Source organism: Longimicrobium sp. (genome assembly GCF_036399255.1).
In the GTDB taxonomy this organism is placed as follows: Bacteria; Gemmatimonadota; Gemmatimonadetes; order Longimicrobiales; family Longimicrobiaceae; genus Longimicrobium.
Genome location: NZ_DASWNM010000114.1, coordinates 1 through 57,671, shown reverse-complemented (window position 1 = coordinate 57,671; position 57,671 = coordinate 1). Strand labels below are relative to the sequence as shown.

Below are 57,671 nucleotides of genomic sequence, written 5' to 3'. Positions count from 1 at the left end.
ACCCTGTTCCGGCTCAGCCTGCTCTTTCACGGCTCGCGCCTGGTCAGGGACGGCAGCCCCGTCGTCACCCCGGACGAGCTGCGGGGGCTGGACATCCACGCGCAGCTGAAGCTCGTGGCGGAGCGGCAGGGGATCGCCGTCGAGCAGCTGTACCCGGCCCACGTCCCTCCCGACCGCGTGGACGCCTACCTGGAGATCCGGGTGGCGCGCACCCGGGGGATCCTGGAGTACGGGTGGACCCCCGCGCCGGTCGCGGCCACGCTGTTCCGCGCGGGCGAGGTGGAGCTGGACACCGCGTTCCCGGAGCTGGCGCAGTCGTACCTGGACGCCGCGGCGACCCCCGCCTACGGGTGGGACGCGCTGGCCGAAGGACCCGTGGACGTGGTGAACGTCCCCGGCACGCACCACACCATGTTCGCCGAACCCCACGTGCGGGTGCTTGCCCGCGCCGTGGAGACGCACCTGGCCGCCCCCCTCGCCACGGCCCGGACGGCCGCGGCGGACTGAACACGGCCACCCGACCCCCATCCCTTTCTTCCTGACCGGACCGAGACGAACGATGAGCGACGAGACCGAGGACACGCGCGAGTACACCGTGGTGATCAACCACGAAGAGCAGTACAGCATCTGGCTGGCCGGCGGCGACCCGCCGGCCGGGTGGACCGAGGCCGGCAAGCGCGGCACCCGGGCCGAGTGCCTGGCCTTCATCGAAGAGGTGTGGACGGACATGCGCCCGCTGTCGCTGCGCCGCCGGATGGAAGAAGACGCCCTGGCGGGCGCCGCGGCCTGACCGCCCACCCGTAGCCGGCAAGCCCCGCGACGGCCTCCCCCGGCCGCCGCGGGGCCCGCCCCACTCGAACCGAAAGCGGTCCATGCTGCAAATGGTGAATGTCGCCAGGTACCTGCTGGGGATGTCGCGAGGCATCCGCATGTCCAGGCTCACCCTCTGGGGGGTGATCGGGACAGGGCTGGCCAGCGGTCTGGCGATGGCTGGGCTGGTCGGCGTGATCAACGCGCTGATCAGCCGGGGAGGGCCCCCCTCCGCCGCCCTGATGTGGGCCTTCGTGGCCCTGGTCATCCTGCGTCCCGCCCTGCGGTTCGTTTCGCAGGTGCTGCTGCTGCGGCTTACCGAGCACAGCTTCTACGTGCTGCGCGTCGACCTGTGCCGCCGCATTCTGGCCACCCCCATGCGCCACCTCGAAGAGCTGGGGCGCGCCAAGCTGATGGCGGGGCTTTCCACCGACGTGGGGCAGATCGCCGGCGCGGTGGTGCTCATGCCGCAGCTGATGATGCACCTTGCCGTGGTGGTGGGCTTCGTGGTGTACCTGTGGTGGCTCGCCTGGCCCCTGCTTCCCGTGCTGCTGGCCGTGACGGCGCTGGGGTGGGTGAGCTTCAACTGGGCGCTCAACCGCGCCGTGGAGAAGACGGCGCTGGGGCGCGAGCTGTACGACAAGGTGTTCCAGGGGCTGCGCGCGGTGATCGAGGGCACCAAGGAGCTCAAGATGCACGGCGCCCGCCGCGACCAGTTCATGGCCGAGTTCGACGCCACCTCGCGCCGCCACCGCCGCGAGATCCGGCACAGCGACGTGGCGCTGGCGTGGCTGGCCACCTGGAGCGAGATGCTGTTCTTCCTGGCCATCGGCCTGTTCCTGTTCGTCACCCCGCGCTTCATCCAGGTGGAGCCCGCGGTGCTCAGCAGCTACGTGCTCGCGGTGCTCATGCTGCGCACCCCGGTCGAAGCGCTGAACAACGGCCTCCCGGTGCTCAGCCAGTCGGCCGTGGCCATCAAGAAGGTGGAGCAGCTCACGGCCGACCTCACGGCCCGCGGCGGCGACACGGGCGAGCACACCCCCGTGGTGCCGGGCAACGCCTGGCGCTCGCTGGAGATGGTGGACGTCACCCACGCCTACTGGCGCGAGCAGGAGGACGAGGCCTTCCAGATGGGGCCCATCAACCTGTCGTTCGTCCCCGGCGAGCTGGTGTTCATCGTGGGCGGCAACGGCAGCGGCAAGACCACGCTCGCCAAGATCCTGCTGGGCATCTACGCCCCGGAGAGCGGCGAGATCCGGCTGGACGGCCGCGCCGTGACCGACGAGGAGCGCGACCGCTACCGCCAGCACTTCTCGGTGGTGTTCAGCGACTTCTACCTCTTCGACGAGCTGATGGGGATGGCGTCGCCGGAGCTGGACCAGCGCGCGCAGGCGTACCTGCGCCGGCTGCACCTGCAGCACAAGGTGCAGGTGCGCGAGGGCAGGCTCAGCACCACCGACCTGTCCACCGGCCAGCGCAAGCGGCTGGCGCTGCTGGGCGCGTACCTGGAAGACCGCCCCATCTACCTGTTCGACGAGTGGGCCGCGGACCAGGACCCCGTCTTCAAGGACGTGTTCTACACCCAGCTCCTTCCCGAGCTGCGCGCGGCCGGCAAGACGGTCATCGCCATCAGCCACGACGACCGGTACTACGCCGCGGCCGACCGCATCGTGCGGCTCGAGAACGGCGGCGTCGCGTACGACGGCGCCCCCGGCGACTACGTCCCCGCGGCCCTGGCGCTGGAGGCCGTGTGAGCGCCCATCCCATCACCCATCCGCCACATCCGCACTTGCAGGGGCAGGCCATGGAAGACAATCGACTGATCCGCCGGACGGACGGCCTTCGCGGCGTCCGCCCCGCCTCGCCGCCGGCCCGCGAGGGGCTGCAGACCTTCGACGCGCTCGAGTCGGCCGTCCGCAGCTACTGCCGCGCGTTCCCCGTCGTCTTTACCCGCGCCAGCGGCGCGCTGCTGACGGACGAGAACGGCCGCGAGTACGTGGACTTCTTCGCCGGCGCGGGGACGCTCAACTACGGCCACAACCCCTCCTTTCTCAAGCAGAAGGTGGTGGAGTACCTGGCCGGCGACGGCATCGTGCACGGGCTCGACCTGGCCACGGCCGCCAAGCGCGCCTTCCTGGAGCGCTTCGACGCCGTGGTCCTGAAGCCGCGCGGGCTGGAGTACCGCGTGCAGTTTCCCGGGCCCACGGGGACCAACGCCGTGGAGGCCGCGCTCAAGCTGGCCCGCAAGGCCACGGGGCGCCGCACGGTGGCGTTCTTCGCCAACGCGTACCACGGGATGACGCTGGGCGCGCTGGCCGTGACCGGCAACGCCGCCAAGCGCCGCGGCGCCGGCGTTCCCCTGCACGACACCGTGTCGCTGCCGTACGACGGCGACCTGGGGCCGGGGATGGACACGCTGGACGTGTTCGAGGCCATGCTGCGCAACTCCGGCGCCGGGGTGGAGCTTCCCGCCGCCGTGATCGTGGAGACGGTGCAGGCCGAGGGCGGGGTAAAGGTGGCCGGCTGGGCGTGGCTGCGCCGGCTGGAGCAGCTGTGCCGCGCGCACGGCGTGCTGCTCATCGTGGACGACATCCAGACCGGGTGCGGCCGCACGGGCCCCTTCTTCTCGTTCGAGCCGGCCGGCATCACGCCGGACCTGGTGTGCCTCTCCAAGTCCATCAGCGGGATCGGGCTGCCGATGGCGCTGGTGCTCATCCGCCCCGAGCTGGACGTGTGGAGCCCGGGCGAGCACAACGGCACCTTCCGCGGCAACAACCTGGCGTTCGTCACCGCGGCGGCCACGCTGGACTACTGGGAGCACGACGGGCTCACGCGCGCCGTGGCCGAGAAGAGCGGCCTCATCCGCGCCCGGCTGCAGTCGTGGGCCGACGCGCACCCCGCGCTGGGCGCCACGGTGGTGGGCCGCGGGATGATCCTGGGGATCCGCTTCGCCGACCACGACATGGCGTCGCGCATCAGCGCCGGCGCGTTCGCGCGCGGCGTGATCGTGGAGACGGCGGGGCCCAGCGACGAGGTGCTCAAGCTCATCCCGCCCCTCACCATCCCCGACGGCCTGCTGGAGCTGGGGCTGTCGCGCATCGAGGCGGCGCTGGAAGAGGCGGTTTCGCGGGACCTGGAGGCGGCGTCCGCGCCCGCGGCGGGCGAGGTCCAATGGGTGTGACCCGCGTGGTGGCGGCGCTGCACCTGTACCGCGGCCCGGCCCGGCCGCTGGTGGTGAAGTTCGGAGGCACCTCGGTGGGCACGCCGGCCCGCATGCGCCGCGCGGCGCGCCGGGTGGCGGCGTACACCCGCGCCGGGCACGCGGTGGTGGTGGTGGTGAGCGCCATGGGGCACCGCACCGACCACATCCTGCGCTGGGTGAACGCGGTGTGCGGCGGCCCCCGCCCCGAGGGCGGCGAGCGCGAGGTGGACCGCGCCGTGGCCACCGGCGAGGAGCTTTCGGCCGGGCTGATGGCCGCGGGGCTGTGCGCGCTGGGCGTCCGCGCCACCGCGCTGCGCGGCGGCGAGGCGGGCGTCTCGGTGGTGGGCCCGTTCGGCGGGGGGCGCATCCGCGAGGTGCGCGCGTCCCGGCTGCGGGCGCTGCTGGCCGACGGCGTCGTCCCCGTGATCGCCGGGTTCCAGGGCGAGCGCGAAGACGGCGAGCTGGTGACGCTGGAGCGCGGCGGCAGCGACATCACCGCCGTGGCGGTGGCGGCGGCGCTGGGCGGGGCCCCCTGCCACATCGTCACCGACGTGGACGCGGTGTACGCGGCCGATCCCCGGATGGACGCGGGGGCCGAGCGCTACACCGACCTGACGCACGAGGAGATGCTGGCGCTGGCCGAGGGCGGGGCGCACGTGCTGCACGCCGGCGCGGCGCGGCTGGCCCACGCCCGCGGCGTCCCCCTGCGCGTCTACTCGTTCCGCGCCCCCATCCGCCGCCCCGGCGGCACCCGTGTGGGCGGCTCCGCCATGGCCGCGGACGGCGTGGGCGAAGCGCCGTGACGGCGGGAAGGGCGCGGGCGGCGGCGTAGCCCGCGCCCGCGGGACGTGGCGGGAAGGACCAGGCGGCGGACGCGGATGGCGCGCCGGCCCGGGACGGGATTGTCCCACCCCGCTTACGAATGCCGACACAAGTTCGCGTTCGCGGCGGAACCGAGCGAAAGACCCCGGTCCCGGGTGGGGGCCGAACCACATACGCGGCCGCCGCAGGGCGCGCGCCGCGGCAGTCGAAACACAAGGATAGAACGATGTCGAAGAGGCACCTGATCTCGGTGGGCGACCTGCTCCCGGACGAGCTGAACTACCTGGTGGACCGCGGGATCCAGATGCGCGCCACCCCCGGCGGCATCCGCACGCTGAACGGCAAGTGCGTGGGCATCTGGTTCCGCAAGACCAGCACCCGCACCCGCACCTCGTTCACGGTGGGCGCACAGAAGCTGGGGGCGGACGTCATCTCGTACGGTCCGGCAGACCTGCAGACCAACACGGGCGAGACCCTCGAGGACACCAGCCGCGTGCTGAGCGGATTCCTGGACGCCCTGGTGGTGCGCACCGCCGAGGACCAGCGCGAGATGGAGGTCCTGGCCGGCCAGACGTCCATGTCGGTGGTAAACGCCATGGCCGACCTGGAGCACCCCAGCCAGGCGCTGGCCGACCTTACCACCATGAAGGAGCACTTTGGCCGCCTGGACGGGCTGCACGTGCTGTACATGGGCGAAGGAAACAACAGCGCCGCCGCGCTGGCCCTGGCGCTGGCGAAGGTGCCGGGCGCCCGGCTCACCCTGCTCACGCCCCCCGAGTACGGCGTTCCGCCGATCGTGATGGAGCGCGCGCGGGCCACGGCGGCGGGCTACGGCGCGGCCATCGAGGAGTTCCACGACGCGTCGATGGCGCCGGAGGGCGTGGACGTGGTCTACACCACCCGCTGGCAGACCACGGGGAGCAGCAAGCCGCACGAGGACTGGCGCGAGCGCTTTGCCCCCTTCGCCGTGACGCCCGGGCTCATGGCGCGCGTGTCCAGGCCGGAGGGCGGCACCGTCTTCATGCACGACCTTCCCGCCGTGCGCGGCGAAGAGGTGCACGCCGACGTGCTGGACGGCGCGCAGAGCATCGCGTTTCGCCAGGCGGAGAACAAGCTGTACAGCGCCATGGCGGTGCTGGAGTGGTGCGTGGCCGGCCCCCAGAACGGTGAACCCTCGCATGCGCCCTGACCAGGACGCCTCACGCCTGCCTCCGAGAGAGAACGCATGAAGCCGTATTTTGAACTTCCGCCGGACGTGGCGTTCCGCACCCGGTCCTTTGCCCCCGGGAGCGACCTGCCGCGCACGGACGAGGGCGTGCTGAGCGCCGTGGGGCACACCCCGCTCGTCAGCCTGCGCGGCGTGGGCGGCGGCCGGCTCAAGGTCTACGCCAAGCTGGAGGGGCTCAACCCCGGCGGCAGCGCCAAGGACCGGCCGGCCCTGAACATCATCCGCGCCGGGATCGCCGCGGGGCACATCCGCCCGGGCACCGTGGTGGTGGAGAGCAGCTCGGGGAACATGGGGATCGGGCTGGCCCAGGCGTGCAGCTACCTCGGGCTGCGCTTCGTGTGCGTGGTGGACCCGCGCACCACCGGGCCGCACATCGCCCTGCTGCGCGCCTACGGCGCCGAGGTCGAGGTGGTGGAGCACCCGGACCCCGAGACGGGCGAGTACCTCCCCGCCCGCATCCGCCGGGTGCGCGAGATCGTGGCGTCGGTCGAGAGCGGGTTCTGGCCCGACCAGTTCAGCAACGAGGCCAACAGCGCCTCGCACCGCGACGGCACCATGCGCGAGATCGCGGCCGAGCTGGAGGGCGAGGTGGACTACGTGTTCTGCGCCACCAGCACCTGCGGCACCCTGCGCGGCTGCGCCGACTACATTCGCGACGAGGGAATGAGCACCCGGGTGGTGGCCGTGGACGCGCTGGGAAGCGTGATCTTCGGCGGCCCCACGGCCAGGCGCATCATCCCCGGGCTGGGCTCGGGGCTGATGCCGGGGCTGCTGCGTCCCGGCCTGGCCGACGCGCAGGTGCACGTCACCAACCTGGACTGCGTGGTGGGGTGCCGTAAGGTGGCCCGGCGCGAGGCCATGCTGGTGGGAGGAAGCGCCGGCGGCGTCTACAACGCCTTCGAGCGCATGCAGCACGAGCTTCCCGATGGCGCCCTGTGCGTCCTGGTCTTCAGCGACCGCGGGGAGCGCTACATCGACACGGTCTTCTCCGACGAGTGGGTCTTCCACACCTTCGGCGACGTGTCTCACCTGTGGGAAACCGACGACGAGAGGGTGGCAGCGTGGACATGAACGGAATTCTGCTCCTGCGGGGCGAAGAGGTCAGGGAGCTGCTGGACGGGCGCGAGGACGAGGTGATGGGCGCGGTGGCCGCGGCGTACCGCGCCCACGGCGTGGGCGACAGCGACCTGCCCCACAGCACCTTCCTGCGCTTTCCGCACGACCCGTCGGGGCGGGTCATCTCGCTTCCCGCGTTCGTGGGCGGCGGCCTGCGGGTGGCGGGGAACAAATGGATCGCGTCGTTCCCCCGCAACCTGCAGGCGGGGATGGAGCGCGCTTCGGCGACGCTGGTCCTGAACTCGGCCGACACCGGCCGCCCGCACGCCTTCATGGAGGCGTCGCTCATCAGCGCCCGGCGCACCGCGGCCAGCGCGGCGCTGGCGGCCGTGCACCTGCACGAGGGGCTGGACCATTCGCGGGTGGGGATCGTGGGCTGCGGCCCCATCTCGCTGGAGATGGTGCGCTTTCTTCGCGCGGCGCTGCCGGGGGTGGAGTCGCTGGTGGTGTTCGACCTGAGCATGGAGCGGGCGGAGAACTTCCGCGCCGTGGTCGAGCGCGAGCTGGGAATGATGGACGTGCGCATCGCGGGGTCCACGGACGAGGTGCTGTCGGCGGCGTCGCTCGTGGCGTTCGGGACGACGGCGGGCACGCCGCACGTGGAGGCGCTTCCCGCGGGCCCGCGCCCGCAGACCCTCCTGAACATCTCGCTGCGCGACCTGGCCCCGGAGATCATCCTGGGCGCCGACAACGTGGTGGACGACGTGGACCACGTGGCGCGCGCGGCCACCTCCATCCACCTGGCCGAGCAGGCGTGCGGCAACCGCGACTTCGTGCGGTGCACCCTGGCCGACGTGCTGGACGGCCGCGCCCCGGCCCGCGCGGGCGGCGGCGGCGTGACCATCTTCAGCCCCTTCGGCCTGGGGGTGCTGGACCTGGCCGTGGCGCAGCTGGTGTACGAGCGCGCCGGCGCCGAGGGCATCGGCACGCGGCTGGACGGCTTTTTTCCCCAGCCGTGGGACGCCGAGCGCCCCGCGGCGGCGGCTGCGCGCTGAAGCGCCCCGATCGACCGGAGCACGTACGCATCCACCCGACATCCAACGTCTTTACAGGAGCACAGACATGAGCCAGGCATCCGAGATCCGGGGCGGCGTGATGGAGCTTGACGGCCCCGTCCGCGAAGAGCTGCTCAACGAGGGACAGACCCTGCCGCTGGTGATCAGGCCGGTGGAGGAGGGGATCGACGCGCTGGAGTGGGCGCGCGCCAACCAGGAGTACATCGAGGCCCGCCTGCACACGCACGGCGCCATCCTGTTCCGCGGCTTTCCCATCGACAGCACGGACGGCTTCCACGACTTTGCCGCGGCGGTCGCGGGCGACCTGCTGGAGTACAAGGAGCGCTCGTCCCCGCGCCACGAAGAGGGCGACAAGGTCTACACGTCGACCGACTTTCCTCCCGAGCACCGCATCTTCCTGCACAACGAGCACTCGTACTCCACCCGCTTTCCGCTGAGGCTGTTCTTCTGCTGCCTGCTCCCGTCCGAGACGGGCGGCCAGACACCCATCGCGGACGTGCGCAACGTCTACAACCGGATCGATCCCGCGGTCCGCGACCGCTTCGCGGCCGAGAAGTACATGTACGTCCGCAACTTCGGCATGGGCTTCGGGCTTCCCTGGCAGACCACCTTCCAGAGCGACGACCCGGCCGCCGTGGAGGCGTACTGCCGGAAGAACGACATCAGCTGGGAGTGGAAGGACGACGGCGGCCTGCGCACCCGCCAGGTGCGGCCCGCGATCTCGGTGCACCCGCGCACGGGTGAGACGGTGTGGATGAACCACGCGACCTTCTTCCACATCACCACGCTGGCCGAAGAGGTGCGTGAGATGATGACGTCGGTGTTCGCCGAAGAGGACCTGCCCAACAACACCTACTACGGCGACGGCTCGCCCATCGACGACGAGACGGTGGAGGACCTGCGCGCCGCGTACGACGCCGAGACCATCCTGTTCGACTGGGAAAAGGGCGACGTGCTGCTGTGCGACAACATGCTGGTGGCGCACGGCCGCGAGTCGTTCACGGGCCAGCGCAAGGTGCTGGTGGCCATGGCGCAGCCGCACACGCACCCGGGCTACGAGGGCTGATCCAGCCCCGAAAGCGCCTGCTTCCCCGCCGGGGGCCCCACGCACGGGTTTCCGGCGTCGTGGGGAGGAAGGATCCGGAGCGCGGAGCGGCTGGACGGCTGGCCTGAGTGACGGGCCCGGTACGTCGGGGATGCCGGGTCCTGCCCGGCGCGCAGCCAGGCGGAGCGCCCACCACGACCCGTGGTGGGCGCTCTCCGTGTGTGCCTGGGCACGTCCTGGCTCCGGGTGGACGTCCCCGAAGCACCGTGGCAGCCGGAACCGATCGCCGAAGGCAGGGGTGCCCGCCCCTGATCGGGATGCCAGATCCCGAGTCCGATCGAAAACGCCAGGAGCCGAGCCGAGGTCGGTGGTCCGCGGGTGCTTCGATGTATCCGGTCGAGATCGCGCGTCTGAGCGCATTCTCGTGAGCCGAACGTTCAAACGGCCAGGAGCCAAAGCAGCCACAGCGGCTTCTTGTACCGGCTCAGATCCTGAAAAAGAACAGTCGTACAGAGGAACAGAGTCAGACAGAGAAAGCGAGCCAGGGTGTCATCTTCGCTCCTCTGTCTGACTCTGTTCCTCTGTACGCATGAAGGTGTTGTTTTCCCGGATTCGGCGTCACACCGAGGACATGGGGAAGACAAGAGGACAGATTTCTCCTCCGTGCTCTCCGTGCCTTCCGTGAGACGGCGGTAGAAGTTCGGGTGCACAATGAACCGCGGGATCCGGTATCAGATCCTGGAAAAGAACAGTCGTACGGAGGAACAGGGTCAGACAGAGAAAGCGGGCTGAAAGATCATCCCGGAGTCGCGCACCGCCTCGCCCGGCACCACCGCGAAAGGTGGTGATGATGCCGTCGCTGGCGCCGTAGACCCGGTCGCGCAGGTAGTGGCGCGGCAGCTCGGTGCCAAAGGGCGGCTCGTGGCTCGCCCGCCCGCGCGCGCTCAAGCGCAGCCGTCGCGCTCAGGGCTTCCCCGCGGGCGCCCCGGGCGTGGCTTCGCGCCCGGTGACCTCCTGGAGGGAGATGCGAAAGAGCACCTTGCGGTGGGGGACCGGGTCGCCGGGGGCCAGGGTCTCCGGCAGTAGCGTGCGGAGCAGCTCCAGCCCCCTGCCGCGCGCCGCCTCCCGCCACTCCGGCCCGTCCGGGGCGATGGCGTAGAAGCCGCCGTGCACCACCACGCTGCGCCACTGGAAGAGGCCCTCCACCTCGTCCACCTCGAACGCCACCGGCCACCACTGCTCGCCGGTCACGATGAGCTTGGTGCCCCGCGAGGTGCGGCCGTACAGCCACTCCCCGTCGAACACGTAGTGCAGCGGCTCGACGTCGACGCGGTTCCCGTACGCATAGGCCATCCGCCCCACGTGGTTCCGCGAAAGGACCCGTTCGCACTCCTCCCGGTCCAGGGATCGGATGCGGGGCTGGGGCGGCGTGCTCATTCTTTTCTCCCTGACCTGGATGGGTTGCCCGGCGCATCGCGCCGCCGGGAAAAGCATAGCGGGCGCCGCACCGCCGCGGGTCAGGGAAAGAAACCCGGCCGGGAGGGGAGTGTCCCCACGGCATTCATGGCGTTCGCCCCCGCACGCGCAACGGTTTCCGGCGGCGTCCGGGAGTCCGGCCGGAGCCGCTTCGCTCCGGCCTCCACGCGCGCCCGGTGCCGGCTTCGACTCCTTTCCCGTCTGGAACCAGCCGGTGGCGCGGCCGGTCGAAGCACCTCTTCCCGAGCGTTTCCGGAGCGTTCGAACCCCGGGCGCCGTCTCCTGCCGCTCCACGGTCCGGCCAGCCCCTTCGCCGGAATCCGGACTGTCCGGGCCACGCCGGTGAAGGGCGGAGAGCCGGTCGTGCGCGCGTCCCGATGGCCGTAAACGGGCGACGGGCCGGGGCAGCCTTCCCAAAATGATTGTCCCTTGTCATTATAGATTCAGACACTAAAAAATCTCTGCGTATCCCCAGGCGCGCGGACCGGGTCCGTGCCCGCCGGCGCTGATGCGCGGCTGCCGGTCGGTTTCCCGTCCGGGCCGCCCCTCGTGGCGCGCCCCGCCGTACCCGTGCGGGAGCGGGTCCCGGACGCTCCATCCTCCATACCGGTTTCATCGTGCCACCGGCGGCACACAGCGCCCGCTCCCCGGCTTCTCCCACCCACGCGCTCCGGCCAGACCATGCCTTCACACACGCAGACCGGACCGCGTGCCGCCACCGGCACGGTCAGCATCCCCCGGATCGTGGGCGCCCCGACGGGTGAGCAGCCGCGTCCGCTTTCGGCCGCGGCGCGGACGATCCACGAGGCGCTGGGGGTGCCGATGACGGCGCTTCCGGGGATCGAGGCCGAGGACCCCGGCTACGTGCGCGAGCACTCGCGGGCGCTCAACGAGCTGATCGACGGGCGCCCCGCGCCCTGCGGCCCCGCGGGGGTGCTGGCGGGGCACCTGGACGCGGCCGGGTGGGGGGACGGCGCCGCCAGCGTGCCGCCGGCCTTTCCCGGGCTGTGGGAGCGCGGCGACGTGCCGGCGCTGGACGCGTGCGGGCTGGAGGCGCTGGAGGCCGAGTGGCGCCGGCGGATGGACGCGGGGGCGTGGGCGCCGGCGGCGGCGGCGCTGCGCCGCGAGGTGGGCTTCGCGGCGGCGTGGCGCGACATCCTGGGCGGCGACTTCGACGCTACCGGCCGCGGGGCCGAGTACACCCGGGGGATGGAGGTATTCCAGGCCAGCCGCTGGCTGGGCGCGCGCACCCTGCTGGGACTGGTGGGCGCGCGCGGGGGCGGCGTGTACCTGGACGTGCTGGGCGGCGACGGCTACGTGTGGCGCCTGCTGCAGGCCGAGCGCGGGGCCGCCGCGCCCCGCCTGGCGCTGGTGCGCCATTCCGGCCTCTCCGCGGACGGCTTCGCGGGGGGCGAGCTTCCCGCCCGCCTGGCCGCCGCCGCCGCCCGGGTGCACGCCGCCGAGCCCGGGGCGTGGGTGCTGGCCGTGGGCGACGCCGACGCGTCCGGCGCGGCGGCGGCCGTCCTGCTGCGGCGCGAGGGGGGCGCGCTGGCCGCGTCTCCCGCGCGGCCGCTGTCCGCCGAGGCGCTGGCCCGGCTGGCCCGGCTTCCCGGCGCGGCCTGGCACCAGCCCGGCGCCGGCTTCGGCGCGCCCGCCGCCTTCGGCGACGCGCTGGTGGTGACCAACGACGTGTCGCCGCACATGTTCACCCGCGCGGGAGCGTGGGGCTTTCCCACCCGCGAGGACGCGCGGCGGCTGTCGCGCTCGTTCCACGAGGGGGCGTTCGACGGGGTGCTGTTCGCCTACGGCACGCACCACGTCGACGACATGGGCGCGGCGCTGCGCGAAGGGTTCGCGGTGGTCAGGCCGGGCGGCACCGTGGTGGTGCACGACTTCTTCGACGAGGGGCCGGCGGGGCAGTGGTTTCACCGCATCGTCGACAGGCGCAGCAAGACGGGGCACGACTTTCCGCACATCGGCCCGGTGCAGATGGCGGCGCACCTGCTGCGCGCGGGCTTTCGCGACGTGCGCCTGCACGAGATCCAGGACCCCTTCCTTTTCGTCTGCGCGCCGGGGGAGGGGCGCGCCCGCGAGCTGGCGCTGGGGTACATCATGGGGATGTACGGGCTGGAGCAGGGCTTTCCCCACGGCGTGGACGAGCTGGAGGACGCCATCCGCGAGATCCTGACGTATCCCGAGGTGGGCGAGCTTCCCGTGTTCGGCGAGGACTACGTGTACATCCCCCGCCGCGCGGTGGTCGCCGTGGCGCGCCGCCCGGCAGAGGGCGAGGCGCCGCGCTCGGAGGCCGACCGGGCGCTGGCCCGCACCCTCGCCGGCCTGTTTCGCCGCGACCCGGACGCGCTGGCCGCGGCGCTGGACCTCCCGGAGTCCGTGCGGCGCTACTGGTTCGCCCCCGACGGCCGCCGCTGGGGGATCGCCCCGGCGGAGCGCGAGGACTTCCTCGCCTGGACGGATTCGCTCCGGGCCTCCTGAAGAGACGGGGACGAGGGACGGCGGCGGGGGATCGAAACCGGCGGCGCGGAGAAAAACACAGTGACGACGCGGATTTTCATCCCCCTTACCGGTCCCGCACAGAAAACCCTTGACCGCGAAGCCGGTGTAGAGCATACTTCGTACGAACTCTTTCGTACTTGGATGCGGAGATGCCGATGGCCGTCAAGGAAGCGCCCCTCCCCACCGACGCCGAGCTCGCCATTCTGAACGTGCTGTGGGAGCTGGGCCCCAGCACGGTCCGGCAGGTGGCCGAGCGGCTGGCGGCCGAGCGCACGGTGGGCTACACCACCGTGCTCAAGATGCTGCAGCTGATGCACCAGAAGGGGCTGGTGCGGCGCGACGAGGCGCAGCGCAACCACGTGTACGCCGCCGTGGCGCCGCGCGAGCACACGCAGGAGCGGCTGGTGCAGGACCTGATGGGACGCGCGTTCGGGGGCTCGGCGGCGCGGCTGATGATGCGCGCGCTGGGCACCACGCGGGCCTCCCGGGCCGAGCGCGAGAGCATTGCGCGGCTGCTGGAGCGCCTGGACGCCGAAGACGAGGAGGAGGGCGATGATCTCGATGCTTGAGCCGTTCCGCGGGCCGCTGTTCCAGGCCATCGGCTGGGCCCTGGTGCACTTTCTGTGGCAGGGCGTGGTGCTGGCCGTGGTGCTGCGCGCCGCGCTGGGCGCCCTGCGCCGCGCCCCGGCCAGCACGCGCTACGGGGTGGCGTGCGCGGGGCTGGTGCTGATGGCCGCCGCCCCCGTGGCGGTCGCCGTCTCCGCCCTCCGCGCCGATCCCCCCGCGCGGGCCGCCGCGGCCCCGGCGCCCGCGCCTCCCGTGTACCCGGCGCGGACGGCGAGCCCGGCGGATGCGGGCGCGGCGCGGCCGGCGTACTCCCCCTCCGCCTTTCCCTCGATGACGGACGCGGAGGAGAGCGGCGTGCGCGGGCTGCTGGCGCGGGCGGGCGAGCGGGTGGCGCCCTGGCTTCCGCTGGTGGTGCTGGCCTGGATCGCCGGGGTGCTGCTGGGCTCGGCGCGGCTGGTGGGCGGATGGGTGCAGCTGCAGCGGCTGCGCACCCGCTGGACGGTGGAGGTGGGCCCCGCCTGGAGCGCGCTGCTGGAGCGCCTGGTGCGGGAGATGGGGATCACCCGCCCGGTGCGGCTGCTGGGCTCCACCCGGGTGGACGTGCCCGCGGTGATCGGCGCCTTCAAGCCGGTGGTGCTGGTGCCGGCGTCGCTGCTGACCGGGCTGTCGCCGCGCGACGTGGAGCTGATCCTGGCGCACGAGCTGGCCCACGTGCGGCGCCACGACTACCTGGTGAACCTGCTGCAGACGGCGGTGGAGACGGTGCTCTTCTTTCATCCCGCCGTGTGGTGGCTCTCGGCCGTGGTGCGCGAGGAGCGCGAGCACTGCTGCGACGACGCGGTGGTGGGCGCCACGGGCCGCGGGCGCCGCTACGCCCGCGCCCTGCTGGCCGCCGAGGAGCTGTGCGCCGCCGGTTCCGCGCCGCGGCTGGCCCCGGCGCTGAACGGCGGGTCGCTGTACCGGCGCGTGCGCCGGCTGGTTGCGCCCCCCGAGGAGGGCGCGGCGGGGGGCGGCGGCCCGCTGGGGGTGGCGCTGGCGGTGCTGGTGCTGGCCACCCTGGCCGTGGGCCAGACCTCGCTTTCGGCCGGCGAGCCGCCGGTGGCCGAGTACGCGGCGGCGGCCCCCGCGCCGCAGCCGGGGCCGCTGCTGGAGCGCTGGCGCGAGGCGCGGGTCCGCGCCGCGCGCGAGGGGTGGAGCCGCTACTGGATCGGCTACGCGGTGCAGGGAACCGAAGGCCGCGGCCCGGCAAGCGGCAGCGGCCGCGGCCAGCAGCCCGGCTCGGGCACCACGCCGGCCGGCCTGGTGGCGCGCGGCGGCGCGGGCGTGGTGCGGCTGGGCGACGCCCCGGCCGGCGGCGAGGTGGCGATCTTCTTCGGGATGGAGGGCGCCGACGGGCCGCCGCGCGTGATGCGCGCCGGCCCCAGCGACCGTCCGGTGCGCCTGGAGCGCGCGCCGGTGGTGTGGCTGGGCACCGCGCCGCAGGCGCAGAGCCTGGGGCTGCTGGACGTGCTCTACGCCCCGTCGGCGCCCTCGGTCCGCGGCGAGATCGCGGCGGCGGTGTCGCTGCACGGCCCGGGGCCGCAGGCGCTGGGATTCGTGCAGCGGGTGCTGGAGACCGAGGCCGACGCCCGCGTGCGTGCCGAAGCCGCCTTCTGGCTGCGGCACCAGCGTACGGGCGAGGCGCTGGCCCTGCTGGAGCGCACCGCCGTGGGCGACGCGTCGCCGCGGGTGCGCGAGGAGGCGGTGACGGGGATCGCCCGCAGCGGCGCCCCTGGGGCGCGCGACGCCCTGGAGCGCCTGGAGCGGACGGCGCCCACCCTGGCCGTGCGCCGCGAGGCGGGCGACTGGCTGCTGCGCGCGGACCGCGAGCCGTAAGCGGCGGTCTTCGCGGGCGCGCGGGCTTCCCGCCCGCCGCGCCCGCGACCCTCCCGGGGCAGGGGGCGCACCGGTGAAGGCACCGCGCCCCGCCCTCCCTGGATCCAAAACCGAAATTCGTGGCACACGACCGGCCCTGCCCGCAAACGCGGGGGCGCGGCGCCCGCCTGTCCGGCGGCCGTGCGCCCCCGTGGGGACCGGGTCGTCCCCGGACCCGGCATCGGCCGGACGATCGCACGCGGGACGCACGCCACCCGTGCCGGGCGGCGGCGCCCTCCACCAGAACGTTTTTCACCGCCTCAGGAGCGGCACGCATGGTTCGTCTCAGCGCTGGAATGGTCCTTACCCTTGGTTCGCTCGTGGCGGGCGCGGCGGCGGCGCAGTCCGCGCCGGCCAGCGCCGCGGCGGCCCGCGACACCGCGCCGCCGCCCGCCATGGCGGCCGTGCGAATCACGGGCGCCGCGCCCGCGCTGGACGGGCGGCTCGACGACCCGGCGTGGGCGCAGGCGACGGCGGCCACGGGCTTCGTGCAGCGGCGCCCCAACGCGGGCGCGGCGGCGCCGTCGCCCACCGAGGTGCGGGTGCTGTACACCGAAAGCGCGCTGTACGTGGGCGCGCGGATGACCGACGCGCCCGATTCCATCGCGGCGCAGCTGGCGCGGCGCGACGCGTCGGGGATCTACTCCGACTGGCTGTTCGTGATGCTGGACAGCGACGACGACAACCGCTCGGCCTACGTGTTCGGCGTCAATCCGCGCGAGGTGCAGCGCGACTGGATCGTGGCCGAGGACGGGTCCACCGACCCCAAGTGGGACGCGGTGTGGGAGGTGTCGGCCGTGGCGGACTCCGCGGGGTGGACCGCCGAGTTCCGCATCCCCCTGTCGCAGCTGCGCTTCAACCCCGGGCAGGGCGCCTGGGGGGTGAACTTTCAGCGCGTCGTGGCGCGGCGCGAAGAAGAGGACTTCTGGGCGCCGCTGGCCCCCAACACGCCGGGGTACGTGTCGCGCTTCGGGGTGCTCACCGGGCTGGCGGGGCTTTCGTCGCCCACCCGGCTGGAGCTGCGCCCGTACGCGGTGACGCGGCTGACCCGCGCCGACGGCCGGGACGCCGACCCCTTCTACTCGCGCCACGAGCCCTCGGCCAGCATGGGGCTGGACCTGAGCTACTCGCTGACCCCGGCGCTCACCCTGACGGCCACGGTGAACCCCGACTTCGGCCAGGTCGAGGCCGACCCGTCGGAGGTGAACCTGACCGCCTTCGAGACCAGCTTCACGGAGCAGCGCCCCTTCTTCGTGCAGGACGCGCGCATCTTCCAGTTCAACCTGGGCGGCTCGTCGGGGCAGCTGCTGTACACGCGGCGCATCGGCGCGGCGCCGCACGGGGGGGTGCCCGGCGGGTCGCTGTACTCCGACGTTCCCGACGGCACCACCATCCTGGGCGCGGCCAAGGTGTCGGGAAAGACGGCCAGCGGGTGGTCGCTGGGGGTGCTGAGCGCGGTGACCGGGCGCGAGCAGGCGCGCTACGTGACGGCGGACGGGGTGCGCGAGCAGGTGGCGGTGGAGCCGCTGACCGCGTTCTCGCTGGCGCGGGCCAGCCGCGACTTCCGGGGCGGGCAGAGCGCGCTGGGCGGCATCGCCACGCTGGTGAACCGCCGGCTGGACGGCGGCGAGCTGGACTTCCTGCGCTCGTCGGCGCTTACCGGGGGCGTCGACGGGCGGCACCGCTTTGCCAGCAACTACGAGGTGAGCGGGTACCTGGTGGGAAGCCACATCCAGGGGAGCGAGCAGGCGCTGCGGCAGGTGCAGCTGAACTCCACCCACTACTTTCAGCGCCCCGACGCGCCGCACCTGGGGCTGGACAGCGCGGCGACCTCGCTCACCGGCTTCATCGCCGACCTGGAGATCGAAAAGCTGGGCGGCGGAAACTGGACCTGGGAGATGGGGGCGCGGGCGCGCTCGCCGGGGCTGGAGATCAACGACTTCGGCTTTCAGCAGCAGACGGACCGGGCCGAGCTGTTCGCCGGGGTGGACTACAGCCAGTTCCGCCCGCGCGGCCGGTTCCGCAGCTGGTCGGTGGGGGTGTTCGGGCGCAACCAGTGGACGTTCGGGCGGGAGCGCGTGGGGACCGCCGGGTCGCTGTCGGGGGAGTTCGAGCTCAAGAACTTCTGGGGCGGAGCGGTGCAGCTGGACCGGGACCAGGCGGGGGTCTCCACCTCGGAGCTGCGCGGCGGCCCGTCGCTGGTGATCCCCGGGCGCACGGCGCTGGCGGTGGGGGTGCACGGCGACCGGCGCAGGCGGGTGGCGTGGAGCGTGAACGCGGCGGGCTCGGTGCAGGACCAGACGGACGGGCGCACGCTGGGGGTGTCGCCGGCGGTGGCGCTGCGCCTGTCGCCGCGGTGGGACCTGTCGCTGGCCCCGTCGGTGACGCTGAACCGCGTGGGGGCGCAGTACGTGGGGCAGCGCCGCGAGTCCGACGGCCTGGTGCACTACTACTTCTCGCGGCTGCGGCAGACCACGGTGGCGCTGACCACGCGGCTCAACTACACGGTCACGCCCCGCCTGTCGCTGCAGTACTACGCGCAGCCGTTCCTGAGCGCGGGCGACTTCAGCGATCCCATGCAGGTGGCCGACCCCGGGGCCGCGCGCTTCGGCGACCGCTTCGGCCCGGCCACGCTGACGACGCTCCCCGACTTCAAGGTGCAGCAGTTCCGGTCCAACGCGGTGGTGCGCTGGGAGTACCGGCCGGGCTCCACCCTGTTCGTGGTGTGGAACACGGCGCTGCAGGCCCGCACCAGCGAAAGCCGCCTGGACTGGGAAAACGCGCGCACCCTGTTCGACGGCGACGGAAGCAACGTGCTGCTGGTGAAGCTGAGCTACTGGGTGGGCCTGTAGCTTTCCCTTCGGAGACGCCGGATCCCGCCCCCCGCCGTGCCGCGGGGGGCGGGATTTCTTTTCCCCCGATCCGGCGGAGCAGGCGGATGGAATGCCGGGTCCCGCGGCCCATCGTGCACCCGGGCTTCTGACTGCCGCGTCACAATCCCACGGAGGACTCCGGAAAACAACACCTTGATGGGTACAGAGGAACAGAGCAGACAGAGGAACAAGATGATGGTTCAGCCCGCTTTCTCTGTCTGACTCTGTTCCTCTGTACGATCATTCTTTTTCAGGATCTGGGATGAGGATGAGAGGCCTGTGGGGGAATGCGCAATCGGGCCGAGAGCCTGGTAGTGGGCGGGGCAGGGGAACGGATCGGCAAAACGACTGCGTCCGGACACCGTTATTCCGAGGAAGGCGCCGCGCCTGACCCGCTGCTACGGAAGCACCTTGGGATTGGCCCACCGTGGCGCCGACGGAGGATTTCTTCGGCAACGAGCGGCCGTTCGCTCCGAAGCCGGCGTCGCCTCCGCGAGGGACCCGGGCGTGCTTTCGCTCGCAATGATCTCATTTACGCGTCCGCAATGCGCAATGTGGCTCTGCGCGGATGACCCGGGCGTGGCGAGGCGGGGCGGGCGGGCGAAAGTTCGCATTTTTCCATGCCCCCTTCCCCCGGCTGCGCGTCCCGCGCGCATTCGCCCGGCCGGCATCCACCCCCCGCGCACTTTGCGAATTCCCGCGCCCGCTGGCCGGCGGGGAGGTCCAGACACCCGCATGAACGCTGGATCCCCGGGCCGCCAGGCGGGCCTCCGCCACGCGATTTCAGAGAAAGCGTCCTGACATGTGCCGCCGCTGTTTACGACACGATTGCGCCATGCCGTTGCCGCTGATCGAAATCACGTAAATAAAACATCTTTTCCTTGACAGCGGGCTCCGGATTGCGCATCCTTTTCAGTCAACGAATCGAAAGTCGCTCTGGAGGGGGCCGATCCTGCTCCCGCGTATTTCCGCCGCCGAAGCTGCGCGGTGGATGCGTGGGCCGCGGTGCGCGCTCCACGGGTCCGCGCGCGGGGGCATCCCCGCGGCTCGCGCGGCCGTGACCTGCCGTCCTGACTCGCTTTCCGCCCGTTCCCCGCTCCCGGTATCCGCTGGCCGTGCTTTCCCCGGCACCTCGTGGTGCGGGGAGCGATCGGCTGCTCTCGCGTCCCCCGGAGCAGGGCGTCCGTCCCTGCGCGCCCCGCCGGTCCCTTTTGTCTCCGCGAAATCCCATGCACGCGCTTTTTGAGGCACCGGAAGTAAACGCAGGTGTCGTGCTCCATGGAACAATTGCCACTGATCATCGCTCTCTAGAGGTCAGCGTGCGCACCTTTGTTGGCCTGCCCCTGGAGTGCCTGTAATGGCGGATAACGGGCGAAACGCCGCGACGGCCACGCCGCGCTTCCTGCGGATTGCGCAGGTGCTGCGGAACGAGATGGGCCGTCTGTACGGAATGGCGGTGGAGCAGGTGGACCCCGAGCAGACCTTCCTTGCGCTGGGTGCCGACTCGCTGCTGCTGCTGCGCGCGAGCCGCTTCGTGCGCGACACGTTCGGGGTGCGCGTCCCGTTCCGGCGCCTGCTGGACGAGCTGGGGACGGTGCACGCGCTGGCCGCCCACCTGGACCGCGAGCTTCCCGCCGAGCCGGCCCCGGCGTCCGCGCCCGCCGCGTCTGCCTCCGCGCCGCCCGCCGACGCGTCCCCCGCGCCGGTCCCCGCGCCGCCCGCCGCCGCGTCCGCTCCGCCGGCGGCTCTGCCCGCGCCGGCCCCGGCGGCCGGCCCGGCCGCCGCACCGGCCCCGGCGGGCACGGGGGTGCTGGAGCGCATCGTCGCGCAGCAGCTGCAGGTGATGCAGGAGCAGCTTGCTGCGCTCCGCGCCCACCGCGCGGCACCCGACGCCGCGGCTCCGTCCTCCTCCTCCTCCTCCTCCTCCTCCGCGGCGATCGCGCCGGCTGCTTCGGCCGCGCCGATCGAATCGGCCGAGATCGCCGCACCCGCGTCGATCCCTACGGCCGACACCGCCGTTCCGCCCTCCGCCGCCGCCGCCGCCGCGTCCGGCGCAGCGTCCGAGGCAGACGGCGCGGACGCGCCGCGTGCCGCCGCGCCGTCCCACGCCGCGGGCTACGACCCGGCGGAGGACGCGCCGCTGGACGCGCGGCGGTCCGCCCACGTGCAGGCGCTGGTGGCGCGGCTGGACGCGCGCCTGGCCGGCTCCCGCTCGCGCGCGGAGGCGGGGCGCGAGACGGTGGCCTACCCCGCGGCGGTGCGGGGCTTTCGCCGCGCGTGGAAGGACGCCGTGTACCCGCTGGCGGTGGAGCGCGCGGCCGGCGCCCGCTTCACCGACGTGGACGGCAACGAGTACGTGGACCTGGAGCTGGACCGCGGCGCGCTGGTCCTGGGCCACGCCCCCGTCGCCGTCGCCGCCGCCGTGCGTGCCGAGCTGGAGCGGGGGACGGCGCTGGGCGCGCCCCGGCTGGCCTCGGAAGCGGCGGCGCTGCTCTGCCGGCTGACGGGGACGGAGCGCGCGGCCTGGCTGCCGTCGCGCGACGAGGCGGTCTCGGCGGCGCTGCGGATGGCACGCGCGGCCACCGAGCGCGACGGGGTGGCGCTGTTCGCCGGCGCGGACCACGGCGCGGCGGACGGCGTGCTGGCGCGCCGCACTCCGCTGGGCGACGGCGCGCGCGGCGTTCCCGCGGCGCCCGGCATTCCCGCCGGCGCGGCGGCCGGCGTGCTGGTGCTGGCGCCCGGCGAGGGCGCGCTGCAAACGCTGCGCGCGCGCGGCGCCGAGCTGGCCGCCGTGCTGGTGCACCCCGCTTTCCTTTCTCCCGACGAGCTGCGCGCGGTCGCGGCGGTGTGCGTGGACACGGGCGCGGCGCTGGTGGTGGACGAGACGGACACGCTTCCCCGGCTGCACCCCGGCGGCGCGGCGCGGCTGCACGGCATCGACGCCGACCTGCTGGTCGTGGGCGGCGCGGTGGCGGCCGGCGCGCCGGTGGCCGCGGTGGCCGGGCGCGCGGCGTACCTGGACACGGCCGACGGCGGCCCGTGGAGCTTCGGCGACGGCTCGTACCCGCGCGTGGACGCCACCCGCCTGCCGGGCGACGGCCACGCGCCCGCGCTGGGCGTCGCCGCCGCGCACGCGGTGCTGTCGCACCTGGAGCAGTCCGGTCCCGCCCTGCAGCCGGATTTCGCCGCGAAGGCGGAGGCCCTGGCGGCGGCGCTGCGCGATGCGTTCGGCGGCGCGCCGGTCTCGGTGCGGGCGGCGGGCGGCGGCGTGATCGTCGAGGGCGACGCGGACGACCTGGCCGTGCTGCGGCTGCACCTGCGCGCCCGCGGCGTGCACGTGGGCGGCGGCGCGTGGCACCTGTCCACCGCGCACACGGCGGACGACGCCGCGCGGGTGGCCGAGGCGGTGGCGGACGCGGTCGAGGAGATGCGCCAGGGCGGCTTCCTGGGCGCGGCGGACGCCGATCCGGCGGAGCACTCCGCGTCCGCGGAGACGGCGGAGGCCACCAGCGGCGCGGAATCGTCCGCCGCCGCCGTGGAGGCGGAAGCGGAGACGCAGACGGAGACGCTGGAGCTGCCGCTGACGGCGGCGCAGCGCGAGCTTTGGCTTCTCTCCAGCATCTCGGAAGAGGGGGCACGGGCGTACAACGAGCCCACGGCGCTGCGGGTGCGCGGTCCCTTTTACCCCCAGGCCATGCAGGCCGCCGTGGCCGCGCTGGTGGCGCGCCACCAGGCGCTGCGCACCCGCATCGGCGCGGGGGGCGAGGCGCAGTACGTGGAGCCGCGCGTGGACGTCGACGTGCCGCTGGTGGACCTGTCGCACCTGCCGGAGGACGAGGCGCAGGCCGGGCTGCGGGACGCCATTGCCCAGGAGGTCGACACCGTCTTCGACCTGGCCCGGGCGCCGCTCTTCCGCGCCCGCATCCTGCGCCTGGCCCACGACGACCACGCGCTCGTCTACACCCTGCACCACGCCGTCACCGACGGGTGGAGCAACGGGCTGCTGCTGAACGAGCTGCGCGCGCTGTACGAGGCCGGCGTGGCCGGCCACGCCCCTGCGCTGCGCCCCGCCGGCCGCTACGCCGACGCCGTCCGGGCGCGCGCCGCCGGCGGCGAGGCCGAGGCCGCGTCGCTGGCGCACTGGAAGCGCGAGCTGGCCGCGCCCCCCGTGCTGGAGCTGCCCACCGACCGGGCGCGCCCCGCCGCGCAGAGCTTTTCGGGGGGGCGCGAGCGCCACCCGCTGGACCCCGCGCTGGTGCGGCGGCTGGCCGCGCTGGGCGAGGCGCGCGGCTCCACCTTCTTCGGCGTGCTGCTGGCCGGCTTTCAGCTCTTCCTGCACCGGCTGACCGGGCAGGACGACGTGGTGGTGGGCGCCATCACCGCCGGGCAGGTGTGGGACGGCGCCGCCACGGTGGGCTACTTCACCGACCTCCTCCCCCTGCGCAGCCGCCTGGCGGGCAACCCCGCCTTCGCCGACTTCCTGGGCGACGCCCATGGCCGCTTCCTGGACGCGCTGGAGCACCGCGGCCTTCCCGTGTCGCGGCTGGTGGAGGCGCTGGAGATCGCCCGCGACCCCTCGCGCCCGCCGCTGGCGTCGGTGTCGCTTACCTGGCAGCGCTCGTCCGACGGCGCGCTGCGGCTGGGCGAGGCGGTGGCCGAGCGGATGGAGGTGCGCACCGGCGTGTCGCGCTTCGACCTGGCCGTGGTGGCCGTGGAGTCGGAGAACGGCACCCGGCTGGAGTGCGAGTACAACACCGACCTCTTCGACCGCGACACGGTGCTGCGCTGGCTGCGGCACCTGGAAACGCTGCTCTCCGCCGCCGCCGCGGCCCCCGACGCCCCCGTGCTGTCGCTTCCCCTGCTTTCCGCCGGCGAAGAGCGCCAGGTGCTGGAGGCGTGGAACGCCAGCGGCCCGGCCGCCGAGGGGATCGTGCTGCACGGCGAGTTCGAGCGGCAGGCGGCGCGCACCCCCGACGCCGTGGCGGTGGAGACGGACGACGAGCGGCTGACGTACGCCCACGTCGAGGCGCGCGCCAACCGCTTGGCGCACGCGCTGCGCCGGGCCGGGGTGGGCCCCGACGCCGTGGTGGGGCTGTGCGTGGAGCGCTCGGCGCAGATGGTGGCGGGAATGCTGGGGATCCTCAAGGCGGGGGGCGCCTGGCTTCCCCTGGACCCCACCCTTCCCGCCGACCGCCTGCGCTTCATGCTGGACGACGCCCGCCCCCGCGCCGTGCTGGCGCAGGAGAGCGTGGCCGGGGCGCTTCCCACGCTGGACGTTCCCGTGCTGCGCATCGGCGAGGCGTGGGACGACGAGGAACTCCCCGATACGCCGGCCGGCGTGTCCACATCCCCCGCCCACCTGGCGTACGTGCTGTACACGTCGGGGTCCACGGGCCGGCCCAAGGGGGTGATGATCCCGCACCGGGGCATCTGCAACCGGGTGGCGTGGGTGCGCGACACGTATCCCATGGACGACTCCGACGCCGTCCTCTTCAAGACGCCGTACACCTTCGACGCGTCGGTGTGGGAGGTGTTCCTTCCCCTGTGGACCGGCGGCCGCGTGGTGGTGGCCCGCCCGGGCGGGCACCAGGACCCCGCGTACCTGGTCGAGGCCATGGCGCGCCACGGGGTGACCACGCTGCAGCTGGTTCCCTCCATGCTGCAGGTGCTTTCGGTCCAGCCGGGGCTGGAGGCGTGCGCCACGCTGCGCCGCCTGAGCTGCGGCGGCGAGGCGTATCCCGCCGCCCTGGCGCGGGCCGTGGCCCGGCGCCTTCCGGGGGTGGCGCTGGTGAACCTGTACGGCCCCACCGAGGCGTCCATCGACGTGGCGTCGTGGCGCTTCCGGGGCGACGAGGCGGGGGCGCTGCTCCCCATCGGCCGCCCGGTGAGCGGCACCCGCATCTACCTGCTCGACGACGGGCTGCGCCCCGTGCCCCCCGGCGCCGCGGGCGAGCTGTACGCCGACGGCCCCGGCCTGGCGCGCGGCTACCTGGGGCGCCCGGGGATGACGGCCGAGCGCTTCGTTCCCGATCCGTACGCGCACGTCCCCGGCAGCCGCATGTACCGCACGGGCGACCGCGCGCGCTGGCGGGCGGACGGCGCCCTGGAGTTCCTGGGGCGCGCCGACGACCAGGTGAAGGTGCGCGGCTTCCGCATCGAGCTGGGCGAGATCGAGGCGGCGCTGGCCTCGCACGAGGCCGTGGGCGCCGCGGTGGCCGCCGTGCGCGAGACGGCCGGCGGGGCCGCGCTGGTGGCGTACGTGGTGGCGGCCAACGGGCACCCCCCGGTGGCGGCCGAGCTGCGCGAGCACCTGCGCCGGCGGCTGCCGGACTACATGGTCCCCGCCGCCTTCGTGACGCTGGACGAGCTTCCGCGCATGCCCGGCGGCAAGGTGGACCGCCGCGCCCTTCCCGCGCCCCGCGCCGCCGGCTTTGCCGCCCGCGAGGGGTACGTGCCGCCGCGCTCGGCCACCGAGGGCGTGCTGGCCGACATCTGGGGCGAGGTGCTGAAGAGCGGCCCCGTGGGCGTGCACGACCGCTTCTTCGACCTGGGCGGGCACTCGCTCTCGGTCCTGCAGCTGCTGGGGCGCATCCGCGCCGTGCTGGGGGTCGAGGTGCCGCTGCGCGTGCTGTTCGACGACCCCACCGTGGCCGGGCTGGCCGTGGCGGTGGAGCGGCTGCGCGGGGAGGACGCCGACGCGCCGGCCGTGCCGCCGCTGGTGGCGCGCGGCGGCGACGGGCCGCTTCCCCTTTCGTTCGCGCAGCAGCGGCTGTGGCTGCTGCACCAGCTGGAGCCGCGGAGCCCCGCGTACAACCTGTACTCCGCCTTTCCCTTTCCCGCGGGGGCCGAGCCGGCCGCGCTGCGCGCCGCGCTCACCGCGCTGGTCGAGCGGCACGCGTCGCTGCGCACGGTGTTCCCCGAGGGCGACGGCACCGGCGTGCAGCGGGTGCTTCCCGCCGCCCCCGTGCCGCTGAGCGTGGCCGACTTCTCGGAGGTGACCGACCGCGAAGCGCGGTGGGAGGCGGCCCGGGCGGCCTCGCGCGACGAGGTGCTGCGCCCCTTCGACCTGGCGGCCGGGCCCCTGCTGCGCGCCACCCTGGTGCGGCTGGGCGAGGACGGCGACCGGCTGGTGCTGGTGATGCACCACGTGGTCACCGACGGGTGGTCGATGGACGTGATCCGCGACGACCTGGCGGTGCTGTACGACGCCGCCGTCCGCGGCGAGCCCGCCCCCCTGGCCCCCCTCCCCGTCAGCTACGGCGACTACGCGCGGTGGGAGCGCGAGTGGCTGAGCGGCGAGGTGCTCGAGGCGCAGCTGGCGTACTGGCGCGAGCGGCTGGCCGGCATGCCGCCGGTGGTCTCGCTTCCCACCGACCGGCCGCGCCCCGGCGTGCAGACCTACCGCGGCGACACCCGCGCGGTGCGGCTGCCGGCCGCGCTGGCGGCGGGGGTGCGCAAGCTGGCGGGGCAGGCGCAGGCCACCCTGTTCATGACCGTGCTGGCCGCCTTCAAGACGCTGCTGCACCGCCACGGCGCCGGCAGCGACATCGTGGTGGGCACGCACGTGGCCAACCGCGACCGGGTCGAGGTGGAGCGGCTGGTGGGCTTCTTCGTCAACGCCCTGGTGCTGCGCACCGACCTGTCGGGCGACCCCACCTTCCGCCAGGTGGTCGAGCGGGTGCGCGACACCGCCCTGGGCGCCTTTTCGCACGCCCACCTCTCGTTCGAGCGGCTGGTGGAGGAGATGCAGCCGGTGCGCGACCTGAGCCTGTCGCCGCTGTACCAGGTCTCCTTCGACTACCAGCGCGTGGCCGGCGGGGGCGCCGGCGGCGGGCCCGCGCTGCTGCGCTCGGCCCCGGCCACCAAGTTCGACCTCGAGGTCACCGCGCTGGAGGTGGGCGACGAGCTGCAGGTGCACGTTTCCTTCAGCACCGACCTGTACGACACGTCCACCATCGAGGGGCTGCTGCGCCGCTTCGAGCGCCTGCTGGCCTCGGCCGTGGCCACTCCCAGGCGCCCCATCTCCACCCTGTCCATCCTGGACGAGGCCGAGACCGCGCGGCTCACCGGCGAGCTGCAGGGGCCCCGGCGCGGCTACCCGGTCCACCAGACGCTGGACCGGCTGATCGCGGAGCGGGCGGCGCGGGTGCCGGGCGAGGTGGCGGTCGTCCACGGCGGCGACGCCCTGACCTACGCCGAGCTGGACGCGCGCTCCACCCGCCTTGCCCGCGTGCTGCGGGGGATGGGCGCCGGGCGGGGCGCGCGGGTGGGGATCCTGGACGAGCGGGGGATTGACTTCGTGGCCTCCGTCGTCGCCGTGCTGAAGTCCGGCGCCGCCTACGTTCCCTTCGATCCCACCTATCCCGCCCCCCGCGTGCGCCACATGCTGGCCGACAGCGGGGTGCGGGTGCTGGTCTCGCGCGCCGGGCTGGCCGCGGGGGTGGCCGGCGCGCTGGCGGCGGCGCCGGCGCTGGCGGGCGTGGTGCTGCTGGACGACGACGCGCCGGCCCTTTCCGACGCGCTCCCCGCGCTCCGCGTCGTTCCCCGCGCGGAGGTGGACGGCGAATCGGCGGAGCCGCTGGACGGGCCGCGGACGGACCCGCGCGACCCGGCGTACATGCTGTACACCTCCGGCTCCACCGGGCTCCCCAAGGGCGCGGTGGTGCGGCACGACGGCGCGGTGAACCACGTCTTCGCCGAGGCCGAGCTGCTGGGGCTGGACGGGTCCCTGCGCTTTCTGCAGAGCGCGCCCGCGTCGTCCGACATCTCCGTCTGGCAGATGCTGGCGCCGCTGGTGCTGGGCGGCCGCTCGGTGGTGGCCGACGCGGAGACGGTGAGCGACCCCGAGCGGCTGTTCGCCGTGCTGCGCGACGAGGGCGTGACCCTGTTCGAGCCGGTCCCCGCGGTGATGCGCGCGCTGCTGGAGCACGCGGCCGCGCTCCCCGAGGACGCGCGCGCGCTCCCGGCCCTGCGCCACGCCATGGCCACCGGCGAGGCGGTGCCGGCGGAGCTGGTGAACGCCTGGCTGGCCGCGTACCCCGCCGTCCCGGTGGTGAACGCGTACGGGCCCACCGAGGCCTCGGACGACGTGACGCAGCTGGAGATCACCGCGCCGCTCCCGGCCGAGGCGCGCACCACCTCCATCGGCCGCCCCCTTCCCAACTTGGACTGCCGGGTGGTGGACGCCTCCATGGGTCTGGTGCCCGTGGGGGTGCCGGGCGAGCTGTGCATCGGCGGCATCGCGGTGGGCGACGGCTACCCGGGGCACCCCGGGAAGACGGCGGCGGCGTTCGTCCCCGACCCCTTTTCCGGCACCCCCGGCGCGCTGCTGTACCGCACCGGCGACCGGGTGCGCTGGCGGGCCGACGGCACGCTGGACTTCATGGGCCGCACCGACCAGCAGGTCAAGGTGCGCGGCTTCCGCATCGAGCCGGGCGAGGTGGAGTCGGCGCTGATGGAGCACGCCTCCGTGGCCGGGTGCGCCGTGGTGGCCCGCGCCGGCGAGCTGGCCGCCTACCTGGTGGCGGCGGACGGCGCCCCCGACCCGGCGGCGCTGCGCGGGCACCTGCGCGAGCGGCTTCCCGAGCACATGGTGCCCACGGTGTTCGTGGCCGTCGACGCCCTGCCGCTGACCCCCGCGGGAAAGGTGGACCGGCGCGCCCTGGCCGCCGACCGCACCGGCGCGCTGGAGCCGGCCGAGGCGTACGCCGCCCCGCGCACCCCCACCGAAGAGGCGCTGGCGGCGATCTGGGCCGAGGTGCTGAAGCGCGAGCGGGTCAGCGTGGAGGCCGACTTCTTTGCCCTGGGCGGGCACTCGCTGCTGGCCGCCATGGTGGCGGCGCGGGTGCGGCGGGCGCTGGAGGTGGAGCTGCCGCTGCGCCGCGTGTTCGAGCACACCACCGTGGCCACGCTGGCCGCGCACGTGGACCACCTGCGCGCGCAGGGCACCCACTCCACCCTGCCGCGGCTGGGCCGCGCCCCGCGTAGCGGACGCCGCCTGGGCGAGGTGGCCGAAGGCGTCCTGAAGACCGTCTGACGGGCGCGCGCCCCGACCGCCATCCGCGGATCCGGCTCGCCCCGAGGGCGTCCGGACGCGGGGGAGGGAAGGGGAGCGCGCCACCCGCCGGACCACGAAGCACGTTGCAGCCGTGCATCCCCCCCGGCCAGGGTGGGGATGCACGGAACGAAGGTCGAGGGATCCCGGTGCACCCGCGGCTCCCGAGGCGGCGAAGCACTCAACCGATGGGCACATGAACCCGACCGCACAGGACCAGGCCGACGTGACGACCGCCGACGAGGGCGGGGAGGTCTACACCTTCCCGCTCTCCTCCACGCAGCAGGGGTTCTGGCTGCTGGCGCAGATCCAGGAGGCCAACCCGGCGTACCACATGACCAAGGCGTACACGCTGCGGGGCGCGCTGGATGGGGACGCGCTGGAGCGTGCGCTGGCGGAGATCGTGGCGCGCCACGAGGTGCTGCGCACCGTGTTCGCGATGGTGGACGGCGAGCCGGCGCAGGTGGTGGACCCCCACCGCACCGTTCCGCTGGTCCGCGTGGAGCTGACGGACCTGGCCCCCGGGGCGCGCGAGCCCGTGCTGCTGCGGCGCGTGGAGGACGAGGTGCGGCGCCCCTTCGACCTGGCGCGCGGGCCGCTGCTCCGGCTGGTCCTCTTCCGGGTGGAGGCCGGGCGGCACCTGCTGCTCACGGTGGCGCACCACCTGGTGTTCGACGGGTGGAGCGAGGGGGTGTTCCTCCGCGAGCTGGCCACCCTGTACCACGCCTTCGCGGCCGGCGCCCCCTCCCCGCTTCCCGAGCTGCCGGTGCAGTTCGGCGACTTTGCGCACTGGGAACGCGAGGGGCTGCAGGGGGAGCGGCTGGAGGCGCTGACGGCGTTCTGGCGGCGGACGCTGGCGGGCGCGCCCGACCTGCTGGAGCTTCCCACCGACTTTCCGCGCCCGCCCGAGCCCACGCACGAGGCGGCGTACCGCGCGCTCTCCGTCGACCCCGCGGTGGCCGGCGCGCTCGACGCGCTGGGGCGCGGCGAGGGAGCCACTCCGTTCGTGCCGCTGCTGGCCGCGTTCGGCGTGCTCCTGCACCGCCTGTCGGGCGCGGAGGACATCGTCGTCGGCACCCCCGCCTCGGGGCGCGGCACGGTGGAGCTGGAGGGGCTCATCGGGCCGCTGCTGAACACGCTGGTGCTGCGCCTGGACCTGTCGGGCGACCCCTCGTTCCGCGAGCTGGTGCGCAGGACGCGCGAAACGGTGTTCGCCGCGCTGGAGCACCAGGCGCTCCCCTTCGCCACGCTGGTGTCGGAGCTCAAGCCGCGGCACGACCTGGGGCGCAACCCCGTCTTCCAGGCCCTCTTCAACCTCGACAACGCCTCGGCGGGGGCGGCCGCGAAGGCGGGCGGGCTGGGGATCGAGCCCTTCGAGTTCGGCACGCGGGCCGCGCAGGTGGACGTGGCGCTCTCGCTGAACTCCGCGGGCGACAGGCTGACGGGCGTGCTCACCTGCCGCACCGACCTGTTCGAGCCGGCCACGATGACGCGGATGGCGGACGGCCTGCGGGCGGTCCTGGCCCGCGCCGCCGCCCATCCCGACCTCCCCCTCTCGGCGCTGGTGCTGGACGACGCCGAGCGGGCGCGCGTGGTGGAGGCGTGGAACGGCACCGACCGCGAGTACCCGGCCGATGCCACGCTGCACGGGCTGATCCGCGCGCAGGCGGCGCGCACCCCCGGCGCCGTGGCCGTGCGCTTCGAGAGCGAGGCGCTGACCTACGCGCAGCTGCTGGAGCGGGCCGGGCGGCTGGCCAGCCACCTCCGCGCCCTGGGGGTGGGCCCCGAGCAGGGGGTCGCCATCCGCATGGAGCGCTCGCCCGAGATGGTGGTCTCGCTGCTGGGGGTGCTGATGGCCGGCGGCGCCTACCTTCCCGTGGACCCCGCCTACCCCGCGCAGCGGCAGCGGCTGATGCTGGACGACTCGGGCGCCCGGGTGGTGCTCACCATGGCCCGCCTGGCCGACGCCGCCCCGGCGCGCGAGGGCGTGCGCGTGGTGTGCCTGGACCGCGACGCCGACGCCATCGCCGCGTGCGGCGCCCGGCCGCCGGAGACGGGCGCGACGCCCGACAACGCCGCGTACCTCATCTACACCTCGGGCTCCACGGGCACCCCCAAGGGCGCCGTGAACACGCACCGGGGCGTGGTCAACCGCATCCTGTGGATGCAGGACCAGTACGGGCTGGGCGCGGACGACCGCGTGCTGCAGAAGACGCCCTTTTCGTTCGACGTGTCGGTGTGGGAGTTCTTCTGGCCGCTGGTCACCGGCGCGTGCCTGGTGGTGGCCCGCCCCGGGGCGCACGGCGACGCCGCGTACCTGGCCGGCGTGATGGAGGACGAGGGGATCACCACCGCGCACTTCGTCCCCTCCATGCTGCGCGCCTTCCTGGAGGCGCCGGGGACCGGGCGGTGCACGGGGCTGCGGCGGGTGGTCTGCAGCGGCGAGGCGCTTTCGGCCGAGCTGGCGGACCGCTTCTTCGCCCGCCTTCCCGGCGTGGAGCTGCACAACCTGTACGGCCCCACCGAGGCGGCCGTGGACGTGACGTACCAGGCGTGCGCGCCCGGCGGCCGGGGGGCGCTGGTGCCCATCGGCCGGCCGGTGGCCAACACGCGCATCTACGTGCTCGGCGCGCGGGGAAACCCGGTGCCCGCGGGAATGCCGGGCGAGCTGCACATCGGCGGGGTGCAGGTGGGGCGCGGCTACCACGCCCGCCCGCGGCTGACCGCCGAGCGGTTCGTCCCCGACCCGTTCAGCCGCCGCCCCGGTGCGCGCCTCTACCGCACCGGCGACCTGGCGCGCTGGCGCGAGGACGGGGCGCTGGACTTCCTGGGCCGCATCGACGCGCAGGTCAAGGTGCGCGGCTTTCGCATCGAGCCCGGCGAGATCGAGGCGGCGCTGCGCGCCCACCCGGCCGTGGCCGACGCCGCGGTGGTGGCCCGCCGCGAGGCCAGCGGCGCCGAGCGGCTGGTGGGGTACGTGGTGCCCCGCGGCGCGGCGCCCACCCCGGCGGAGCTGCGCGAGCACCTGGGGCGGCGCCTTCCCGAGCACATGGTCCCCGCCGCGTTCATGGAGCTGGCGGCGCTCCCGCTGACGCCCAGCGGCAAGCTGGACCGCGCCGCCCTTCCCGAGCCGGAGGTGCGCGGCGAGCGGGTCGCCCCGCGCAACCCGGCCGAGGAGGCGCTGGCGGCGATCTGGGCCGAGGTCCTGCGGGTGCCGGACGTGGGCGTCACCGACAACTTCTTCGAGCTGGGCGGCGACTCCATCCTGTCGCTGCGCGTGGCCGCCCGCGCCCGAGAAGCCGGCTTTCCGCTCTCCATCCGCCAGGTGGCGCTGCACCCCACGGTCGCCGCGCTGGCCCTGCAGCTGGGCGGCGGCGCGCCCGACGACGGCGAGGCCGGGGTGCACACCGAGCCCTTCTCCCTGGTCCCGGCCCAGGACCGCGCGCGGATGCCGGACGGCGTAGTGGACGCCTACCCCCTGGCGCACAGCCAGCTGGGGATGCTGTACCATCGCGAGCGCAGCGAGGGGACCTCCGTCTACCACGGCCTCACCAGCTACCGCATGGAGATGGCGCTGGACGAGGACGCCTTTCAGCGCGCCGTGCTTCACGTGACGGCGCGCCACCCCAACCTGCGCACCACCTTCGACCTGGAAAGCTTCTCCGAGCCCCTGCAGCTGGTGCACGAGCAGGCGGTCTTCCCCGTGGAGTTCCACGACCTGCGGGGGATGGACGAGGCCGCCCGGGCCGCCGTGCTGCAGGCGTTCTGGCGCGCCGAGCAGGACCGGCCCTTCGACCTGGCCGTGGCGCCGCAGCTGCGCTTTCACATGCACCGGCTGGACGGCGAGGCCGTGCAGTTCACCCTGCTGGAGAACCACGCCATCTCCGACGGGTGGAGCCTGCACATCGTCCTCGCCGAGGTCCTGCAGAGCTACCTGGCGCTGCTGCGGGGCGAGGGGCTTCCCCCGCTGCCGCCCCTGCGCACCACCTACCGCGACTTCATCGCCCTGGAGCGCCGCGCGCTGCAGTCGCCCGAGGCGCGCGACTTCTGGGCGGCGCAGCTGGCCGGCTACGAGCGTCCTCCCCTCCCGGCGCTGGCCGCGCCCGACGGCCCGCGGCTGCTGCGCGGGTACCGCTGGCTGCGCCGCTCGCAGGTGGCGGCGCTGCGCCGCGTGGCGCGGCGCGAGGGGGTGCCGCTCAAGAGCGTGCTCCTGGCCGCGCACGTCCGGGTGCTCGCCATGCTGGCCGGGCGCGCCGACGTGGTCACCGGCCTTTCCAGCAACGGGCGGCTGGAGACGGCCGACGGCGACCGGGTGGCCGGCCTGTTCCTGAACCCGCTCCCCCTGCGGGTGCGGCTGGCCCCCGGAAGCTGGAGCGAGCTGATCCGCGCGGTGCACGCGGCCGAGCTGGCCGTGATGCCCCATCGCCGCTACCCGCAGGCCGCCATCCAGGCCGCGCACGGGGGCGGCGGCCTGTTCGACGCCTCGTTCACGTACCTGAACTTCCACGTGGTCGCCGAAGGGGCGAAGGCCGGCGAGATCGGCTCGGTGCAGACCAGCACGGTGATCGAAGAGACCAACTACCCCATGGTGGCCTCCTTCCAGCACCCGCCCGGCGACGACCGGCGGCTGGGGCTGGCGCTGGAGTGCGACGGCCGGGTGTTCACCCCCGGGCAGGCCCGTGACGTGGCCGACGCCTACCTGGCGGCGCTGCGCGCCATCGCCGCCGACCCGGCGGCGCGCCATGACGACGCGCCGCCGCTGGCCGCGGACGCGCGCCGGCGCATCGCGGCGGCCTGGGGCGGCGCGGATCCCACGCCGGCCGCCGCGCCGCTGCACTGCCTGTTCGAGGCCCACGCCGCGCGGGCGCCGGAGCAGCCGTGCGTGGCCGCCGAGTCGGGCGCCTTCAGCCGCGGCGAGGTGAACCGCCTGGCCAACCGCCTGGCGCGCCGGCTGGTGCAGCTGGGCGCGGGGCCCGAGCGGCGCGTGGCGGTGCTGATGGACCGCGTCCCCGAGCAGGTCCCCGCGCTGCTGGCGGCGTGGAAGGCGGGGGCGGCGTACGTCCCGCTGGACCCGCAGCACCCCGAAGACCGCCTGCTGCGCCTGGTGCGCGACGCGGGCGCCGTGGCGGTGGTCACGCTGGACCGCTGGGCGGACCGCGCCGCCGCCGCGGGCGTGCCCGTGGTCCGGCTGGACGGGGAGGCGGACGCCCTGGCGGCGCTGGACGGGGGCGACCTGGCGGGGGAGACCGATCCGGCCGGCCTGGCGTACGTCGTCTACACCTCCGGCACCACCGGCGAGCCCCGGGGGGTGCAGGTGGAGCACCGGCAGGTGATGCACTACACCGGCGCGGTGATGCAGCGGCTGGGGGTGGCCCCGGGAGAGTCGTACGGGCTGCTCTCCACCTTCGCGGCCGACCTGGGGAACACCGCGCTCTTTCCGGCGCTGGCCTCCGGGGGAACGCTGCACGTCTTTTCCGAGCGCCAGGCCACCGACCCCGCCGCGCTGGCCGCGGCGCTCGCCGCCGCGCCGGTCGACGTGCTGAAGGTGGTTCCCGCCCACCTCAAGGCGCTGCTCTCGCACGCCGACCCCGCGGCGGTGCTCCCGCGCCGGCGGCTGGTGCTGGGCGGCGACCGCGCCGACTGGGCGCTGGTGGAGCGGGTGCGCGGGCTGGCGCCCGGCCTGGAGGTCTTCAACCACTACGGCCCCACCGAGGCCACCGTCGGCGTGGCCGCCGGCGCGCTGGACCCGGACGCCCGCGGCCCGGCGGCCATCCCGCCGCTGGGCGCGCCGCTGGGGCACGCGCGCGTGTACGTGCTGGACGGCTTTCTACAGCCGGTCCCCGCGGGAACGGTGGCCGAGGTGTACCTGGGCGGGCCGGCGGTGGCCCGCGGCTACCTGGGACGTCCGGCGGCCACGGCCGAGCGCTTCGTCCCCGACCCCTTTGCCGAAGCGGCGGGGGCGCGGATGTACCGCGCCGGCGACCTGGCCCGCTTCCTGGATGACGGGCGGCTGGAGTTCGCGGGGCGCGCCGACGACCAGGTGAAGATCCGCGGCTTCCGGGTCGAGCCCGCCGAGGTGGCCGCCGTGCTGCGCGCCCACCCCGGCGTGTCCGACGCCGTGGTGGTGGCGCGCCACGACGGCGGCGACGTCCGGCTGGTGGCCTACGTGGCCGCTCCCCGGGCGTCCGCGCCGCCGGAGGAAGAGCTGCGGGCGTTCCTGGCGCGCACCCTTCCGGCGCACGCCGTCCCCGCGGGGGTGGTGCGGCTGGACGCGCTGCCGCTGACGGCCAACGGCAAGCTCGACCGCCGCGCGCTTCCCTCGCCCGAGGAGTGGGAGGCCCGCGCCGAGGCGCCGGTGGAGCCGCGCACGGCGGTCGAGGAGACGCTGGTGCAGCTGTGGAAGGAGGTGCTGAAGACCGACCGGCTGGGCGTGTACGACGCGTTCCTCGACCTGGGCGGCGACTCCATCCGCGCCATCCTGGCCGCCGCGCGCGTGCGCAAGGCGTTCGGCATCTCGCTTTCGGTGGACGCGCTGTTCGCGGCGCGCACCGTGGCCGGGCTGGCCGGCACGGTCGAGATGGCCCTTCAGGCGCGGGGCTCGGCGCCCCTCGTGCCCATCGCCCCCGTGCCCCGCGACGGCGCCCTTCCGCTCTCGTTTGCGCAGCAGCGCTTCTGGTACGCGCACGTCCTGCAGCCCGACAGCCCCGCGCAGAACCTGCCGCTGGCCATCCGGCTGCGCGGCACGCTGGACGAGGCGGCGCTGCGGCGCGCGCTGGACGAGCTCGCGCGCCGGCACGAGGTGCTGCGCAGCCGCTTTCCCACCGTGGACGGCGAGCCGCGGCTGGCCATCGACCCGCCCGCCCCCGTGCCGCTGGCGCGCGCGGACCTGCTGACCACCGTGGCGCCGGCCGGGCGCGAGGCGGCGGTGCTCGAGGCGGTGCGCGCGGCGGCGTGGCGGCCCTTCTCGCTGGAGGGCGGGCCCATGCTGCGGGCGCTGCTGGCCCGCGGCGGCGAGCAGGACCACGCGCTGGGCATCACCCTTCACCACCTGGTCTCGGACGGCTGGTCGGTGGGGATCCTGCTGCGCGAGCTGGGCGAGCTGTACTCCGCCTTCGCCGAGGGGCGCCCGTCGCCCCTTCCCGAGCTGCCGGTGCAGTACGCCGACTACGCGGTGTGGCAGCGCGAGCACTTCCGGGGCGAGGTGCTCGAGGCGCAGCTGGCGTACTGGCGCGGCAAGCTGAAGGACGCGCCGGTGCTGGAGCTGCCCACCGACCGGCCGCGCCCCGCCCAGCAGGGCTACCGCGGCGCGGCCGAGCGCGCGGCCCTTTCGCAGGAGCTCACCGCGGCCTTCCGCGAAACCAGCCAGCGCGAGGGGGTGACCCTGTTCATGTCGCTGCTGGCCGCCTGGGCGGTGCTGCTGCACCACCGCGCGGGGCAGGACGACCTGGTGGTGGGGGCCCCGGTGGCCACCCACCGCGACCGCGAGGAGCTGCAGGGGGTGGTGGGCGCCTTTCTGAACACCCTGGCGCTGCGGGTGGACCTGTCGGGCGACCCCTCGTTCCGCGATCTGCTGGCGCGGGTGCGGGGCACCGCGCTCGAGGCCTACTCCAACCAGGAGATCTCCTTCGACCGGCTGGTCGAGGCGCTGAACCTTCCGCGCGGCACCGGGCGGCCCCCGCTGGTGCAGGTGTGGTTCAACCACTCGGGCATCCCCGGCGCGCGGGTGCGCTTCGCGGGGCTCAAGGTGGAGGGCGTGGACGTGGGCGACCCGGCGGTCAAGTTCGACCTGCAGCTGAGCACCGAAGAGCTGGGCGGGCGCCTGGCCGCGTCGCTCCGCTACAACTCCGACCTGTTCGAGCGCGCCACGGCGCTTGCGCTGCTGGCCGACCTCGAGGCGCTGCTGGGGCGCGTGGCGGCCGACCCCGCGGCGCGGCTCTCGGAGCTGCGCGCGGTGCTGGACGACGAGGCACGTGCCCGCGACGAGCGCGCGTGGGGCGAGCGCGACCAGTCGGCGCGCCGCGGGCTGCAGGCGGCCCGGCGCAAGGCGGTGCCCATCCCGACCTGAAGAAACCGGAGAAGCACCATGGCCGGGAGATCCCATCTCCTCCGCCTCTGACGGGGCACTGGATGTCGGGATGTCAGGGATGTCGGATGCCGGATGCCGGATGCCGGATGCCGGATATCGATGTCGGATGTCGGAGGTCGATGTCGAGGTCGGAGGTCGGAGGTCGGGATGTCGAATATCGATGTCGAATGTCGGATGTGGATGTCGAGTCGGAGATCGGATGTCGGATCTGGAATCGGGATGCTGAATCGGGGAGGCGGGATGGATCCCCGGATGTTGGATCGCTCGATCCTGGATGCGGGATCGTGAGGATGATGCCGATGCCGGCTCGGATGCGGGATCGTGATGCGGGATCGTGATGCGGGAGTGATGCGGGAGTGATGCGGGATCGTGATGCGGGATCGTGATGCGGGATCGTGATGCGGGATCGTGATGCGGGATCGTGACGCGGGATCGTGACGCGGGATCGTGATGCAGGCTCGTGACGCGGGATCGCCGGATCGCGGGTCGCGGGATGCAGGACCAGGACAGACCCATTCCACGGGAGCACGTGTGAGCGAGGTGATCGAGGGGTATCGTCCGTCTCCGCAGCAGCGGCGCCTTCTGGCCATTGGCCGGGGGCGCGGCGGCCGCGGCGCCCTTTCGGGCGTGGCCGTGCGCGTGCGCGGCCCGCTGGACGGCGCCGTGCTGCGCGCCGCCCTGGCCGCGGTGGTGCAGGGCGCCGAGGCGCTGCGCACCCTGCTGGTGCGCGAGCCGCGCTCGGGCATGCCCCTGCAGGTGATCGGCGACCACGCGCCCGCGTGGGACGACGACGCCGACTGGACGGGCGTGGCCGCGGACGAGGTGGAGCGCCGCGTGGCCGCGTGGAGCGACGCCACGCGCGCCGCCGCCGCCGACCCGTCGCGCGCGCCGCTGGTGAGCGCCGCCCTGGCCCGCGTCGACACCGACGACCACCTGCTGTTCCTGCGCGTTCCCGCCGCCCTGGCCGACGCCGCCACCCTGTCGATGCTCGTCGCCCGGCTGGCCGCGGCGTACGCGGGACGGGACGAGGCCGCGGGCGAGATGCAGTTCGCCGACGTTTCCGAGTGGCAGAACGAGCTGCTGGAAGGCGACGAGGGCGATGAAGGGCGCCGGTTCTGGCGGCAGCGCGCCGCCGCCGCCCGCGTCCCCCTGCGCCTTCCGCACCAGTCCGCCGCCGGCGCCGACGGGGCCGCGGGAGAGCCGCCGCGGACGCTCGCGGTGGAGACGGAGCCCGCCCTGGCGGCGCGGCTGGACGCGGCGGCCGGCGCGCTGCGCATCCCCGCCTCCACGCTGGTGCTGGCGGGGTGGACGGCGCTCCTGCACCGCCTGACCGGCCAGCCCACCGTGCGCCTGGGGGTGGAGGTCGACGGGCGCGGCTACGAGGAGCTGCGCGGCGTGATGGGGCCGTTCGCCCGCCACCTTCCCATCGCCGCCGACGTGGACGACGAGACGCCGGTCCCCGCGCTGGCGGGCGCGCTGGACGCCGCGCTGGCCGAGGCCGTTCGCTGGCAGGACGCCTGTCCCGCCGGCGAGGCGGGCGAGGGGGAGCCGGTCGCGCCGCTGGGCTTTGGCTGGCGCCCGCTTCCCGCACCGGCCGCGGCCGGGGGCGTCTCGTGGCGCGTGGTGGACCTGGTCGCCGCCGGCGAGCCGTTTGCCGCCGCGCTGCTCTGCGCGCCGGGCGAGGGGCGTCTGGACGTGCGCCTGGCGTACGACCCCGCGCTGCTGGCGGACGAGGCGGCCGCGCGGCTGGCGGAGGAGGCGGCCACCGTGCTGCGCCACCTGGCCGCCAACCCCTCCGCCTCCGTGGGCGCGCTGGAGGTGGTGGGGCGGCGCGAGCAGGCGTGGCTGCTGGAGGCGCTGGAGTCCGGCCCCCCGCTGGCGGACGAGGGCGGCACGGTGCTGGACGCCGTCCTGGCCCGCGCCGCCGTGTCCCCGCGCGCCGTGGCGGTGCGGTGGGAGCGCGGCGAGGCCACGTACGGCGAGCTGGCGGCCCGGGTCGAGGCCCTCGCCGCCGCCCTGGGCGCGCTGGGCGTGGGCGCCGAGACCCGCGTGGGCATTCTGCTGGACCGCTCGGCCGACGCGGTGGCCGCCATGCTGGCGGTGATGCGCGCGGGTGGCGCCTACGTGCCGCTGGACCCCTCGTTTCCGCTGGACCGGCTGGCCTTCATGCTGGGCGACTCGGGCGCGGCCGTGCTGGTGAGCGACGCCGCCGGCGCCGCGCTGGGCTACGAGGCCGGCTGCCGCGTCCTGCGCACCGACCAGCCCCTGCCGGGCGAGGCCCCGGCCGGCGAGGCGCACGCGTACGCCGATGCCTCCGCCGGGACCCGCATCGGCGGGACCGGGATCGGCGCCGGCGCGGGGCTCCTGGCGGCGGCGCGGCCGGAACACGCGGCGTACGTCATCTACACCTCGGGGACCACGGGGCGCCCCAAGGGCACGGTGGTGGACCACCGGTCGCTGGCCCGCTACGTCCGCGCGGCCACCCGGGCGCTGGAGCTTCCCGAGGGCGCCTCGTACGCCGTGGTCAGCACCCTGGCGGCGGACCTGGGGACGACGATGCTGTTTCCCGCGCTGGCGCTGGGCGGCACGCTGCACCTGGTGGCCGAGGGCCGCGCAACCGACCCCGACGCGTGGGCGGCGTACGCGGCCGAGCACGGCATCGACTGCCTGAAGGTGGTGCCCAGCCACCTGCGCATGCTGCTGGACGCCGCGCGCCCCGCCGCCGTGCTTCCGCGCCGGCGGCTGGTGCTGGGCGGCGAGGCGTGCCCGCGCGAGCTGCTGGAGCGCGTGCGCCAGCTGGCCCCCGGGTGCCGCGTCTTCAACCACTACGGACCCACCGAGACCACGGTGGGCGTGGTGGCGGGCGAGCTGGCGGGCGAGGAGGACGATGCGCCCCCGCTGGGCCGGCCGCTTCCCGGCGCCCGCGTGCACCTGCTGGACCCGCGCGGCCGCCCCGTCCCCGCCGGCGTGGCCGGCGAGGCGCACGTGGGCGGGGGCACGCTGGCCCGCGGCTACCTGGGCCGCCCCGCGCTCACCGCCGAGCGCTTCGTCCCCGATCCCTTTTCCCTTCGCCCCGGCGCGCGCCTGTACCGCACCGGCGACCGCGCGCGCTGGCGCGCCGACGGGCGGCTGGAGTTCCTGGGCCGGCTGGACGACCAGGTCAAGGTGAACGGCTGGCGGGTGGAGCCCGCCGAGGTGGAGTCGGTGCTGGCCGCCCACCCGGGTGTGGCCGCGTGCCGGGTGGTGGCGCGCGAGGCCGCCGGTGGCCGGCGCCTGGCCGCCTACGTGGTCCCCCGCCCGGACGAGGCGCCCGACGCCGAAGCGCTGCGCGCGCACCTGCGCCGGCACCTTCCCGAGGCGTTCGTCCCCGCCGACTTCGTGCTCCTGCCCCGCCTGCCGCTTACGCTGAACGGCAAGGTGGACCTGCGCGCGCTTCCCGACCCCGCGGCGTCGGCGCCGCGCCGGCGGGTGGAGCCCCGCACCCCGGCCGAGACGGCCATGGCGGCGATCTGGGAAGAGGTGCTGGAAACGCGCGGCGTGGGCGTGACCGACGACTTCTTCGCCCTGGGAGGCAACTCGTTCCTGGCCGTGCGGCTGATGTCGCGCATCCAGAAAACGTTCGAGCGCCGCCTTCCCCTGGCCGCGCTGATCGCCGCGGGGACGGTGGAGCGGATGGTGGAGATGGTGGAGGAGGATGCCGGCGGCGGCGCGTCCAGCCACTTGGTGGAGATCCGCCCCGGCGGCCCGCTGCCCCCGCTGGTGTGCGTGCACCCCGGCGAGGGAACGGTGCTGTGCTACCGCGGCCTGGCGGCGGGACTGTCGGGCGACCGGCCGCTGCTGGGCGTCCAGGCGCTGGACTTCGAGATGGACCGGGCCCCGCTGATGCGCATCGAGGAGCTGGCCGCCCGCTACGTGGACGCGCTGGCCGAGCGCGGCCCCGGCCCGTACGTGCTGGGCGGATGGTCGTTCGGCGGGCTGGTGGCCTTCGAGATGGCGCGGCAGCTGGCCGAGCGCGGCATCGAGGTGCCCCGCCTCCTGCTGTTCGACTGCCGGCTCCCGGTGACGGGGCCCGCGCTCTCGACGGTGGACCCCGTGCTGCACCGCGTGACCATGCTGTTCCACGGCGCGCTGCTGGTGAAGGACGGGCGCACCGTGGTGGAGGGCGCCGAGCTGGCCGGGCTGGAGCTGGACGCGCAGCTGGAGCTGATCGCCGGGCGGGCGGGGGTGCGCAAGGAGGTGCTCCTTCCCCGGCACGTGGCCCCCGACCAGCTGGAGCGGTACCTGGCGCTGCGGGTGGCCCGCACGGCGGGGGTGCTGGACTACGCGTGGCGGTCGGCCCCCGTGCCCATCACCCTGTTCCGCGCCGCCCAGGTGGAGCTCGACACCCCGTTCCCCCAGATGCGCGAGGCCTTTGAGCGCGCCGCCCGCACCCCGGACTACGGGTGGGGCGCGCTGACCCCCGAGCCGGTGGAGGTGGTGGAGGTGCCGGGCACGCACCACACCATGTTCTCCGAGCCCCACGTGCGCGAGCTGGCCCGCGCCGTGGAGCACGCCCTGGCCGCCGCGCCCGCCGCGGTGGCCTGACGGCGGATCCGGCGGACCCGGTCCCCGGCGCGGACGCGGACGACGCGCTCCCGGCAGTAGAGAGAGAGACCGAAGAGGCGCGGCGGAACGGCCGCCGCGCCGGGGCAGGAAAGAGGGCGCCCGCGGGGCGTCCACCGACGTGAGGACGTGAGGCGGGCCGTGCGCGCCGCGGGATTCTCCGCGCGCCCGTCCGTCCCGGTACCCCTACGAAGAGTACGTGCATGCGGCAGCTGATGAGGCTCGCCAGCTACATCCTGGGCCAGTCCCGCGGCCTTCGCCGGCCGCGGGGGCTGCTGGTGGCCATGATCGGCACCGGCCTGGCCAGCGGATTCGCCATGGCCGCCATGGTGGGGGTGGTCAACACCCTCATCACCCGGCCGGAGCCGCCGTCGCGGCGGCTGCTGTGGGTGTTCCTGGCCCTGCTGGCGGTGCGCCCCCTCCTGCGCTTTGCGTCGCAGGCCATGCTGATGCGCCTGATCGAGCAGGCGTTCTTCACCATTCGCCAGGACCTCTGCATCCGCATTCTGGCCACCCCCATGCGGCACCTGGAGGGGATCGGCAAGAGCAAGCTGATGGCGGGGCTGAGCACCGACGTCTCGCAGGTGGGCAGCGGCGTGGCGGCCATGCCGGGGCTGGTGATGGCCCTGTCCATGGTGGTGGGCTACACGTCGCTGCTGGCCTGGCTCTCCCTTCCCCTGCTTCCCGTGCTGGTGGCCATCATCGGGCTGGGGTGGATGTCGCTGCGGTGGGCCATGAAGCGCGCCACCGCGCTGAGCTCCGCGGGCCGGCAGCTGTACGACGAGGTGTCGAAGCGCAACCGCGCGCTGCTCGAGGGCACCAAGGAGCTCAAGATGCACAGCCGCCGGCGCGACGCCTTCGTGCGCGAGCTGGAGGGCGTGTCGCGCGCCCACCGGCGCGAGGTGGCCCGCGCCGACGTGACGCTGGCGGCCCTGGCCAGCTGGACCGAGATCATCTTCTTCGGCGCCATCGGGGTGCTGGTGTTCGTGTCGCCGGGGTTCGTGGAGGTGGGGCCCACGGTGCTGTCCAGCTACGTGCTCACCGTGCTGATGCTGCGCGGCCCCATCGACTCCATCAACGGCGCCCTTCCCGCGCTGGCCCAGGCCGCCGTGGCCATCCGCAAGCTGGACGGGATCACGGCCGACCTGGACCGGCAGGCGCTGGATGTGGCTCCCCCGCACGACCCCGTGCCCGGTCACGCCTGGCGCGGCGTGCGGCTGGAGGGCGTCACCCACACCTACCGGCGCGAGTCCGACGACGAGCGCTTTCTGCTGGGCCCCGTCTCGCTTTCGCTGGCCCCCGGCGAGCTGGTGTTCATCGTGGGCGCCAACGGCAGCGGCAAGACCACGCTGGCCAAGGTGCTGCTGGGCATCTACGCCCCCGAGGACGGCCGCATCCTGCTGGACGGCGCCCCCGTGGACGACGCCGCGCGCGACAACTACCGCCAGCACTTTTCGGTGGTGTTCAGCGACTTCTTCCTGTTCGACTCGCTGCTGGGACTGGACACGCCCGGGCTGGACCGCAGCGCGGCCGGGTACCTGGAAACCCTGCACCTGCACCACAAGGTGAAGGTGGTGGATGGAAAGCTTTCCACCATCGACCTGTCGCAGGGGCAGCGCAAGCGGCTGGCGCTGCTGGCCGCGTACCTGGAAGACCGGCCCATCTACCTGTTCGACGAGTGGGCGGCCGACCAGGACCCGCTGTTCAAGGAAGTGTTCTACCAGAAGCTGCTTCCCGATCTCAAGGCGCGGGGCAAGACGGTGGTGGTGATCAGCCACGACGACCGGTACTACGGCGCCGCCGACCGCATCGTGCGGCTGGACGAGGGGCGGATCACCTTCGACGGGCCCGCGCGCGAGTACCTGGCCCCGCGCTCCGTCCCCATCCTCGTTGCCCAAGCCGCCGACGCGCAGCCCTGGCCCGCGTAGGGCGGCGCGGACCCCCCCGGCGACGGCGCGGCGCGCGCGGGGGACCCGGGCCCCGCGGTGCCGCGCGACACCTCCGAAACGAACCAGGACATGTCCGATTCATCACCGATCCGGCACACCGACGGGCTGCACCGGATCGCCGCCGCGCTGGACGCGGTGCCGCAGGCGGCGGAGCCCGCGCCCGCGGAGGCCGCATGGGCGTGAGCACGGTAGTGGGCGGGCTGCGCCTGGCGCCCGCCCCGCGGCGCACCCTGGTGGTCAAGTTCGGCGGCACCTCGCTGGGCACGCCGGCGCGCATGCGCCGCGCGGCGCTGCGGCTGGAGGCGCTGGCGCGCTCGGGCCGGCCGGTGGTGGCGGTGGTCAGCGCCATGGGGCGGCGCACCGACGGCATCCTGGCCTGGGCCGGCCAGGTGTGCGGCGGCCCCCCGTCGCGGGCGTGCAGCCGCGCGGTGGACCGGGCCCTGGCCACCGGCGAGGAGCTTTCGGCGGCGCTGCTGGCGGCCGCCTTGGGCGCCGCCGGGGTGCGCGCGCAGGCCCTGCGCGGCGGCGAGGCGGGGATCGAGGTGGAGGGCCCGTACGGCGGCGCTCGCATCCGCGAGGTGCGCCCCCACCCCCTGCTGTCGCTGCTGGCCCAGGGCGTGGTCCCCGTGGTGGCCGGCTTCCAGGGCCGCCGCCCCGACGGCGAGACGGCCACGCTGGAGCGTGGCGGAAGCGACATCAGCGCGGTGGCGCTGGCCGGGGCGCTGGGCCCGGCCCCCTGCCACATCGTCACCGACGTGGACGCGGTGTACGCCCGCGACCCGCGGCTGGACCCGGGCGCGCCGCGCTTCGCCGAGCTCACCCACGAGGCGCTGGTGCGGCTGGCCGAGGCGGGCGCGCGGGTGGTGCACCCCGGCGCCGCCCGGCTGGCCCACACGCTGGGGGTGCCCCTGCGCGTCTACTCGTTCCGCGCGCCGCTGGGGCGGCCCGGGGGCACGCGCGTCCACACGCCCGGGGGCGCGCCGGCCGCGGAAGCCGCCGGTGTCGCCGGGGTGCCGGCGTGATGGAGGCCACGACGCTGGGCCGCGGCGGCCCCCGGGTGTCGCGGGTGGGGATGGGCGCCCTTCCGCTGTCGTGGGAGGGGCGCCCCCCGCGCGACGCGGCCGTGCGGGTGGTGCACCGCGCCCTGGAGGTGGGGGTGACCCTGTTCGACACCGCCGACTCGTACTGCCTGCACGCGGGCGAGACGGGGCACAACGAGCGGCTGCTGCGCGACGCCCTGGCCGCGCACCCGGCGGGGCGCGGGGCGGTGGTGGCCACCAAGGGCGGGGTGGCGCGGGTGGGGGGGCGGCTGCAGATCGACGGCCACCCCTGGTACCTGCGCCGCGCCTGCGAGGCGTCGCTGCGCGCGCTGGGCGTGGAGACGATCGACCTGTACCAGCTGCACGCCCCCGACCCGCGCGTGCCCTTCGCCGAGAGCGTGGGCGCGCTGGCGCGGCTGCGCGACGAGGGCAAGGTGCGGGCGGTGGGGGTTTCCAACGTGTCGCCGGCGCAGCTGGAGGAGGCGCTGGCCGTGGTGCCCGTCGCCGCGGTGCAGAACCGGCTGAACCCGTGGGACCGCGGGGCCGCGCGCTCGGGACTACTGGCGCTGTGCGGGCGGGAGGGGATCGCCTTTCTGGCCCACTCGCCGCTGGGCGGGGCGGAGCGGGTGGCGCGGCTGCGCCGGTCGGCGGCGCTGGGCGAGGTGGCGGCGCGGCACGGGGCCTCGCCCGCGGAGCTGGTGCTGGCCTGGCTGATGGCCATGGACGAGGCCGTGGTGCCCATCCCCGGCGCGTCGCGGCCGGAGAGCGTGGAAAGCTCGGCCCGGGCGGCGGCGCTCCGGCTGGACGACGAAGCGCGGGCGGCGCTGGAGGCGGCGTTCGCGCCGGCCGCGAGGGCCGCGTGAGGAGAGGGAATAGGGAATAGGGAATAGGGAATAGGGAATAGGGAATAGGGAATAGGGGACAGGGGACAGGGGACAGGGGACAGGGGACAGGGGACAGGGGACAGGGGACAGGATGCCGCTACTGCTGGCCCAAGTTCCGGGAGCAAGGGTCCGCGCAGCAGGGGGGGAACTCACGCGGAGTCAACGGAGTTTTCTCGTGCCGTTTCCCCTGCCCTCATGATCCGAAAGGCTGATCCGTAGTGAGCGGAGGCATGGCGCTCCTGTCGACGAGGCACGAGCCGGCGGGGGCCACCGGGAACGCGAGGGAGAGGGAATGCGGCAGGGAGCCATCCGCGTTTTTCAGAGGAGGATGCGGATCACCCGATGATCTCCGCGGCGCACCAGGAGCAGGCCGTCACGGCCACCTGATGCGCGATCTTTCGAGCCATCCGCCACCTCCACGATCGAGGTGGGCGGGACGCCTGGCGGACGCGGCCCTTGTTCCGGGTTCGTGGTGCGGGGGCCCGGCGGACCGCGTTCGCGGATGACATGAGTACCCGCCCGGGAACGGCGCGGCGGCGACGCCGCGGCCTTTCCGGCGGACGACGATGCGGTTTTCGCGCGCCACTCCGGCGCCGGCGCCGCACGCACACCCCTACGGAAACACGTGAAGCCCATGCGGCACCTGCTGTCGATCAAGGACCTGGACCCGTCGGAGCTGCTGTACCTGGTGGAGCGGGGCGTACACCACCGCCGCGCGCAGACGCGGGCGGCCGAAACGCTGCGCGGAAGCGCGGTGGGGATCTGGTTTCGCAAGACCTCCACCCGCACCCGCACCTCGTTCACGGTGGGAAGCGCGCGGCTGGGCGCCACCCCCGTGGCCTACGGGCCCACCGACCTGCAGACCACCACCGGCGAAACGGTGGAGGACACCGCCCGCGTGCTCTCGGGCTTTCTGGACGCGCTGGTGCTGCGCTCCGCCGGCCCCGTGGCCGAGATGCGCACGCTGGCGGACCAGGAGCGGATGGCGGTGGTCAACGCCATGAGCGAGAACGAGCATCCCACGCAGGCGCTGGCCGACCTGACCACCATGCTGGATCACTTTGGCCGGCTGCGGGGGCTGCACGTGCTGTACGCGGGCGAGGGAAACAACTCCGCCGCCGCGCTGGCGCTGGCCATGTCGCGCCTGCCCGGGATGCGGCTGACGCTGCTGACCCCGCCGGGGTACGGCCTGGCGGCCGACACCCTGGCCGAGTCCAGGGCCTTCGCGGCCGGGTCGGGGAGCAGCGTGGAGGAGTTCCACGACATGGAGAACGTGCCGCGCGGGGTGGACGTGGTCTACACCACCCGCTGGCAGACCACCGGCACCACCAAGCCCGACCCCGACTGGCGGACGGGCTTTGCGCCCTTTGCGGTGACGCCGGCGCTGATGCAGCACGCCGCGGGCCCGCAGGGGGTCTTCATGCACGACCTTCCCGCGCACCGCGGCGAAGAGGTGCACGCCGAGGTGCTGGACGGCCCCCGCAGCATCGCGCTGCACCAGGCCGAGAACAAGCTGTACAGCGCTATGGCGGTGCTGGAGTGGTGCGTGGCCGGGCCGCAGCGCTGACCCGCACGTACGCCGCCACGCCCGTAGCACCGGAGCCGGGGAAACAACACCTTCATGGGTACAGAGGAACAGAGTCAGACAGAGGAACCGGGATGATCTTTCAGCCCGCGTTCTCTGTCTGACTCTGTTCCTCTGTACGATCATTCTTTGTCAGGATCTGGTAGTGCGCCGTGCAAAGGCGGTGCGGAAGGCTGGCAAGCTGGCGGGCCCAACGAAAGTGAACCCTGGGGCAGGCCTCGAAACGATGCCGCGAGTGCCGGTGCCGAGACGGCGCTGAAGCCGCTGTACGTGCGTCGGACGGTGGCGCTCCCGAATGGCTACTAAGGCGAGCTGAGCCCGGTCGGAAAGCCGGATGCGGGAAATCCGCACGTCCGGTTCGATGAGCGGGCAGGGGAAACCAGGGGGCTACGCCACGGCCCCCCGGCTCCGACTCTGCTCAGCTGATCACGGGGTCGGGCTCGTCGAGGATGGGAGAGCCGAGAAGGCGGGTAAAGGCGAGGCCGGGACCCTCCTCCAGGCGCCGCTGGATGGCTTCCACGCACTCCGCGGGGGAGGCGGCGAGGGTGTCCAGCAGCAGGTCGTAGGGGGCGTGCGCGTCCAGCGTTTCCAGCATGCGCACCTGCCGGGCCGCCTGCCCGGGGCCCGCGTTGCGGGTCGTGCGCGCCTGCTCGCGGCGCGTCAGCTCGTCCGCCGGGCACACCAGTCCCACGAAGAGCACGGGAAGCCCGGCGAACTGCTGCACGGCGTCCTTCAGCCAGCGCCGCCGGAAAAAGATGTGCTCCAGCACCACCCCCGCCCCCTCGCGGGCAAAGGCGGCGGCGCAGCCGTGAACCACCGGCAGCAGGTCCGGCCCGCGCAGCGCGCACTCCGGCGCGCGGCCGTAGACCACGTGCACGCGCCGGCCGTCGCGGCGCGGCTGCATGGCCTCGAAGTAGTCCAGTCCCACGTGCAGGTACGGCCGCGGCAGCAGGCGGGACTGCAGGTCGCGCGCGATCGTGGTCTTTCCCGTGCACGAGGGGCCGCTGAGCACGATGATCGTGCCGTCGGCCGGGACGGACGCGGTCATTGGTCCGGCCCGACGAAGGTGTAGCTGCCCAGGTACACCTCCACCGCGTACGCCTGGCCGTCGTCGGGGGGCGGGGGCGTGCGGGCGGAGAGCTCGGCGTGCCGGGGGTGGCCGGCGCCGATCACCCACAGCTGCCGCATCTCGATGGAGGCGCCCGGCGGAAGGGGCGCGCCGCCGGGGGTTTCCAGCGTCAGCCGGAGCTCGGCCGCGCCCCGGGGGGCGATCGTCACCGGCTCGGTGCGGATGGGGGAAAAGGTCTCCTTCACCTCCTTCTCCTTGGCGGTCCCCTCCTGCCCGTCGGGCATCACCACCTCCAGCACGGCCCGGGTCCCCAGCGGCACCCGCGACAGGAACGCCTTGAAGGTAAAGGTTTCGGCGGTGTCGTCCTGGTTGTGCACGGGGAGCGAGGCCACGCTCCCCCACAGGGTGCCGATGGACCGCTGGGCCGCCGCGCGGTTGCTCTTCAGCCACAGCTGGCGCGACCAGTTTCCCGGCTGCTCCGGCGGCAGGGCGGAAAACAGCTCGGTGGACACCACCGCCAGCAGCGACGCGTTGCCATCGTCCGGCGGCACGTACGCAAAGGCGCTTCGCGTGGCGGCGCGCCCGTCCGGGGGAATGGCGCCGCCGCCGCGCGCGCCCGCCAGCGGCGCCTCCAGGGCGCCGTCCAGGGTCCGCAGCGGGCGCCAGGCGCCGGGGGGCTGGTTCAGGGCCGCGGGGGCCTGCCACACCCGCGCCGTCGCGCCGCGCACGGCGGCGGGAAGGTTCAGGCTGGCGGCGCGCACCTGCAGGGCGTTCGGGCGCAGCGGCTGGGCGTGGAAGAAGCGGCGGCGCCAGCCGCGGGCCAGGACCAGCGCGGGAGACAGGGGTCCGTCGGGCGAGCAGAGCAGGTCGGGGCTTTCGGTCGTGCATCCCTGCGGCGGCACCAGCCCGGCGTCGGTGGCGCTGGAGCGAAGGTGCAGCCCCTTCCACGGTGAGACGGCGGCGGCGGCCGCCAAGCGGCAGCTTCCCTGGTTCCAGTTTCCGGACTCGTGAAGGGCGGCGGCCAGGCGGGCGTGGTCCATCCGTTCTCCGCTCCACCACTCGCCGGCGTAGGCGCCGGCCATCACCACGGCGACCGTGGCGGGGTGCGCGGGGGACTCCATGGCGGCGAACACCCGGCGCACCGCCTGGACCGCGCTCACGCCGCGGCGGCGACATCGCAGGGCCGTCTGCCACTCGGGCGGCACCGGGGCGGGGGCCCGCCGGCTGGGGGCCGGGGCGTGGGGCATGCTCATGGGGCTTTCTTTCCGGCGTGGGAGTTCAGGATGGCGGTAAAGGGAACGGCGCGGGGCGCGGGGGCCGCGGCGCGGGCCAGCGCGCCCAGCCGGGCAACGACCGCCGCGGCCAGCGCCTGCACCGTCTCCGCGCGGTGTACGCCGTCCGAGTAGCGCAGCACCAGGCGCAGCCGCCCCTCCGCGGCCGTGCAGACCACCTCCAGCGGGTGGGCGCGCGGGTCGCCCGGGGCGGCGCTCGGGCCGGCCGACCGCGTGCTGGCGCGGCCGAACAGCCCGCCCGCGCCGCCGCCCCCGCCCGCCGGGCGCCCGGTGTAGTTGAAGCTGACCTCGGCGCGGGGAAGGGCGGCGAGCCGGGCCCGGGTCTCGTCGTCGCCCAGCCAGCGCAGCACGCCCCAGCCGATGCCGCCGTCGGGAAGCACGCGCAGCCGGTCGCGGACGTGCGCCACCGCCCGCCGCGCGTCGGCGCCGTCGTCCGCGGGCAGGACCACGGGGAACATGCTGGTGAACCAGCCCACGGTGCGCGACAGGTCCACGTCGTCGAACAGGTCCTCGCGGCCGTGGCCCTCCACGTCGACGGCCACCGGGCCGCCGGCCCACTCCGCCAGCGCCGGCCCCAGCGCGGCCAGCACGAGCTCGCCCGGCTGCGCGCCGAACACGCGCGGGGCGGCCTCCAGCAGCGCGCGGCTCTCGTCCGGGCCCAGCGACGCCTCCACCATGCGGGTGGATTCCTCGGTGTCGGCGCCGTGCGCGTCGCGGGGCAGGGGGCGCGCGGCGGCGCACTCCTCGCCGGTCCACAGCGGCAGCTGGCGAAGCGCCTCGCCGCCGCGCGCGTACGCCCGCAGCCGCGCGGCCCACTCCGCGAACGGCGTGGTGGCGGGCGGAAGCTGCACCGGCGCGCCCCCCTCCAGCGCCCGGTAGGCGCGCTCCACCTCCCCCAGCAGCACGCTCCACGAAAAGATGTCCACGGCCAGGTGGTGGGCGGCCACCAGCAGGTGCTGCGGCCGTCCGCTCCCCAGGTCGAACAGGACCACGCGCAGCAGCGGCCCCGCGTGCAGGTCCAGCCCGGCCTGCGCCTCCGCCGCCAGGCGGTCCATCTCCGCGTCCTGGGCGTCCCCGTCCAGCGACGAGAGGTCCGCCCCGGAGACCACCGCCGCGTCGTCCGCTCGGCCGGCGGACGCGGTCCACTCCGCGCCGCGCCGGGCGTAGCGCAGGTGAAAGGCGTCGTGCCGCGCGGCCACCGCCTGCACCGCGGCGCGCAGGCGGTCCAGCTCCACGCGCTCGGCGGGCTCGAAGCGCAGCGCCTGGTTGAAGTGGTGCGGCGCCCCGCGCTCCCCCGCGAAGAACCAGCGCTGGACGGGCGTCAGCGGGATCTCCTCCCTCCCCTCGCCCGCGGCGGACGCGCCTCCATCCACCGCTTGGACGGGCTCGATGGACTGCGCGGCATCGACAGGACCGACGGAATCGACGGACTGCGCGGCATCGGCGGCATCGACGGGATCGACGGACTGCACGGGATCGAAGGAATCGGCGGCCTCCATCCGATCGACCGCATCGACCGCATCGGCCGTCCCGCCGGCGTGGACGGCTTCGCCCGATTCGCCGGCGACGAGCCGCAGCTGCTGGGACATCAGCTCCAGCTGCCGTTCGATCACCCACTCCAGCGACCCTCCGTCCGCCGCGCCGGCGGGAGTCGGAGCGGAAGCCGCACTCGGACTCGAAGTCGAACTCGAGCTCAGACTCGGAACCGGGGATGCGGACGTGCCGGCGGCGGAGGGCGGGTCCGTGGCGCGGCGGCGGGGCGCCTCGATCCAGTGGCGCTCGCGCTGGAAGGGATAGGTGGGCAGGCGCACGCGGCCCCGGCGCTCGTGCTTCCAGTAGCCGCCCCAGTCCACCGGCACGCCGCGCGTCCACAGCGCGCCCAGCGCCCGCAGCAGCACCTGGGCGTCGTCCGCCGCGTCGCGCGGGGGGCGCATGGAGGGGACGGCGGCGAGGTCGTTCTCGTCGTCCGCGTTCTCGTCCGCCAGCGCGCACAGCGTCTGCCCGGGGCCCACTTCCAGCAGCAGCGCGCCCGGAAGCGCCGCCACGCGCCGCAGCCCCTCGCCAAAGCGCACCGCCTGGCGCAGGTGCGCGGCCCAGTAGCGCGGGTCCACCGCCTGCCCGGGGGTGATCCAGTCGCCGGTGAGGTTGGAAGCGAAGGGGAGCGTGGGCGCGCCCCGCGTGGTGCGCGCCACCGCCTGGGCAAACGCGTCCAGCGCCGGCTCCATCATCGCCGAATGGAAGGCGTGCGAGGTGCGCAGCCGCTTTGCCCGCACGCCGCGGCCTTCCAGCGCCCGCTCCAGCGCCGCGACCGCTGCCTCCGGCCCCGAGGCCACGCAGGCGCGCGGCCCGTTCTCCGCCGCCAGCGAAAGCTCCGTCCCCAGCAGCGGGCGCAGCTCGTCCGCGGAAAGGGGAACCGAGAGCATGGCGCCGGCGGGCAGCGCCTGCATCAGCCGGCCGCGCAGGGCCACCAGCGCCAGCGCGTCCTCGAGCGCGAAGACGCCGGCCAGGCACGCCGCCACGTACTCGCCGATGCTGTGCCCCAGCAGAGCCCGCGGCCGCACCCCCCACTCCATCCACAGCGCCGCCAGCGCGTACTCCACCGTGAACAGCGCGGGCTGGGTGATCGAGGTCTCCGCCAGCCGCCGCGCCGCCTCGCCGCCGTCCCCCTCCGCCGGATACAGCAGCGTGCGCAGGTCCAATTCCAGGTGCGGCCGCAGAAGGGCGGCGCAGCGGTCCACGGCGTCGCGGAAGGTGGGCTCCGTCTCGTACAGCCCCCGGCCCATCCCCACGTGCTGCGCGCCCTGGCCGGGAAACAGGAAGATCACCGAGGGCTCCGCCCCCGCCGCCGTCCCCCGCGCCACCCGCTCCCCGCCGCCCGCCGCCAGCGCCTCCGCCGCGTCCGCGCCGCTCCGGGCCACCACGGCCGCCCGGCGGGCGAACGGCTGCCGCCCCGCCTGCAGGGTGAACGCCGCGTCGGCCAGGGAGATCGCCTCGTCCTCCCGCAGCGCCCCGGCCAGGTTGGCCTCCATGGCGTCCAGCGCCGGGCCGGTGCGGGCGGAGAGGGGGAGCAGGTGCCAGGGGCGGCGCGTGGGCCGCGGCGCGGCCGCGGGGGCTTCTTCCACCACCACGTGCGCGTTGGTGCCCCCCATGCCGAACGACGAGACCGCCGCCCGCCGCGGCGCGCCCCCACGCGGCCACTCCATCCCCTGCGCCGCCACGTGAAAGGGGGTGGAGGCCAGCGCCGTCTCGGGGTTGGGGGCGCGGAAGTGAAGGGTGGGGGGGATGCGCTCGTTGCGCAGCGACAGGACGGCCTTGATGAGCCCGGCGGCCCCGGCGGCGGCGTCCAGGTGCCCCACGTTGGTCTTGAGCGAGCCCAGCGCCACCGACCCCGGCCGGGCCCCCGCCGCGGCGTAGACGCGGGTGAGGGCGCGCACCTCGATGGGGTCGCCCAGGGCGGTGCCGGTGCCGTGCGTCTCGACGTACGCCACCGTGGACGCGTCCACCCCGGCCACGGCCAGCGCCTCGGCCACCACGGCGGCCTGGCCGTCCACGCCGGGGGCCGTGTATCCCACCTTTCCCGCGCCGTCGTTGTTCACGGCCGAGCCGCGGATCACCGCGTCCACCGGGTCGCCGTCGGCCAGGGCGTCCTCGAGCCGCTTGAGCACCACCACCGCCACGCCGCTGGCCGGCACCGTGCCGCCGGCCTCCGCGTCGAAGGCGCGGCAGTGGCCGTCGGGGGACAGGATGCCCCCCTCCTGGTACAGGTAGCCGCCGCCCTGGGGCACGGTGACCGTGGCCCCGCCCGCCACCGCCACGTCGCACTCGCCGGCCAGCAGGCTCTGGCAGGCGTAGTGCACCGCCACCAGCGAGGTGGAGCAGGCCGACTGCACGGTCACGGCCGGGCCGCGCAGGTCCAGCCGGTAGGCCACGCGCGTGGACAGGTGGTCGCGCGCGTTGGCCAGCACCACCTGGAACCCGTCCACCCCGCGGGCGCCGGAGAGCGCGGGCCACACGTTGGCCAGCAGGTAGGTGTTGTAGCCCGCGCCGCCGAACACGCCCGTGCGGGTGCCCCGCAGCGCGTGCCCGCACCCCTCCAGCGCCTCCCAGGCGCACTCCAGGAACAGGCGGTACTCCGGCGGGGTGAGCGCCGCCTCGGCGGCCGTCATCCCGAAGAAGGCGGCGTCGAAGTCCTCCACCCCCGCCAGCACGCCGCGGGCGCGCACGTAGTCGGGGTCGGCGCGGGTCTCGGGGCGCACCCCGGCGGCCACCAGCTCCTCCTCGGTAAAGAAGGTGATCCCCTCGCGCCCCTCGGCCAGCATGCGCCACAGCGCGGCCACGCCGGGCGCGCCGGGAAAGCGCCCCGCCATGCCGATGACGGCGATCCCCTCCGGCGTATCCATCTCTGGTTCCATCGTGTTCACGGTTCTCCGGGGAGTGCGGCCGTCTGCCGCCGCTGCAGCTGCGCGCGCTGCCGGCCCCGCAGGTCGCGCCGGTCGTGCGCCGGCGCGGCCTGCGCCGCGTCCCCGCCGCGCTCGACGAAGCGGGCCAGGGCGCGGATGGTGGGATACTGGAACAGGTCCAGCACCGTAAGCGCCGGCGCCCACTCCACCAGCCGCCGGTGCACGCGCGCCAGCAGCAGGCTGTGGCCGCCCAGGTCGAAGAAGTTGTCCTCCACCCCCGGCTCGGCCACCCCCAGCACCTCGGTCCACGCCTCGGCGATGCGCCGCTCCGGGCCGGTGGCCGGCGGCAGGGCGGGAGCCGCCGGGGCGGTGCGCGCCTCGGGGGCGGGAAGGGCCCGGCGGTCCAGCTTGCCGTTGGGCGAAAGCGGAAGCGCGTCCAGCGCCACCAGCGCCGCGGGAACCATGTGCTCCGGCAGGCGCCGGCGCAGGTGGCCGCGCAGCTCGGCGGCGTCGGGCGGGCCGTCCGCGCCGGTGACGTAGGCCACCAGCCGCGTTTCGCCCGCGGCGTCGGGCGCGGCCACCACCACCGCGTCGCGTACGCCGGGGTGCGCCAGCAGCGCCGACTCGATCTCGCCCGGCTCGATGCGAAAGCCCCGCACCTTGACCTGGAAGTCGAGCCGCCCCAGGAACTCCACCACGCCGTCCGCCCGCCACCGCGCCCGGTCGCCCGTGCGGTACAGCCGCGCGCCGGGGGTGGCGGAGAAGGGATCGGGGACGAACTTCTCGGCCGTCAGCCCGGGGCGGTTCAGGTAGCCGCGCGCCACCTGCACCCCGCCCAGGAACAGCTCGCCCGCCACGCCGATCGGCGTGGGCTCGCCGGCGCGGTCCAGCACGTACGCCGTGGTGTTGGCCACCGGCGCGCCGATGGGGACGGTGTGCCCCTCCGGGTCCGGGCGGCAGGCCCAGTGGGTCACGTCCACCGCGGCCTCGGTGGGGCCGTACAGGTTGTGCAGCCCGGCGCCCAGCCGGGCGAAGAACGCCTCCTGCAGCGCGTGCGGCAGCGCCTCGCCGCTGCAGAACACCAGGCGCAGCGGGGCGCAGCGCTCCTCCAGCCCCGGCTCGTCCAGGAACACGCGCAGCATGGAGGGGACGAAGTGCGCCACCGTCACCCCCTCGGCGGCCACCAGCTCCGCCAGGTACCCGGCGTCGCGGTGCCCCTCGGGGCGGGCCACCACCAGGGCGGCGCCGGCCAGCAGCGGCCAGAAGAACTCCCAGACCGAGACGTCGAACGAGAACGGGGTCTTCTGCAGCACCCGGTCGTCCGGGCGCAGGCCGTACCGCTGGTGCATCCACAGCAGCCGGTTGCACACGCCGCGGTGCGCGTTCATCACCCCCTTGGGGCGGCCGGTGGAGCCCGAGGTGTAGATGACGTACGCCAGCGAGTCCGGCCCCGCGCCGCCGTCGAAGGGCGCCGCGCTCTCCCGCTCGATGTTCTCCCACTCCGCGTCCACGGCCACCACCCGGGCGCCGGAGGGGGGCAGCATTCCCCGCAGGCGGTCCTGCGCCAGGAGCACGGGGACGGCCGCGTCGTCCAGCATCCACGCCAGCCGCTCCGCGGGGTAGCCGGGGTCCAGCGGCACGTAGGCGCCGCCGGCCTTGAGGATGGCCAGCAGCGACACCACGATCTCGGTCCCGCGCTCCATGCACACGCCCACCCGCGTCTCGGGCCCCACGCCCAGCCCGGCCAGGTGGCGGGCCAGCCGGTTGGCGCGCCCGTCCAGCTCGGCGTAGCTCAGCCGTTCGCCTTCGAACACCAGCGCGGTGGCCTGGGGCGCGCGCGCGGCCTGCGCCTCGAACAGGGCGTGGATGCGGGCCTCCGGCGGATACGCCACCGCGGTGGCGTTCCACGTTTCCACCACCGTCCGCCGCTCCCCGGGGGAGAGGACGGGGAGGCGGGAAAGGGGGAGCGCGGGATCCGCCGCGGCGGCCTCCAGCAGCACGCGCAGGTGGCCCACCAGCCGCTCCACGGTGGCGGCGTCCAGCAGGTCCAGGTCGTACTCCAGCGCGCCGCCCATCCCGTCCGGCGTCTCGTACATCGCCAGCAGCAGGTCCAGCTTGGCGGTGCCGCCCTCCAGCCGCACGGCGCTGGCGTCCAGCCCGGCGAACGGGGGAAGGCCCCCGGCCGCGCTCTGGAACGAGAACATCACCTGCACCAGCGGGCTGCGGCTCAGGTCGCGCTCGATGCGCAGCTCCTCCACCAGCTTTTCGAAGGGAAGGTCCTGGTGCGCGTACGCGTCCAGCGTGGTCTGGCGCACGCGGGCCAGCAGCTCGCGAAAGGCGGGGTCGCCCGACAGGTCGGCGCGCAGGGCCAGGGTGTTGGCGAACAGCCCCACCAGCGGCTCCAGCTCGCGCCGGGTGCGGTTGGCGATGGGGGTGCCCACCACCACGTCGTCGCCCCCGGTCCACTTTGCCAGCGTGGCCTGCAGCGCGGCCAGCAGCAGCATGAACGAGGTGGACCCCTCGCGCCGGGCCAGCGCCTTGAGCGACGCGGCCAGCTCCGGGGCAAGGGCAAAGCGGTGCACGGCGCCGCGGTGCCCCTGCACGGCGGGGCGGGGCCGGTCGGTGGGAAGCTCCAGCGGCGGGGCGCCCTCCAGCCGCTCGCGCCAGTACGCCAGCTGCGCCCGCAGCACGTCGCCGCGCAGCCAGTCGCGCTGCCAGACGGCGAAGTCGGCGTAGCGCAGCGCCAGCGGGGGAAGGGGCGAGGGCTCGCCCCGCACGAAGGCGCCGTACAGCGCCGACAGCTCGCGCAGCAGCACGCCGCCCGACCAGCCGTCCGAAACCACGTGGTGCACGGCGGTCACCAGCACGTGGTCGCCGGCCCCCATGCGCACCAGCCGGGCGCGGAACAGCGGGCCCGCCACCAGGTCGAACGGGGCGTGCGCGGCCTCCTCCACCGCCTCCCACGCGGCGTCTTCGTCCGCGGGATGCACCACGTCCAGTCGAAACGGGCGTTCGTCGGGCGCGTGCACCACCTGCACGGGGCCGGCGCCGTGGTCGGCGAAGGTGGTGCGCAGCGCGTCGTGGCGGCGCACCAGCTCGGCCAGGGCGCGCTCCAGCGCTCCGGCGTCAACCCGCCCCGCCAGCCGCAGCGCGCTGGGAATGTTGTACCAGCTTCCCCCCGGCTGCATGCGGTCCAGGAACCAGAGCCGCTGCTGCGAGAACGAAAGGGGGATCTCTCCCTGGGCCTCGTCCGCCAGGCTGGGGCGGATGGGCGGAAGCACGGTGCCGGCCCCGGCGCGGCGCAGCGCCTCCACCGCCTCGGCCAGCCCGGCCAGGGTGGGGCACTCGAAGACGGTGCGCAGCGGAAGGTCCACGCGCATCACCTCGCGCACCCGCGAGGCCACCTGGGTGGCGCGCAGGCTGTGGCCGCCCAGCGCAAAGAAGTCGTCGTCCGCGCCGATGGCGTCGGTGCCGGTGCCCAGCACCTCGGCCCACACGGCGGCCAGCACCTCCTCCACGGGCGTGCGCGGGCCGGCGGCGGCGGCGCCCTCCGCGCGGGCGGCGTCGGGGGCGGGAAGGGCGCGGCGGTCCAGCTTGCCGTTGGCGGTCAGCGGGAGGCCCTCCAGCACCACGAAGGCGGAGGGTACCATGTAGTCCGGCAGCCGCCGCTTTACCGCGTCGCGCAGCTCGCGCGGCTGCGGCGTGCCCTGGCGGGGCACCACGTACGCCACGATCCGCTTCTCGCCGCCGTCCTCGCGCACCAGCACGGCGGCTTCGCGGACCAGGGGCGAGGCCAGCAGCGCGGACTCGATCTCGCCCAGCTCGATGCGGAAGCCGCGGATCTTTACCTGGAAGTCGATGCGCCCCAGGTACTCCAGCGACCCGTCCGCCCTGCGCCGCGCGCGGTCGCCGCTGCGGTACAGCCGCCCCCCCGGCTCCGCGCCGAAGGGATCGGGGACGAAGCGCTGCGCCGTCAGCGCGGGCCGGCCCAGGTAGCCGCGCGCCAGCCCGGCGCCGGCCACGAACAGCTCGCCGGGGACGCCCAGCGGCACGGGGTGCATGGCGGCATCCAGCACGTACAGCCGCAGGTCCGCCAGCTGCCCGCCGATCACGCTCGCCACGCCCGG

The 57,671-nt window shown here is 74.8% G+C and carries 25 protein-coding genes (1 of these 25 running past the window's edge); 20 read left to right on the top strand and 5 right to left on the bottom strand.

The window, feature by feature from the left end; all coding sequences use genetic code 11:
* The 9 genes from VGC13_RS21000 to VGC13_RS20960 form a co-directional block, all read left to right on the top strand.
* Positions 1-507, top strand: partial view of an amino acid adenylation domain-containing protein gene (locus VGC13_RS21000; protein ID WP_331127246.1) — the end only. The gene continues 3,513 nt to the left of window position 1, outside the view; 507 of the gene's 4,020 nt are visible here — the last part of the coding sequence; the start codon falls outside the window, past its left edge; its stop codon occupies positions 505-507.
* Between the two features lie 52 nt (positions 508-559).
* Entirely contained in the window at positions 560-790 is a 231-nt protein-coding gene (locus tag VGC13_RS20995; protein ID WP_331127245.1) for an MbtH family protein, read from the top strand.
* Positions 791-872: 82 nt separating this feature from the next.
* Complete coding sequence (locus tag VGC13_RS20990) at positions 873-2,564, top strand: cyclic peptide export ABC transporter (RefSeq protein WP_331127244.1); 1,692 nt, start codon at positions 873-875, stop codon at positions 2,562-2,564.
* A 50-nt stretch (positions 2,565-2,614) separates the two neighbouring features.
* Complete coding sequence (ectB, locus tag VGC13_RS20985; RefSeq protein WP_331127243.1) at positions 2,615-3,991, top strand: diaminobutyrate--2-oxoglutarate transaminase; 1,377 nt, start codon at positions 2,615-2,617, stop codon at positions 3,989-3,991.
* Positions 3,982-4,815, top strand: a complete 834-nt coding sequence (locus tag VGC13_RS20980; RefSeq protein ID WP_331127242.1) for a hypothetical protein — start codon at positions 3,982-3,984, stop codon at positions 4,813-4,815. Before ectB ends, VGC13_RS20980 begins: the two co-directional genes overlap by 10 nt.
* A 245-nt stretch (positions 4,816-5,060) precedes the next feature.
* A complete protein-coding gene (locus VGC13_RS20975; RefSeq protein ID WP_331127241.1) occupies positions 5,061-6,023 on the top strand; it encodes a hypothetical protein in 963 nt (320 codons plus the stop codon).
* Between the two features lie 36 nt (positions 6,024-6,059).
* Positions 6,060-7,133: a 2,3-diaminopropionate biosynthesis protein SbnA gene (sbnA, locus tag VGC13_RS20970; RefSeq protein ID WP_331127240.1), complete on the top strand. Its 1,074-nt coding sequence runs from the start codon at positions 6,060-6,062 to the stop codon at positions 7,131-7,133.
* Entirely contained in the window at positions 7,130-8,173 is a 1,044-nt protein-coding gene (sbnB, locus tag VGC13_RS20965; protein ID WP_331127239.1) for a 2,3-diaminopropionate biosynthesis protein SbnB, read from the top strand. Before sbnA ends, sbnB begins: the two co-directional genes overlap by 4 nt.
* Before the next feature lie 67 nt (positions 8,174-8,240).
* Positions 8,241-9,260, top strand: coding sequence for a TauD/TfdA family dioxygenase (locus VGC13_RS20960; protein WP_331127238.1), 1,020 nt, complete (start codon positions 8,241-8,243; stop codon positions 9,258-9,260).
* A 942-nt stretch (positions 9,261-10,202) separates the two neighbouring features.
* Here VGC13_RS20960 and VGC13_RS20955 read toward each other — a convergent pair.
* The gene (locus tag VGC13_RS20955) at positions 10,203-10,676 is read right to left on the bottom strand and encodes a pyridoxamine 5'-phosphate oxidase family protein (protein ID WP_331127237.1); all 474 of its coding nucleotides are present in this window, start codon (positions 10,674-10,676) and stop codon (positions 10,203-10,205) included.
* A 720-nt stretch (positions 10,677-11,396) separates the two neighbouring features.
* On the opposite strand from VGC13_RS20955, the gene VGC13_RS20950 reads away from it, so the two are divergent.
* The 11 genes from VGC13_RS20950 to VGC13_RS20900 all read left to right on the top strand — a co-directional run bounded on the left by VGC13_RS20950 (position 11,397) and on the right by VGC13_RS20900 (position 46,765).
* Complete coding sequence (locus VGC13_RS20950; RefSeq protein WP_331127236.1) at positions 11,397-13,208, top strand: class I SAM-dependent methyltransferase; 1,812 nt, start codon at positions 11,397-11,399, stop codon at positions 13,206-13,208.
* A gap of 176 nt (positions 13,209-13,384) precedes the next feature.
* Complete coding sequence (locus tag VGC13_RS20945) at positions 13,385-13,798, top strand: BlaI/MecI/CopY family transcriptional regulator (protein WP_331127235.1); 414 nt, start codon at positions 13,385-13,387, stop codon at positions 13,796-13,798.
* Positions 13,782-15,671, top strand: a complete 1,890-nt coding sequence (locus VGC13_RS20940; RefSeq protein WP_331127234.1) for a M56 family metallopeptidase — start codon at positions 13,782-13,784, stop codon at positions 15,669-15,671. The genes VGC13_RS20945 and VGC13_RS20940 overlap by 17 nt, the downstream gene beginning before the upstream one ends.
* Before the next feature lie 314 nt (positions 15,672-15,985).
* A complete protein-coding gene (locus tag VGC13_RS20935; RefSeq protein ID WP_331127233.1) occupies positions 15,986-18,562 on the top strand; it encodes a DUF5916 domain-containing protein in 2,577 nt (858 codons plus the stop codon).
* 1,378 nt (positions 18,563-19,940) lie between these two features.
* Positions 19,941-28,619 (top strand): amino acid adenylation domain-containing protein, encoded by an 8,679-nt coding sequence (locus tag VGC13_RS20930; protein WP_331127232.1) that lies wholly within the window; start codon positions 19,941-19,943, stop codon positions 28,617-28,619.
* A 214-nt stretch (positions 28,620-28,833) separates the two neighbouring features.
* Complete coding sequence (locus VGC13_RS20925) at positions 28,834-36,702, top strand: amino acid adenylation domain-containing protein (protein WP_331127231.1); 7,869 nt, start codon at positions 28,834-28,836, stop codon at positions 36,700-36,702.
* Positions 36,703-37,254: 552 nt separating this feature from the next.
* On the top strand, positions 37,255-41,307 hold the full coding sequence (locus VGC13_RS20920; RefSeq protein WP_331127230.1) for an amino acid adenylation domain-containing protein: 4,053 nt from the start codon (positions 37,255-37,257) through the stop codon (positions 41,305-41,307).
* A gap of 221 nt (positions 41,308-41,528) precedes the next feature.
* Positions 41,529-43,253, top strand: a complete 1,725-nt coding sequence (locus tag VGC13_RS20915) for a cyclic peptide export ABC transporter (protein WP_331127229.1) — start codon at positions 41,529-41,531, stop codon at positions 43,251-43,253.
* 200 nt (positions 43,254-43,453) lie between these two features.
* Positions 43,454-44,296 (top strand): hypothetical protein, encoded by an 843-nt coding sequence (locus VGC13_RS20910; protein WP_331127228.1) that lies wholly within the window; start codon positions 43,454-43,456, stop codon positions 44,294-44,296.
* Positions 44,296-45,177: an aldo/keto reductase gene (locus VGC13_RS20905; RefSeq protein WP_331127227.1), complete on the top strand. Its 882-nt coding sequence runs from the start codon at positions 44,296-44,298 to the stop codon at positions 45,175-45,177. The genes VGC13_RS20910 and VGC13_RS20905 overlap by 1 nt, the downstream gene beginning before the upstream one ends.
* Before the next feature lie 655 nt (positions 45,178-45,832).
* On the top strand, positions 45,833-46,765 hold the full coding sequence (locus VGC13_RS20900) for a hypothetical protein (protein WP_331127250.1): 933 nt from the start codon (positions 45,833-45,835) through the stop codon (positions 46,763-46,765).
* 436 nt (positions 46,766-47,201) lie between these two features.
* Here VGC13_RS20900 and VGC13_RS20895 read toward each other — a convergent pair whose 3' ends face one another.
* The 4 genes from VGC13_RS20895 to VGC13_RS20880 all read right to left on the bottom strand — a co-directional run.
* Positions 47,202-47,831, bottom strand: a complete 630-nt coding sequence (locus tag VGC13_RS20895) for a phosphotransferase-like protein (protein WP_331127226.1) — start codon at positions 47,829-47,831, stop codon at positions 47,202-47,204.
* Positions 47,828-49,105, bottom strand: a complete 1,278-nt coding sequence (locus VGC13_RS20890) for a hypothetical protein (RefSeq protein WP_331127225.1) — start codon at positions 49,103-49,105, stop codon at positions 47,828-47,830. The genes VGC13_RS20895 and VGC13_RS20890 overlap by 4 nt, the downstream gene beginning before the upstream one ends.
* Positions 49,102-53,544 carry a beta-ketoacyl synthase N-terminal-like domain-containing protein gene (locus VGC13_RS20885; RefSeq protein WP_331127224.1) on the bottom strand — a complete coding sequence of 1,481 codons (4,443 nt, stop codon included), beginning with the start codon at positions 53,542-53,544 and terminating at the stop codon, positions 49,102-49,104. The genes VGC13_RS20890 and VGC13_RS20885 overlap by 4 nt, the downstream gene beginning before the upstream one ends.
* A gap of 17 nt (positions 53,545-53,561) precedes the next feature.
* Positions 53,562-57,671 (bottom strand): amino acid adenylation domain-containing protein (locus tag VGC13_RS20880; RefSeq protein WP_331127223.1); only part of this gene is annotated, 4,110 nt, incomplete at its 5' end.

Bases quoted from the DNA above. Each gene is read 5' to 3' on its own strand.
- VGC13_RS20945 (WP_331127235.1), top strand. From the start codon at position 13,385: ATGGCCGTCAAGGAAGCGCCCCTCCCCACCGACGCCGAGCTCGCCATT.
- sbnA (WP_331127240.1), top strand. From the start codon at position 6,060: ATGAAGCCGTATTTTGAACTTCCGCCGGACGTGGCGTTCCGCACCCGG.
- VGC13_RS20930 (WP_331127232.1), top strand. From the start codon at position 19,941: ATGGCGGATAACGGGCGAAACGCCGCGACGGCCACGCCGCGCTTCCTG.
- VGC13_RS20960 (WP_331127238.1), top strand. From the start codon at position 8,241: ATGAGCCAGGCATCCGAGATCCGGGGCGGCGTGATGGAGCTTGACGGC.
- VGC13_RS20940 (WP_331127234.1), top strand. From the start codon at position 13,782: ATGATCTCGATGCTTGAGCCGTTCCGCGGGCCGCTGTTCCAGGCCATC.
- VGC13_RS20885 (WP_331127224.1), bottom strand. From the start codon at position 53,544: ATGGATACGCCGGAGGGGATCGCCGTCATCGGCATGGCGGGGCGCTTT.
- VGC13_RS20990 (WP_331127244.1), top strand. From the start codon at position 873: ATGCTGCAAATGGTGAATGTCGCCAGGTACCTGCTGGGGATGTCGCGA.
- VGC13_RS20980 (WP_331127242.1), top strand. From the start codon at position 3,982: ATGGGTGTGACCCGCGTGGTGGCGGCGCTGCACCTGTACCGCGGCCCG.
- VGC13_RS20995 (WP_331127245.1), top strand. From the start codon at position 560: ATGAGCGACGAGACCGAGGACACGCGCGAGTACACCGTGGTGATCAAC.
- VGC13_RS20890 (WP_331127225.1), bottom strand. From the start codon at position 49,105: ATGAGCATGCCCCACGCCCCGGCCCCCAGCCGGCGGGCCCCCGCCCCG.
- VGC13_RS20905 (WP_331127227.1), top strand. From the start codon at position 44,296: ATGGAGGCCACGACGCTGGGCCGCGGCGGCCCCCGGGTGTCGCGGGTG.
- sbnB (WP_331127239.1), top strand. From the start codon at position 7,130: ATGAACGGAATTCTGCTCCTGCGGGGCGAAGAGGTCAGGGAGCTGCTG.
- VGC13_RS20975 (WP_331127241.1), top strand. From the start codon at position 5,061: ATGTCGAAGAGGCACCTGATCTCGGTGGGCGACCTGCTCCCGGACGAG.
- VGC13_RS20955 (WP_331127237.1), bottom strand. From the start codon at position 10,676: ATGAGCACGCCGCCCCAGCCCCGCATCCGATCCCTGGACCGGGAGGAG.
- VGC13_RS20935 (WP_331127233.1), top strand. From the start codon at position 15,986: ATGGTTCGTCTCAGCGCTGGAATGGTCCTTACCCTTGGTTCGCTCGTG.
- VGC13_RS20915 (WP_331127229.1), top strand. From the start codon at position 41,529: ATGCGGCAGCTGATGAGGCTCGCCAGCTACATCCTGGGCCAGTCCCGC.
- VGC13_RS20950 (WP_331127236.1), top strand. From the start codon at position 11,397: ATGCCTTCACACACGCAGACCGGACCGCGTGCCGCCACCGGCACGGTC.
- VGC13_RS20925 (WP_331127231.1), top strand. From the start codon at position 28,834: ATGAACCCGACCGCACAGGACCAGGCCGACGTGACGACCGCCGACGAG.
- VGC13_RS20900 (WP_331127250.1), top strand. From the start codon at position 45,833: ATGCGGCACCTGCTGTCGATCAAGGACCTGGACCCGTCGGAGCTGCTG.
- ectB (WP_331127243.1), top strand. From the start codon at position 2,615: ATGGAAGACAATCGACTGATCCGCCGGACGGACGGCCTTCGCGGCGTC.
- VGC13_RS20895 (WP_331127226.1), bottom strand. From the start codon at position 47,831: ATGACCGCGTCCGTCCCGGCCGACGGCACGATCATCGTGCTCAGCGGC.